This window comes from Serratia sp. M24T3 (assembly GCF_000257645.1).
Classification (GTDB): Bacteria; Pseudomonadota; Gammaproteobacteria; order Enterobacterales; family Enterobacteriaceae; genus Rouxiella.
In genome coordinates this window covers 230686-288356 of the sequence record NZ_AJHJ01000001.1, presented here as the reverse complement: position 1 = coordinate 288356, position 57671 = coordinate 230686, and the positions used below count along the sequence as shown (strand labels likewise).

Genomic DNA, 57671 nt, shown 5'->3' with positions numbered 1-57671 from the left:
AGTGCCCTGACGGTATTGTAACCAAGGTAGCTGGCGATGTATCACACAATTGCTGTTTGCAGACAGATTACCGGTGGTGCCGGAAAGCTGGAAGCCAGACAATTGGCGGATTTGAGCAAAATGATTCGCCAAATTATAAGCATCAATTCCCATCGCGTAGAGCCGCACCAGAGAGTAATCATTATTAAACTTGCTGGTTGCCTGCTGCATTAGCCCCGGATTGGCACCGGCCAGCAACGGAATATCGCTGAACTGCAAGCCTTCCATTTCCAGGCGGTAATCCGGACCTGCTCCGGCCTGATAGCTGCGCGAGCTGGCATAGAGTGACGGTTTCACGCGGGTATTGATAGACAAATCAATCATTGGCTTGATCAGAGTGAGCTGATCCTGCGCGGCGACGATATAAATAGCGTCTATAGTACCCGAGCCGTCTGTAGAGCCGGCGGTAACTTGATCATCGCTCGGCGGCGAAGGGATGGTAATTCCACCGATAGTCACGCCAGCTGGCTGGGCTGGAGCCGCGTTCGCCAGAGTAATCGGCGTTCCGCTCAGACGCAGACCGCCACCTCGGCTCACCTGTTGTTTGAGGTCGGCATAAGAACCGATAGTCTGTTTCAACACGGTTTGGCCGCCTTGCTTTTGCCACTCATCGGCAAAGGCCTGCGCGATACGATCGCCAAAGTCACCGGCTGGAACCATCAACAGTGGCATTTGCTTATGCTGGCCAAAGATATGGCGCGCGGCGTCACGTGCTTCATCTTCAGGAGATAGCGCAAAATAGCAGATATTCGGGCTATTGGTTTCGGTTGTTGGCTGGTTAAGTGCCAACACGTTCAGTGAGGTTTGAGCCGAGGTCAGGGAAGTCACCTGATCTTTGAGCAGTGGACCGACAGCCAGCGTCGCGCCGTCTTGCTTGGCCTGAGCCAGCAGGGCAGGCAGCGGTTGACTGTTGGTATCATACACTTTGACCGTTGCTGAAGGCATTGATTGAACCGGAGCCGGCGCGGCTGGGGCAGCAGCGGGAACGGCGGCGGGTGCAGTCGTCGGTGTGCCTTGTGCTGCCGTCACGTCGGGTGCTGAAGTGCTCACTGCGGCATTAGGGTCGGCTGGTGTCGCGCTTGGCGTCACGGCTGCAGCAGGGGCTGCGGCAGGTTGTGCAGGCTGAGCCGGTGCAGGGCCGTTGGCCTGGCCGTTTACCGCCGCGTTGAAACCTTGCTCAATGGCGTTACCGTAGACCTGCGCAGCACCGCTTAACGGCAGCAGCAGGGCGATGGTTTCCGTTGAACCTGGTTTGAAGTTAATGACGTTGTTAAGTGCGGTTGGCAAGGTTTTAGCCGCCGGATTGTAAGGATAGCGCTTCTGCCAGTCCTGAATGCCGGCTTTCAGCAAGTTTGGATCCTGTTTGTTGGTCTGCCACAAATTAAGCAGGTCCAGCCATCCTTGCAGCACATTTTCATTGGCATTGATGACGATGGCGTTAACGTCCTGGGTTGAAAGCTGAGTGAGCGCCAACCAGGTCGCATCGATATTATCCTGATGCTCTTTGCCCTGTAACAGCGGCTCTTGTGCAATATAGGCACGCAACAGCGGCAGGCTGGCACGGCCCTGACTCGACGTAATCAAAGCTTTGTAGTAGCGAGATTTCTGATCGGCCGAGAGGGTATCGACGTCAAGCTTGCCCAGAGTGATGCTGGCTGACTGATTATTTTTCTGCGCGATCATTAACTCGGCACTCAGAAGCTGTTGCTCTGTCTGCTGGGCATTGGTCAGGCCCTGCTGAGGCAGCTGACTGAACTGAGACGCGGCTTCAGGAACACGGTTTTCACGTAACAGGGCATGAATCGCAAGTAATTGCCAGTTAGCCTTGTTATCATCACTGCTCTGCTGCGCCTGTTTCAAATAGTAGTCGGCGCTGCCGGTGCCCGCATCCTGTACGCTTTCTTTTGGCGTCTGCGGAGCCTGGCTCGAACAACTGGCAAGTAACATCGCCACGATAATTGCAGGGATCAAACGCCCCGTGCGGGTACGAAAAGTAGTTGAGGAAGGCATGCTGTTTCCAGTGATGTTTTTTTCAAGATGCTCAATATTAAATCGGCAATCCGGATGAAACAATGAATCAACACGATCAAGCAGATATTTCTGCATCAACGCTGTATGTGGTACCGACTCCAATCGGCAATTTGGGAGACATCACGCAGCGTGCTTTAGCCGTGTTGAGCAGTGTGGATTTGATTGCTGCCGAGGATACGCGGCATACCGGATTGCTGCTGCAGCACTTCGCTATCAGTGCAAAAATGTATCCTCTACATGACCATAACGAGCAGCAAAAAGCTGACCATCTTTTGTCAAAACTTCAGGCTGGTCAAAGTATTGCGTTAGTTTCTGATGCCGGAACTCCTTTGATTAACGATCCAGGGTATCACTTGGTTCGTCGCTGTCGCGAAGCTGGCATTCGTGTGGTGCCATTGCCGGGAGCCTGTGCGGCAATAGCGGCTCTTAGCGCTGCCGGTTTGCCGTCGGACCGTTTTTGTTATGAGGGTTTTTTGCCGGCCAAAACAAAATCACGCAAAGACACTCTTCAGGCGCTGATTGAAGAGACTCGCACCATGATTTTCTATGAATCGACTCACCGCTTGCTGGAAAGCCTTCAGGATATGGTCACTGTGTGGGGGCCGCAGCGTTATGTGGTGCTGGCTCGTGAGATAACCAAGACCTGGGAGTCAATCCACGGTGCGCCAGTGGGTGAGCTGCTGGCCTGGGTGCAGGAAGACGAAGTCCGCAAGCGTGGCGAAATGGTGTTAATCGTGGAAGGGCATGCGCCTGACAGCGAGGCGCTTCCGGCTGAAGCTTTGCGAACGCTGGCGCTATTGCAAAAGGAATTGCCGCTGAAAAAGGCTGCTGCACTTGCCGCCGAGATCCACGGCGTGAAGAAAAATCAGCTTTATCGTTATGCGCTGGAAAAGCAGGGCGACGAGGCGGGTGAAGAGGATGAAGAGTAAGGATTGACCAATAGGTTGGCTTATCGTCACCTCTGCCCTATACATCGGCGCGCGAACCCCCTATAATCCGCGCCGGAGTTGACCAGACAGTCGCCGCTTCATTGCCGTCCCTTTCGGGGGAGACAGATGAAGGGGAGGAAAGTCCGGGCTCCATAGGGCAGGGTGCCAGGTAACGCCTGGGAGGCGCAAGCCTACGACTAGTGCAACAGAGAGCAAACCGCCGATGGCCCGCGCAAGTGGGATCAGGTAAGGGTGAAAGGGTGCGGTAAGAGCGCACCGCGCGGCTGGCAACAGTCCGTGGCACGGTAAACTCCACCCGGAGCAAGGCCAAATAGGGGTTCACATGGTACGGCCCGTACTGAACCCGGGTAGGCTGCTTGAGCCAGTGAGCGATTGCTGGCCTAGATGAATGACTGTCCACGACAGAACCCGGCTTAACGGTCAACTCCACTCCATTAAAAACCCCGCTTCGGCGGGTTTTGTCTTTCCTGAAGCACGGCAAGATGAATGACTGTCCACGACCCTCTCTATGAAAGGAGGGCGGCTTAACGGTCAACGCCACGCCATTAAAAACCCCGCTTCGGCGGGGTTTTGTCTTTTCTGGAGCACGGCAAGATGAATGACTGTCCACGACCCTCTCTATGAAAGGAGGGCGGCTTAACGGTCAACGCCACGCCATTAAAAACCCCGCTTCGGCGGGGTTTTGTCTTTTTATTCGTTATCAGACCGGTAAATCGATCAGCAGCGCCTGCAATGTCGTGCGGGCAGTCACGGTGAGAATATTTTCCTGATGAATAAACGCGCCGTCGCCGCATACCAGATTCTGTTCGGCATGAGTGTCACCGCCCTGAACCTCTATCTGTCCGTGAATGGACTGGAGATAGGCGCGCGGGCCGTTGATTTTAAATTCCAGCATCTCGCCTGCTTCAAGACTGATGTGATGAATCCACACTTGCTGGCGGAGCTGTAGACTATCATTTTCGCCATTCGGAGAAGCCAGGAGGAAATGACGCTGCTCACCGAGCGCAATTTTCTGAATCAGCGGATTTTCATGTTCCGGGCATGCATCAAGCCAAAGCTGCATGCGGGTCAGCGGTTTGTTCTGACTCGGATTGTGCTCGCTGTAACTGACATTTGGTTGGGTAGACAACAGGGCCGCTTCGCCTGCACTCACCAGCACGCTGTTGCCTTCACTGTCGCGATACTCGGCATCGCCCTGTAACACCAGATTCAGCACGTCAACGCGGGGATAAGTGCGTGGCTGGAAGCTGGCACCCGGTGCCAACACTTCCTGGTTCAGGACGCGCAGCGAGGCATAGCCCATCAGCGTCGGGTCAAAATAGTGTCCAAAGGAAAAAGTGTAACGTGCCTGAAGCCAACCAAAGTCTGCTTTCCCGCACTCTTGCGCTGCTCTGCTTTTAATCATAGCCGTTGGCTCAGTTAAAAAAATCGATAGATAAATGGTAAGCGTCTGGACGCGTGATTGTTAGCCAGTTAATCTGGTCGCTATATTCAAATTTCCTGACAGAGAAAAACAATGGCCAAGGACCGAGCGTTAACTCTTGAAGCACTGAGAGTTATGGATGCGATTGATCGCCGTGGAAGCTTTGCCGCCGCAGCGGATGAACTCGGGCGTGTCCCTTCTGCACTGAGTTATACCATGCAAAAGCTCGAGGAAGAGTTGGATGTGGTGCTATTTGACCGTTCAGGGCATCGTACCAAATTCACCAACGTTGGCCGGATGTTGTTAGAGCGTGGCCGCGTGCTGCTTGAAGCGGCCGATAAGTTGACGGTTGACGCAGAGGCGCTGGCCCGCGGTTGGGAAACGCACATTACTATCGTCTGCGAGGCTTTGGCTCCGGCAGCTCAGCTGTTTCCGCTAATCGAAAAGCTCGCGTTAAAAGCCAATACTCAGGTCTCGCTGATTACCGAAGTGCTGGCGGGAGCGTGGGAAAGGCTGGAAAATGGCCGTGCGGACATCGTTATCGCGCCGGACATGCATTTCCGCTCTTCTTCTGAAATCAACAGTCGCAAACTTTACAAGCTGATGAGTGTTTATGTTGCCGCACCGGACCACCCGATTCATTTGGAAGCTGAGCCGCTTTCTGAGGTAAGTCGGGTGAAATATCGCGGAATTGCGGTGGCAGATACTGCCCGCGAGCGCCCGGTATTGACCGTGCAATTACTTGATAAACAACAGCGTTTGACGGTCAGTAGCCTGCCGGAAAAACGCCTCGCGCTGTTGGCGGGTTTGGGCGTTGCAACCATGCCTTATCCGATGGTCGAACAGGATATCGCCGAGGGTCGCCTGCGGGTCGTTAGCGCGGAATACAATCGCGAGGCGGATATCATTATGGCCTGGCGTCGCGACAGTATGGGCGAAGCCAAGGCCTGGTTCTTGCGAGAGATCCCTAGACTGCTGGCAACCCGTTAGTCTTCACGAGCTCCAAATCGGATATCACGTCCGTGTTCGGCCTCGAGATCCTGTGCTGGCCCGGTCGAGATGATGCCGTAAGGGTTGATGGTGGCGTGGCTGCGATAGTAGTGATTGCGGATGTGCGCCATATCAACGGTTTCGGCAATGCCCGGCATCTGGTAGATATCGCGCAGGAAGCCGTAGAGGTTGGGATAGTCACTGATACGATAGCGGTCGCATTTGAAATGAGTGACATATACCGGGTCAAAACGAATCAGCGTGGTCCATAAGCGTAAATCGGCTTCGGTCAGCTGATTTCCGGTGAGGTAACGCTGTTTCTCAAGCATTGCCTCTGCCTTCTCGAGGGCAGCAAATACCCCTTCCACCGCCTCGTCATAGGCTTCCTGACTGGTAGCAAATCCGGCTTTGTACACACCGTTGTTAATCTGCGGGTAGATCCATTCATTCACTTCATCAATCTTTGAACGCAAAGCATCGGGATAATAATCACCGGCACGGGCGCCAACAGCATCAAAAGCATTGTTGAAGATGCGCATGATATCGGCAGATTCATTGCTGACGATGGTTTGTTGCTGCTTGTCCCACAGAATTGGCACAGTGACGCGGCCTGTATAGTCATTCTGCGCGCGCAAATATATCTCGTAGGCATAGTTCAGATGATAAAGATCGTCGCCGGTTGTCGCAGGGAAATCGGTAGCGAAGGTCCAGCCATTTTCGAGCATTAAAGGATGAACTACGGAAACCGTTATCAGCTTCTCAAGTCCTTTAAGCGTGCGCATCACCAGAGTTCGGTGCGCCCACGGGCAAGCCAGAGAAACATAGAGATGGTAGCGATCTTTCTCGGCGGTAAAACCTCCAACGCCGTGAGGACCGGGTTGACCGTCCGCAGTGATCCAGTTGCGAAACTGCGATGTTGAACGTTTGAAATGCCCGCCGGTTGACTTGGTGTCGTACCAGATGTCATGCCATTTACCTTCGACCAGCTGTCCCATGGTGGTTCTCCCGTTTATTCCTGCTTTTAAAAACGACAGGAATATTCAAACCGTTAATGTGAAATGAAAAAGGGCGAGGTGATTGCTCACATCGCCCACAAAATTATTTGCCGATGATCCACTGACCCAAGTATAGCGCGTCAACTGCGGTGCCTGAGAAGTGTTGGCGATGGCTTACCAGTTCTTTTTCAGCAAGCGGTCGATGCTGAACGCGCCTGGACCCGCTGCAAACAGTACCAGGTAGCCGCCAGCGATGGTTAAGTTTTTCATAAACATCATCTGGTTAACAGGCACCGAGAAGTCTACGTGGAACAGCAGCGCGGTCAGGAGAGTAAAGACTGCGGTGATAATCGCCGTGGTGCGAGTCAGGAAACCAAACATAATTGCCAGACCGCCGCCGAATTCCAGCAGAATGGTCAACGGCAGGAAGAAACCAGGCACGCCAGCAGAAGCCATGTAGGCCGCAGTTGCGGTATAAGCATGCATTTTGCCCCAGCCTGCAACGATGAACAGAATTGGCATCAGGATGCGAGCGATCAGTATGGCGGTGTTTTGTACTTTGTTCATTGCCTGAAACTCCGAGTAAGAAGGCCAAAAAATTTGGCTTTAAAATGACGTTTAGTTTAAAAGCCTCGCCGGTTTGTATCCGCATCGTGGCCTTGTCTGTGTTGATGGCGCTGATAATAGAGGGGAAATTCGGAGTTTGTAAGCAAGTAAAACTGTTTATTATCATCAAATAAATTGAATTAATTCCAATAAAAGAAAATTTTTTGATGATGATGTAGTTTTAACTGATTAATTTCAAAGGGGAATAATTCAGAAAGGTTATCTTTCGGCTAAAACATTCTGTGGAAAATCTGCACAATTAAAAGCATGAAGACAGTGGGGTAGGGGAAGCTGGGAAGACAGGGAAAAAGGCTGCGGGGAGCAGCCTTTACTTACTGAAAGTTTTACGGAACAGGCGAACGGTTCCCCAAATGCTGAAGGCCCTTTTGGACCAGCGAATCAAACGGCTAGGATGTCGGATGCTGTAAATTGCCGCCGCGCTGGAAGCAACAACCAAATATTTGCGTGCGTCAAAAAGTTTGACCCACACATGGTCGAGTTTTGTGGTGGAATCCAGCCAGTGATCGGCTGCGATCGCAAGATCGGCGCGTTCGCGCTCGATCTTGCGGAGTAACCTGGCTTTTTCAATTACTGGTGCCGGTTTGCTCATTCCAGATCTTCCTTCTCCAGTAACGCGCGATCGATCTTCAACTGCCTGCGCGAGGCGCTAAGCAAGGTCGAACGCCGGGCTTTACCAATTGTCCAGGCCCCTAAAATAACTGCCAGCAACAGTAAAACCGCCGTTGATACGGCCATAGCCATTAGACGATGGGCCGGGTCGATTGCGATAAATAGCACAACCAGCAGCCCCATCAAACCAAAGGCGGTGAAAATCAGGGTGATACACGCCATCAACAACAGCTGGAAAAGGTTTGCTTTCTCTTCTTCCAGCTCGACGACGACCAGGCGCAGGCGTGTTTCAATCATCCCGACCATAATAGTCACGATACGTTGAGCGCTGTCGAGAATGCCTCTTCCCGGTCCCTGTGGAGTTGTTCTTGGAGTTTCTGCCATAGGATTAACGGCGTGCTAACAGTACGCCAATCACAACACCGACTGCGGCACCAATACCTACGCCAGTCCATGGTTTGTCGTGAACGTAATCGTCAGCTTTGCCGGCAATTTCTTTGGTTTGGCTGGCAATTTTTTCACCAGTATCACCCAGGCGTGAGCGGGTGTCTTTCAGCAAGCCTTCTGCTTTGCTACGCAGTTTGTCGAGCTCTGCTTTTGGCTTATCTGTTGAGGTCTGGAGTACTTCTTCAAGGGTATCTGCCAATGATTTCAGTTCAGCACGCAGATTGTCGGACGTTGAGTTACTAGCCATAATTCGTCACTCCATAACTTTATGATAAGAATATTAAACATAGCGGATTTTAATGACAGTGCAAATGCGATTTCTCTGGTATTGGACATAAGCATTATTCTGCCAGCTTAAGCACAATTTTTTGCTAATGAGTTGAAACTTCATTCAACTCGTGCAATGCCTCATCAAGTTTCTTCTGCTGTTTCGCAATTTTTTCTTTATTGCCGCCCGCCTGGACTTTTTTAAGTTCTCGGGTGCGTTCGTTAACCTTTTCCTGTTTTTCAGCAATTTTCTGCTGCTTATCCTTTTGCAGGTCGGCTTCAGTACAGTGAGCCTGACTCTCATTCAGGGCTTTTTGCAGCCCGGCGATTTGATCTTTGTTGTTGTGCTGGTGGGCATATTCAAGCTGCTGTTTAATTTCCTGCTGTTTGGTGGCGCAGGTCTCCGCCGGTTTGGCAGCATAGGCGGTAGAAGCTAGCGCCAGAGTCGGTAACATTAACAGTGCGGCTAATGATGTTTTCATTATTCCCTTTCCTATTTTATTGATGAGGGCGTAAGAAGCGCCTCTTCCTTGCCGATCAGATCCACGCTGCGCAGCTTCGGCAGATGAACGATTAATGTCTATGAGGTAACTATAGTGAGGCGGGATAGAAAAGCTATTAAGCAAACTCTGAATAAAAGTCAGGCAGGATTAGCCCATTTTTGGCTGGTCACGAGCGATTTTACTGGCCCAGTCATGCAATGGAGCAGGGCTGAAAGGTTGAATGATATAACCGCCATGCAGAAGGGACTTGAGTGTTTCCCGAGCCAGATGCTCCTGCTGAGGTAAGTGCAGTTTGACTACCAGGCTGCCGTTGGCTGGAGTGATACTTTCGATTTCCACGCCGCGCTGGCTAAGTCCCTGATAAAGAGAGAAACCATCGGGAAGATCTTCGCCAGGCTGGGTTGGACTAATCTTGAAGGCTTCGGCATTTACAGGCATTTTTGGCAAAGCAATAACGCCCACCGTGGTCAACATTAGCAGAACCACAAAAGTCAGAGGCCAAAGAATATATTTCTTTGAAAAAGTTAGCTTGAACATACTACATACCTTGCCGGAATATTCGATTTCATGCGTTTTTTCCTTTGGCGACTCGGTCGGCCTTTTTCTTTTTCCACAACACGATCACTGAGCCAACAAGGCCGATAACCAACAGCAAGACAGGCAGTACCATCAGGCACAGCATGAGCTGGTCTTCATACTTTCTGAACAGCGGCGTTTTACCAATGAAATAGCCCAGGCTGGTCAAAATAACTATCCACAAGAACCCGCTAATCCAATTGAAAAACTGGAACCGGGCATTGCTAAGACCGGATATTCCGGCAATGGTTGGTAATAATGTCCGTACAAAAGCTAAAAAACGGCCAACCAACAGCGCCGACAAACCGTGTTTGTGAAACAGCTGGTGCGCACGCTCATGGTATTGAACTGGAAGATGCCCCAGCCAACTTTGCACTACGCGCGTATTGCCCAGCCACTTGCCCTGAACGTAACTCAGCCAGCAGCCCAGGCTGGCTGCTGTTGTAAGCAATACTATTACCAGCGGAAAACTCATCGCGTCTTTTGCTACCAGCACGCCCACCAGAATCAATAAGCTATCGCCGGGTAAAAACGCGGCAGGCAGCAGGCCATTTTCAAGAAAAATGATCACGAACAGCACGATATACAGAGTCCAAATCAGCGAAGGATTGGCCAGTGTTTCGTAATCCTGTTGCCAAAGGGCATGCATAAGTGAGCTGATAATTTCCATGTGTCCTGAGAAACTCCATAGATTTCAAATGGTGAGCGAACAATTTGCGGAGAGATTTTCTCGATGCCAACCGCTTACCGATATTGTGAGTTTCCCGTTGTGCATCATGCACACAGCCTGCGATTCGAAAATGTTGCCTAAGCAAAGAGGCCGTAAGAAAACTGGTCTAACTGTAACAAAGTATCAATCGCCGAAATAGCCCATTGATGCGTTTAGTGGCCTTTGGTTTAACTTTGAGAGGACTTTTTACACTGGCTGACATTACTGGAAGTCGTTTGACATTTTTTAAAGAAAATCGGGATGAGGCAGGCGGCCCAGAGTGGGGCCGCCATGAGTTCTAAAAGCGGGGATTATGCTTTGTTTTGGCCTGATGCAGCCGTATCGAGATCTACCACTGGATTCTCAGTATAAAGGTAGCGATCGACATTAAATTCAAAGTCATCGCTGGTGGCGCGGAACAGCATTTGTTTGGTGTTTTCAAGATGTTGCCACATTGCTAGCTTGGCGGCTTTTGGATCTCGGCGGATTAGCGCCTTGAGGATCAGGTCGTGATCTTCGCACCAGCTCTCAATCGATTTCTCATCGATATGCTCGTGCAGCTTGCGCCAATAAGGATTGTGCAAACGCTGGCTCCACATTTTTTCGACGATCACCGCCAGCGCGCTGTTTTGCGTCGATTGCGCGACCTGAATATGAAACTGTAAATCCCACTGCGAATCGCGAAAACGGTCTTCTAGCCTGGCCTGCTCCTGGATTTCCATCAGGCGCATGATGTCCTGCTTGTTTACCTGAGTCGCGGCGAACTCGGCAATATTACTTTCAACCAGTTGACGGGCCTGCAGTAATTCGAAAGGCCCTGCGGCATCAAATTCGCCATCGGATCCCGGTAACAGCAGGTTTTTTTGCTGGTTGGACATTACGTGGATGCCGGAACCTTTCCTGACCTCCACATAACCTTCGACCTCGAGCATGATAATCGCTTCTCGCACCACAGTACGACTGACGCTCATTTCCTCTGAAATCAGCCGTTCGGCGGGCAGTTTTTCTCCGACCGGATAAACTCCTTTTTCGACGCGATCTTTCAGCGTCGCGGCAAGTTGTTGGTAGAGACGTCTGGATTCAGTCGGTTCCATGATTAAAGGCTCTTTAGTTGAGGTGCTACAGGTATCAGAAGATGTTTTGATCAGTTGTTATACCAGTATAAGAGCAATGATGCAGCAGTGGGAAGGGGGCGCCCGTCTTGAATAGCGATCTTCAGGTTTCGCTCAGGAATTTAAGACGGGCAATGATAAATTTAAGCTTTGGCGGCATGCATCGGCGCAGTAACCGGGTTAACGGCGGAGCGGTTTTGCAGCACGGTCCAGATAATGATCGCTCCCAGCAGGTCGAACACAGACAGCGCGGCAAACAGTGGGCTGAAGCCGACGGTATCAGCCAGCGCACCGACAACCAGCGCAAATAGCGTACTTGCGGTCCAGGCAGCCATACCGGTCAAGCCGTTGGCAGTCGCAACCTCATTGCGGCCAAACACGTCAGAAGACAGGGTGATGAGCGAACCAGAAAGCGACTGATGCGCGAAGCCACCGATGCACAGCAGGCCAATGGCTACATACGGGCTGGTAAACAGGCCAATCAAACCGGGGCCAATCATCAGCAATGCACCCATGGTGACCACCAGTTTGCGCGAGACAATCAGGTTAACTTTGAAATACTTCTGGAACAGCGTTGGCAGGTAACCGCCGACAATGCAGCCGAGGTCGGCAAACAGCATGGGCATCCAGGCAAACATTGCAATTTCTTTTAAATTAAAGCCATAGACCTTGAACATAAATAACGGGATCCAGGCATTAAAGGTTCCCCAGGCAGGTTCTGCCAGAAAACGGGGTAGTGCAATGCCCCAGAACTGGCGGTTGCGCAGAATTTCCCTGACCGACATCTTTTTCTGATTGGTGGTTTGATGCTGAGCTTCCTGGCCGCCAAGAATGTATTCCCGTTCTTCTTCACCAAGTTTTTGCTGATCTTTCGGATGCTTATAAAATACCAGCCAGCATACGGCCCAAATCAGGCTCAGCACGCCAGTAATCACAAAGGCCATCTGCCAGCTGTGCATGACAATCGCCCAAACTACCAGCGGTGGCGCGATCATCCCGCCAATCGATGAACCAACGTTAAAATAGCCCACCGCAATCGAACGCTCCCTGGCAGGGAACCATTCGCTGCTAGCCTTGAGACCGGCAGGGATCATCGCTGCTTCGGCCATACCTACTGCGCCACGAGCGATCGCCAGCCCGCCCCAGCTGCTGGCTAACGCTGTCGCGGCACAGAACAGCGCCCAGAGAATGGCAAACATCGCGTAGCCCACTTTAGTGCCCATCACGTCGAGCACGTATCCCGCCACAGGTTGCATCAAGGTATAGCAGGCAGAATAGGCGGCAATAATATAGGAATACTGTTGTGTGGTGATGTGTAGCTGGTTTTGCAGCGTTGGGGCAGCAACGGCAATGGCATTGCGTGTCAGATAACCCAGTATGGTACCGACCGTGACGAGTCCAATCATGTACCAGCGTAACCCTTTGATCTTACGCATTCAACTTTCTCCAAATAAGAATCAGGCAGTGGATTTCACGTCTGCTGGTCCCCTGTTTCGCGGGGACAACCATGCCGTATGAACCGCAGAACGTTGTGGCAAACGATCACAACTTGATCCTCACAGGGCGAAATCAAGATAACTTGTCATACAGATTTAAAATTTGAGTGATATCACAAAATCACTTTTAAATAGTGTGGATAATGATTGGTAGTATGATTTATGTGACAAACTAAACAAATTCAGGTTATTAGCGGATTTTATGTGATCTTGGCTGGGTTTTTTAGCCTGCTGGTGGCTAAAATAAACACTGGACGATAGATTTAATTGGTGTGATAACTTTTCTTAAGATGCATAAAATCAGATCGCAATCAGATCATAATCAGACCTTACTCAGGTTTTAATCAGATCGGAATGGAAGAAGAGGAATTCAACATGTCGCAGTTTTTACCGGAAAATTTCTTGCTGGATACTGAAATTGCCCGCCGTCTTTATGATGAGTACGCCAAAGACCAACCGATATTCGATTACCACTGCCATTTACCTCCTGAGCAGATTGCTCAGAACTATCATTTTAAAAACTTGTATGACATCTGGCTGAAAGGCGATCACTACAAATGGCGGGCGATGCGAGCTAACGGCGTGCCTGAGTCAATGTGTACCGGCGACGCTAGCGATCGGCAGAAATTCAATGCCTGGGCCGCGACCGTGCCGCATACCATTGGTAATCCGCTGTATGTCTGGACCCATCTCGAGCTACGCCGACCTTTTGGTATCACCGGTAAACTACTTTCGCCAGCCACTGCTGATGAAATCTGGGATCAAACCAACGATCTCCTTGCACAGGATCGCTTTACCACGCGTGGGATCATGCAGCAGATGAATGTCAAAATGGCCGGTACCACTGATGATCCAATAGATTCTCTGGAGCATCACAAAACTATCGCCGATGATACTTCATTCAAAATCAAGGTATTGCCGAGCTGGCGGCCTGATAAAGCCTTCAATATCGAGGCTCCCGGTTTTAACGATTACATGCAGCGTCTGGCGCAGGTGGCTGATACAGAAATTTCGCGTTTCAGCTCGCTGTGCGATGCATTGAAGAAACGTATGGATCATTTTGCGGCGCACGGTTGCAAGGTTTCAGATCACGCGCTGGACGTAGTGGTTTACGCCGAAGCTGACGAAGCTACGCTCGACGCCATTCTGGCTCGTCGCCTCAGCGGCAAGCTGCCAAACAAAGAGGAAATTGCGCAATTCCGTACTGCGGTGCTGCTGTTCCTCGGTTCTGAATATCACCGCCGTGACTGGGCGCAGCAGTATCACATCGGCGCGCTGCGTAATAACAATCAGCGCATGCTAAATATTCTCGGTCCCGACGTTGGTTTCGATTCTATCAATGACCAGCCGCTGGCCGAGCCTTTGTCACGTTTGCTGGCAGCACAGGGCAACAACGGCGGTTTGCCAAAAACCATCCTTTATGGCGTAAATCCGCGTGATAACGAGGTGCTGGCGACCATGGCAGGTAATTTCCAGGGTGAAGGCGTGCGCGGCAAGATGCAGTACGGCTCAGCCTGGTGGTTTAACGATCAAAAAGATGGCATGCAACGACAAATGCTGCAGTTGGCAAATATGGGCCTGCTCAGCCGCTTTATTGGCATGCTCACTGACAGCCGCAGCTTCCTGTCGTATACCCGCCATGAATACTTCCGCCGCATCTTGTGCCAGATGATTGGCCGCTGGGTGGCTGAAGGAGAAGCGCCCGATGACATCAAGCTGTTGGGCGAAATGGTTAAAAACATCTGTTTTGACAATGCAAAAGAGTATTTTGCGATTGAATTGCACGGCGGTTGAGAGTGGTCAAAGGCAATCATTGGCTGATGAGGTATTCAGCCAATGCAAAATCAGGATTTGCAGCGCTCGTCAGATGCAGCAATAAATCAGCAGCAAACTCGTTGCGCAGCGGTTACGGCAGAGGGGTAAGAAGTTATCTATGAAAAGTACCATTCAGATTCATGCCGCGGATAACGTTGCCGTAGCGCTGCGCGATTTGGCTCAGGGTGAAGAGATTACCGTAGGCGGGCTGCAGTTTGAATTGCCACAGCCGGTGGCGCGTGGGCACAAGTTCGCCCTGCGTCTTATCGACAGTGGGCAAAATATCATTAAATACGGACTGCCAATTGGTCATGCGCTTGGCAATATTCAGCCGGGTGAATATATTCATTCGCAGAATGCCAAAACCAATCTCAACGATCTGGATCAGTATCAATACCAGCCAGAATTCAGCGTGATCCCGCCGCAGATGGCGGATCGCGAGGTTGCCCTTTATCGCCGCAACAATGGTCTGGTGGGGATCCGCAACGAACTGTGGATCGTGCCAACTGTCGGCTGCGTTAACGGGATTGCGCGCATGATCCAACAGCGATTTTTGAAAGAAACAGCACAAGCTGAAGGCATCGACGGCGTGCATCTTTTTACCCATCCTTTTGGCTGCTCCCAGTTGGGAAAAGATCATGAAAATACCCGCATCATGCTGCAAAACATGGTGCGTCATCCTAATGCCGGAGCGGTACTGGTTATTGGATTAGGCTGCGAAAACAATCAGGTAGACGTATTTCGCGAAACGCTAGGAGAGATTGATCAGCTGCGGGTCAGTTTTATGGTCTGCCAGAAGTTTGACGACGAAGTCGAAGCCGGGGTCGAGCTGCTGCACGCGCTGTATCAGGCGATGTTGGTGGACAAACGCTCTGCGGGCAAGTTAAGCGAGCTAAAATTCGGGCTGGAGTGTGGCGGCTCGGACGGATTGTCCGGCATTACCGCCAACCCGCTGCTTGGCCGTTTTTCTGATTACGTAATCTCCAATGGCGGCACCTCGGTGTTAACCGAAGTTCCGGAAATGTTTGGTGCAGAACGTATTTTGATGAGCCGCTGCCGCGACAGTGCAACTTTCGACAAAACCGTTGATATGGTTAATGATTTCAAACGCTATTTCATAGCCCATCAGCAGCCTATTTATGAAAATCCGTCGCCGGGCAACAAGGCGGGCGGCATTACCACGCTGGAAGAAAAATCGCTGGGATGCACGCAGAAGGCCGGGCAGAGCCAAGTGGTCGACGTGCTGAAATACGGTGAACGACTGAGTCGTCCCGGATTAAATTTGTTGAGCGCGCCGGGTAATGATGCGGTGGCTACCAGCGCGCTTGCGGGCGCAGGGTGCCATATGGTGCTGTTTAGCACGGGTCGCGGCACGCCATACGGCGGATTCGTGCCCACGGTTAAGCTGGCGACGAACAGCGAGCTGGCCAATAAAAAGCCGCACTGGATCGATTTTGATGCCGGGGCGCTGATCCACGATACGCCGATGGATCAGCTGCTGGTGGAATTTGTCGATTTGATCGTCGCAATTGCCAACGGTCAGCCGAGTAAAAATGAGCTGAATGATTTTCGCGAATTGGCGATTTTTAAAAGCGGTGTGACTTTGTGAGAGATATTGTCCGATTTGTTAAATAAAGGTAGCATCATGCCGCGTTTTGTTAATCAAAGCGCCACTGCTTTCTGCCTGACGTCCCCGGAATAGGTACTCAAACAGAAGGTTTTTACGGGAATTTCGGGGATGTCACCGCATGACGTATTACTGGTTTGCTCAAGGCGTTGGTTTGCTGGCATTTTGTGTTGGTATAACCATGTTTTTCAACCGCAGCGATCGCCGCTTTAAGCAACAGCTTTCAGCCTATAGCGCAATTATCGGCATTCATTTCCTGCTGATGGGGGCAAACTCGGCGGGTAGCACAGCACTGCTCAACGCCGTGCGCACTCAGCTGGCCATGCGTACCCGCAGCCAATGGGTAATGCTGGTTTTCATCGCTTTGACGCTGATTTTCGGGCTGGGCAAAGCCAAACATCTCATGGAATTGTTGCCGGTGATTGGCACAGTGGCCAGCACGTGGGCGCTTTTTCGCACCAGTGGCATGAAAACGCGCTGTATTATGTGGTGTTCAACCTGCGGTTGGGTAGCTCACAATATCTGGCTGGGATCGATTGGCGGCACGCTGATCGAAGGCAGCTTTCTCATCATGAACGGCTTCAATATTATTCGTTTTTATAGAATGCAGCAGCGCGGTATCGATCCTTTTGCCATCGAAACAATGCTGGAAAAGAAAGAAGCGCAGCTTGAGCAGAAAGAAGGGCAGGCAGAAACGGTTTAAGAAAATGGCCTCTGCAATAGAGGCCATTTCAGGCTGCAATTCTGGCCGCTATTTTATAAATAGCTTCAGGTAACTGCTAATCAAGTTTCAGCGACGGCAACTGGGCAAAAATACTCAGCAAGCCTTCGCCCCAGCCTTTGCGGATCATCTGAAAATAGGGATGATCCTCGGTGATGCGATGCTGCTGCTGTTTGCTGAAACTGTCTTTTGGATAGATCATCACATCAAGCGGCAACCCCACAGACAGGTTACTGCGCAAGGTCGAATCCATCGAGATTAACGCGCACTGCATCGCCTGATCCAACTCGGTATCATAAGTCAGCACCCGATCGATGATTGGCTTGCCGTACTTGCTTTCACCCACCTGAAAATACGGCGTGTCGTGCGTTGCCTCAATAAAATTGCCTTGCGGATAAACATGGAACAGGCGCATGCCTTCGCCCATAATCTGCCCGCCTAACAGCAGGTTGCAGCTAAAATCAGTCATGCTGCCCTGATTTGCACCGCTGTCACGAGCAATCACCTCACGCACCGTTTCGCCCAACAGGCTCGCCGCATCATACATTGACTCTGCGTTGAGCATATTTGGACGATCCGGGTCCAGGCAACGTCGGTGCAACAGGCTGAGAATGCTCTGTGTGGTCGCCAAATTGCCGGCACTCTGGATCACCAGCAGGCGTTCATCGCTCTGATGAAACACATGCAATTTGCGGAAGGTGGAAATATGGTCCACTCCAGCATTGGTTCGCGAGTCCGAAACAAACACCAGGCCAGAGGACAATCGCATGGCCACACAGTAAGTCATACCAGTTACCTATCTAATTCAACGTTAAGTTATTGAGGGATATCGAGCATTTGCACTGCTGCAATAGTATGCATATCTTCGCATCCTCCCCCCAGCCGAATGCCGCGCACCGGGCAGGCATCAAGATAATCTATACCGATAGCCAGTTTCAAATGTTGATTGGGCTGGCAAGTATTATTGGTCACATCAAAACTCTGCCAACGATCGTCGAGCCAAGCCTCGGCCCAGGCGTGAGTCGCCACATGTTCGCTGTCTTCGCTGTACAAATAACCGCTGACGTAGCGCGCAGGAATGTTCAGACTGCGGCAGCAGGCCAGGAATACGTGAGTGTGATCCTGACAAACTCCCTGCTCGGCACCAAACGCCTGCGCGGCGCTGTCTTTTACCGTCGTAGTGCCGGGACTGTAAGGCATTTTCAGCAGCAACTCGCCCATCAGTTTGCACAGGCTTTCATGCTGCGCCTGCGGGCGATAATAGCGTGAGGCGAAATCGCGGATCGCCGCATCGGCGTGAGTCAGCGGGCTGGTGCGCAGGAAAACCAGCGGCGAAAGAATGCCAAAATTATCATCTTCGACGTTATCTTCAATTTCGACCACGCCGTTGGCCTCAATGGTGATCGCCTGGTGCGGCTGATCGAGGGTCAGGACGTGCAGCACGTTACCGTAAGCGTCGATAGTGCGGGTGGCATATTCCGGCAGACTCAATTCCCAGGAAAGTATCTTCTGGTGGCTGGAGTTCTGTGGGGTCAGACGCAAATACTGGGTACTGCGTTTAACCTGTTGCGCATAGGTGTAATGCGTCTTGTGGCTGACGTTAAGCTTCATTGTGCCTCCAGATATGTTTGATGAACGCTTTCTGCAATCGCGCTGGTTTGGCTGAGGAAGTCGTTGAGCCAGACGCTGAGGCCAATTTCCTGAATTTCAGCCAGCGTTGAAAAGCGCAACTGGGCGTGCAAGGTATGGGCGCGGCGGCGCGGGAGATTGCCCGCAGATCCGCCAATTAATTCAAGCTGTTCGGTGATCACTTCGACGCAGGCCAGCAGCGATCGCGGTAGTTCGCGGCGCAGGATCAGCAGGTCGGCAATGGTTTCACGGCTAATCTGCTGCTTATACAAAGTATGGAAGGCTTCACGGGCGCTAACCGCTCGCAACAGTGTGTCCATGCGGTAATATTCACGGACCGGATCTTCATCAGCATCGAGCAGCTGATTTTTTGCTTCCAGCAGACGGGCGGTGCTGTCCGCGCGCTCAAGCATGGTGCCGAGGCGGATAAAATTCAGCGCGTCGCTGCGCAGCAAAGTGCCAAACATCGCGCCACGGAACAGATGCGAGCGCTCTTTAACCCAGTCAAAGAAACTGTCTGCTCCGGAGGAGCCGACACCCTGACGACGGATAATTTTCATCTCGATCCACGAGGCGTTGATGCTCTCCCATACTTCTGAAGACAGGCTGCCGCGCACCGCATGAGCGTTGTTCCAGGCCATCTGCATGCAGCTGTAGATACTGCTGTGGTTGGTGCTGTCGAGGGCGAAGAAATTCAGCAGATTGTTCATGGTGACTTGCTGGTAAGTCTCATTAAACACGGTTTCAGTCCCGGTCAGCAGCAAAGGCACCAGCAGGTCATGATTACTGTCGCGAATCGACATCATCGACAGCTTGTTGGTCACATCCATCAGACGGGCAATATTTTCGGCGCGCTCCAGATAACGGGCCATCCAATAGAGTTCACTGGCTGTTCTGCTTAGCATGCGTCATCCTCCAAAACCCAGGTATCTTTGGTGCCGCCACCCTGAGACGAGTTTACCACCAGTGAACCTTGCGACAGCGCCACGCGGGTCAGGCCGCCCGGCACCAGACGAATTTCAGCACCGGTAAGGGCAAAGGGGCGCAAATCGATGTGGCGCGGCGCGAGGCCTTCTTCAACAAAAGTTGGGCAAGTGGAAAGCGCCAGCGTGTCCTGCGCAATATAGTTTTGCGGACGCGCGCGCAGCAGCTCGCGGAAAGTCGCTAACTCTGCCTGAGAAGCTTTCGGGCCAATCAGCATGCCGTAGCCACCCGCGCCGTGAACCTCTTTCACCACCATTTTTTCGAGATTGGCCAGTACGTAAGAGAGATCTTTCTCCTTGCGGCACTGCCAGGTGGGCACATTGTTGAGGATCGGATCTTCCGAAAGATAGAAGCGGATCATCTCTGGCACATACGGATAGATCGACTTGTCATCGGCGACGCCGGTGCCGATCGCATTGGCCAGCACCACGTTACCGGTGCGATACACCGACAACAGGCCGGGAACGCCGAGCATAGAATCGGCGCGGAAGGCCAGCGGATCGAGAAATGCATCGTCGAGGCGGCGATAAATCACGTCAACTTTGCACGGCCCGGCGGTGGTGCGCATAAACACTGCGCCTTCTTTAACAAAAAGATCCACGCTTTCGACCAGCTCGACGCCCATTTGCTGGGCCAGAAAACTGTGTTCGAAATAGGCACTGTTAAAACGACCCGGCGTCAAAACCACCACGGTAGGATCATTGACTGGCGTGCTTTCGCGCAAGGTTTGCAACAGATGGGAAGGGTAACGGGACACTGGTGCAATGCGCTGTTCGCTAAACAGTTCTGGATAAAGCCGCATCATCATTTTGCGGTTTTCCAGCATATAAGACACGCCGGACGGGGTGCGAAGGTTGTCTTCCAGCACGTAATACTCGCCGTCACCGCCGCGAACCATGTCGGTTCCGGCAATGTGGGCATAGGTATCGCGATGTAAATCAACGCCCTGCATGCAAGGTTGGTATTGCTCGTTTGCTAAAACCTGCTCTGCCGGAACCAGCCCCGCTTTAAGGATTTTTTGATCGTGATAGATATCATGCAAGAAACAGTTCAGTGCCTGCACGCGCTGACGAATACCACGGTCGAGCATCTGCCATTCTTTGGCCGGAATGATGCGCGGCACGCTGTCAAACGGGATCAGACGTTCAGCGCCGTCATCGTCTCCATAGACGTTAAAGGTAATTCCCACCCGATGAAACAACAGCGCGGCTTCCTCTTTTTTGCGCTGTACGGCCTGTTGATCGGCCTGCTGTAACCATTGCCAGTAGGCGTCGTAATGACTGCGGTGTTGCCCTTCAGCCATTAACATCTCATCAAAAAAGGGTGAATCGGAAAGGTCAATATTTATCATCATCACCTCACTGACATAACAGGCTAGGGTTTTTTCATATCTAAAACTTATAATTGGCCTAAAAGATTGCCTTGGCATTAATCAATACGCATAAACTGTGCCAGCGTGCATAAACGCGGGAAAAACGCTGTTTTTGTGGGGAGATCGCGCTTTTACAGTGCGAGAAAAGACGCCGTGTCGGCAAAAATGATCAAAAAAAGTGCATCAGATTTAATTATGGTCGCTGATGAAGCAATCACAAGGTCGAGAAGGGGCTAGGTGGGATTTGGCGATAAAAAAGGCCAGCACGCAGGCTGACCTATTTTTATCAAAAGGGAAACTTAACGACGAACGGCGATAGCTTCGATTTCAATCTTCACGTCTTTTGGCAGACGGGCAACTTCTACGCAAGAACGAGCCGGGAATGGCGCGTTGTGCTCGGTGAAAAAGGCTTCATAAGTCGCGTTAACGGTCGCGAAGTCGTTAAGATCTTTAACGAAAACGGTAGTTTTCACGATGTCGGCAACTTTGAGGCCTGCGGCTTCAACGATAGCCTGCACGTTTTGCAGTGACTGACGCGCCTGAGAAGCGATGTCTTCAGCAACGTTGCCGGTTTTAGGATCAACAGGGATCTGGCCGGAAGTGATAATCATGCTGCCGAGATCGACACCCTGAACATAAGGACCGATAGCCGCCGGTGCGTGTTCTGTACTGATTTCGCGAGACATACTGATTCCTCGTTGAGTTTAAAAGCTTTGCTGAGATAAAAATTGTCGAGACAGTATAAGGAGCGGGGCGCAAGAAAGCATCCCCCAATCTCCCGCTGGCAGCGACTATTCGTTATTCAGCACTACCTGATGCTCAAACTCTTTCTCGCAGTATTTACACTGCAGGTGTATTTCGTTTTGACGATTTTTAACTGCAAAACTTGAGGCTACCGGCTCAAAACGGCTGATGCAGTTGCCGTTCGGGCAGCGCAGCACGCCTTCGATACGGTCCGGCAGGCTCGGATGCAGCTTCTTCACCACCACGTAATCGTCGATGCGATTCACCGTGGCGTGCGGCGCATAGACCGCCAGCTGATTGACCTGTGGCTCGGTGAGGAAGGTGTTTTCAATTTTGATAATGTCTTTGCGGCCCAGCTCGTTTGACGGCAAATTCAGGCCAATGGTAATGCGCTGGTCGGTCTCAGTCAGTTTGAACAGCGACAGCAGCTTAAAGCCCACCTGCGCCGGGATGTGGTCAATCACCGTGCCACATTTAATGGCTTCAACCTGGAGTTTGTTATCTTGCGTCATGATGCGCTCCTTATTCTGCGGTGTCTGCGTTTAAAACCAGTGCCAGCAAGGCCTGGCGGGCGAAAATCCCGTTCCCGGCCTGTTGGAAATAGTAGGCGTGAGGGGTGCTGTCAACGTCGGTAGTTATCTCATCGACGCGCGGCAGTGGATGCAACACTTTGAGATGCGGCCGGGCGTCGGCCAAATCAGCTGCGCGAAGAATGAATTGCGCTTTGACGTTGGCATATTCCGAGGGGTCGAGACGCTCTTTCTGCACGCGGGTCATGTAAAGAATATCCAGCTCCGGCACGACTTCATCAATGCTTTCATGCAGGCTGTATTCAATCCCTTTTTCTTTCAGCAAATTGAGGATGTATTCCGGCATTGCCAGCGCATCCGGGGCGATAAAGTAAAAGCGATTGCCGTTAAATTTCGCCAGCGCCTGTGCCAGGCTGTGCACTGTGCGGCCGTATTTCAGATCACCGACCATGGCGATTTTAAGATTATCAAGACGACCCTGGGTTTCCTGAATGGTGAACAGGTCGAGCAGCGTCTGAGTCGGATGCTGGTTGGCACCATCCCCGGCGTTGAGGATTGGAATACCGCCTGAAAACTCGGTCGCCAGACGCGCCGCCCCCTCTTGCGGGTGACGCATGACAATCGCATCGACATAAGTACTAATCACCGAGGTGGTATCGGCCAGCGTTTCGCCTTTTTTGCCCGCCGAAGTGTTGCTGCCGTCGGCAAAACCTACTACCGATGCGCCCAAACGATGGATAGCGGACTCGAACGACAGGCGAGTACGGGTCGAGGCTTCAAAAAAGCAACTGGCGATCACTTTATGTTTCAACAGTTCTGGCTGCGGATTGGCTTTCAGGCTGGCGGCGGTGTCCAGCACCAGCTCAAGCTCTTCACGGCTGAGATCGTTAATTGAAATAATGTGTTTTTGATACAGCGGATTGGCCATTGTCGCTCTCCTCTACGATGACAGACAAAAAAAAGCCCCTCAATGAGGGGCTTTCAGCGATCGGTGGGTTATTTTCAAGCCCATATTTGAAACCATTGGGAGAGACAACGGCTGAACGCCGCCTACTGGCACAGGGTTCGGTGAAGCATCGAATCGCGGTGTGTTGTCGTTTTTCATGTCAGTCTCCCGGCAAATTGTGGCGCATTATACGCGCACGAATTCTGCCTGCAAGAGGGTAACTTCACCTTTTTGCTTTGCGAGGTCTGCCTGTGAGCAATCGGTTGGCATCGGACCTTTTCAGCGAGATGTAAATCTTTTTCCGCCAACGACGCAGCCTGCCCAAACGTTCAGGAGCCTTGAGTTTGTGCTCGATCCATACCACTTGCCACGGCTGCAGGCGCATCTGGCCGTTAAACGGTTCACCGCTTATTAGATCCTTGCCGTCAACTGCCAGCTTGAAAGGCTGCGACTGACTACTGATGTTGAAGATACAGCTGATGCGGTTCTCTGATTTTGGATCATAGCGTTCAAGCGCAAACAGCTTATTGCCAAGCTCCAGGATCTTCTGTCCGGCCTGTGGCGAGAATGCAGGGCGGTTGCGGCGGATATCGATCAGTTTTTTAAGGCCATAGAATACTGCCGATCGCAGCGATCCCTTGGTCGCCAGATCTTTTTCGACATCTTCAAGTTTGAGCTTTTTGCGGTTTATCCGTCGGCTCAGGCCAGACTGGTGCATGCCATCCAGATCGTTCTCACTGCCCAGCAGACTGTGAATATAAATCGCCGGAACGCCCATAAATGACAGCAACAGTGACTGCGCCGCCAGAAACTTACGCGCCTTCATTTCGACACTATCATCAACTTCAGTGATGGCGCTGAGGTAATTAATATTCAGCTCATAGGGGGAGTGAGTTCCGTCACCGTTGTCTTTATAGGAAACCCGACCTTCTTTGCGCTGCGTTTCCTGCGCCAGGTATTTACGCTCGTCGTCGTCGAGAAAGGTCTCAGTCGGGCGCAAGCCAATACCATCGTGGCTGGAGAGAAAATTAAAATAGGTGGTTTTCGGATAGTGCGCCTCGGCGTTTAAACCCTGCGCCCATTTGGTCAGCGTGGTGGTGTCTTCACGCAGGAAAGCGTGCAGCGTCAGCGGCGGTAGCGCGAACTGATACACCATGTGTGCCTCGTCGCCCTCGCCAAAATAGCTGATATTTTCATGATGCGGCACGTTGGTTTCAGTGATGATGCGGGTGCCGGGGATCACCTCGTCGAGAATAGTGCGCCACAGCTTGATAATATTGTGAGCCTGAGGACGGTGAATACAGGTGGTACCCATTTCTTTCCAGATGTAGCCAATCGCATCCAGACGAATCGACTGCCCGCCGCTGGCCGCGTATTGCAGGATCACGTCAATGCTTTCCAGCAAAACCTGAGGATTCTTGAAATTAATATCAATCTGATCTTCGCTGAAGGTGGTCCAGAGATACAGCTCTTTGCCATCGGCCTTGATAAACGGCGTCAGCAGCGGCGAGGCTCGAGGGCGCACCACACGGCTGTAATCCAGCTCGGGTTTGGACTCGATAAAATAGTCGCGAAAGTAAGGCTCGTCGTTGATATAGCCTTTCATCCAGTCGCTGGATCGCGAGATGTGATTAATCACGCAGTCGAACATCATGTTGAAGTTGGCGGAAAGATGGTGAATATCGCTCCAACCGCCGAGATGTTCGTCGATGCGGCGATAGTCGATGACGCTGAATCCATCGTCGGAACTGTAAGGGTACATCGGCAGAATATGAATGTCGCTGATGGCGTCTTTGAGGTGCTTGCTGGCAAAATCGTTGAGCGTCGCGAGAGGAGGGCGCTGGCCTTCAGAGAGGGTATCTCCGTAGGTAATCAGGTAAATGTTAGTGCCATCAACCCACTGGTCAGAGCGGTGTGCACCGTAATTCCATTTCTCACCGAGATGCAGAATTTTTTTTATCAGATCGCCAATGTGTTCTTTGGGATAAACCCTGCTCAGCAGACTTTCCAGACGAAGCACGAACTCGGGATTCACAGCACCCATAACGGTTCCCTTATCTATTCACATTGTGAAAGATTAGTCGATAAAAGGCTTGGCTGAGGCATAAAGGAGGTTAGAAAGTGCAACAATGCATGAGGATAGGGCGAGGAAAAGGCAGCCCACCAAGGTCTGGCGGGCTGTATTGATCAATTAGTGCTTACAGGCTGCCGAGGGTGGCAACCATAACCGCTTTAATGGTGTGCATGCGGTTTTCAGCCTGGTCGAACACTACGCTGTGCGCCGATTCAAACACTTCGTTCGACACTTCCATGCCACCCGGCAAATTGTATTCTTTAGCCATCTGACGGCCCAATGTGGTTTGGTCATCATGGAAAGCCGGCAGGCAGTGCAGGAATTTGACCTGAGGATTGCCTGTTTTGGCAATCATTGCCATATTCACCTGATAAGCACGTAGCAGATTAATGCGCTCTTTCCATACTTCCTTCGGCTCGCCCATTGAGACCCAAACGTCGGTATAAAGGAAATCTGCGCCTTTAACGCCAACGTCGATATCATCGGTCAAGGTAATGTTGCCGCCGTTCTCCTGCGCCAGATGTTTGCAGTTTTCAACCAGCTCGGCATCCGGCCAGCAGGCAGCAGGTGCAACTAAACGCAGATCCAACCCGCACAGCGCCGCCGCTTCAAGCAGCGTGTTACCCATGTTATTGCGCGCATCGCCAAGATAGGCGAGCGACATTTGCGACAATTCTTTCCCCGGCAGCTGTTCCTGCATGGTCAGCAGATCGGCCAAAAGTTGGGTAGGATGAAACTCATTGGTCAGCCCGTTCCAGACGGGCACTCCGGCGTATTCAGCCAATGTCTCGACGTTTTCCTGACCAAAGCCGCGATACTGGATGCCGTCGTACATTCTGCCCAGCACTCGCGCAGTGTCCTTCATCGACTCTTTATGGCCAATCTGGCTACCGCTCGGGCCGAGGTAAGTGACTTGTGCTCCCTGATCGTAAGCGGCAACTTCGAAAGAGCATCGGGTGCGAGTTGAGTCTTTTTCGAAGATGAGCGCAATATTCTTGCCTTGCAGATAACGTTTTTCGCTGCCGTTTTTCTTGGCAGTTTTCAAATCAGCCGACAGCTTCAGCAGGGTTGCGATTTCTGACGGGGTAAAATCCAGCAGCCTTAGAAAATGGCGTTTGCTTAACAGACTCATGTGCCTATCTCCGAAACATTTATAATGAATTAAAATTCAATTTATATGTATGAATATGCAATTACAACCCCAAAGTAAAAACTTTATCGTTTATGTTGGAGGCAAGCCGTCTGCTGTGTGAAAATAGCGTCTAAACGTCACATTGATTGAGGACTGAGGCATGGCAAACCGTGAATTGCTAGACGAACAACGTAATGAGACCCGCTTAATCATCGAAGAGCTGTTGGAAGACGGCAGCGATCCTGACGCGCTTTACACTATTGAGCATCATTTCTCTTCCGAGAAATTCGAAGTTTTAGAGCGAGCAGCGGTAGAAGCCTTCAAACTGGGCTATGAAGTGACTGATGCCGAAGAGCTGGAAATTGAAGACGGCTCCGTGGTGATGTGCTGTGATGTGATTAGCGAAGTTGCGCTGAATGCTGAACTGATCGACACCCAGGTTGAGCAGCTGGTGGCGCTGGCTGAAGCTAACGGCGTCAACTATGACGGCTGGGGCACCTATTTTGAAGATCCAAACGGCGAAGACGGCGACGAAGAAGAATTCGACGAAGAAGATGAAGAAGAAGACGAGCACGTTGCCCCTAAAAACGTGATCGACAAAGATGACGACGGCAAACGCCACTAATAGTCATGTAAATGTAAAAAAGCCGACTTAGTCGGCTTTTTTATTGCATAAACATCGCGTTAAAGAGTTTTCAGCATTGTGACTTCACAGTCGACGTGGCCGGTGCTGCCCATCGCGCCGTTGATATGTTCGAAGCCAAGATGCTCGTAAAGCGCGATTGCTTGAGTCAGGCTGGCGGTAGTTTCAAGATAACACCGTTTGAAGCCCTGCTCTTTGGCGTGAGCCATCACCTGAACCGCCAGGCGTTTGGCCAGCCCTTTACCGCGCAGGCTCGGCATAAAATACATCTTCTGCAATTCGCATACGTCGTCATCAGCGCCGATTAGTGCGGAAACACCGCCGCCTCCGGCTATCTGCCCGTCAAGCTCGACGACCCAATAGGCGCTGCGCGGCTGGCTGTACATTTCGCATAAGGTATCCAGATTGGGATCGGCCACGGTATAGCCTTTATCGGCAGTTAAACCAAATTCTGCAGACACGGCGCGGATCACCCTTGCGATTTCGGCATTGTCATCGCAAGTGATGCGGCGCACCACGACGTTCTGTTGTGTTTTCACGGCTGTAGTCATAATTGCTCTTATACCCATTATTTTTGAAGCCACTGCTGCGTTATTCGACCCAGTCACTTATTTCAGTAAGCTTTTGGGAACTCATTCACTTGCCGCCTTGCCGTGATTCCAATGATTTAGGTTTAATATTGTTGAAGTGGTTAGCTATTTTTTATTCGTATTTAATACCGCGTGCAGGCGATTTTTGCAATTCCAAAAAAAACGGCGGAGCTTTTCGCCCCACCGTTTTTAAAGATTGCCGTATCAGCGAAGATTACAGAGCAGCGATAGTAACCTGCTGTTCTTGAATCTTAACTTTGGCTTCGGCAAATGTTTGCAGTCTTTCGCGTTCTTTAGCAACTACGGCTTCAGGAGCGCGAGCCACAAAACCTTCGTTGGAAAGCTTGGCTTCGATACGTTCAACTTCTGCGTCAAGTTTGGCGATCTCTTTGTTCAAACGTTCCAGTTCTGCTTCCTTATCGACCAGACCGGCCATCGGGATCAGCAGTTCTGCACCCTCAACCAGTTTGGTCACAGAAACTGGACCTTTATCGCCCGCAGCCAGCACGGTGATTGACTCCAGACGCGCCAGTGATTTGATAAAGCTCAGGTTCTGCTCGACGCGACGCTGTGCATCGGCGCTTGCGCCACGCAGCAACAGCTCGAGAGGTTTGCCCGGTGCGATATTCATTTCAGCACGCACGTTACGGATAGCGATGATCGCCTGCTTGATCCACTCGAGATCGACCAGCGCGGCCTCATCGGCTTTATCCGCCGAGTATTCCGGGAAAGGTTGCAGCATGATTGTGTCAGCTGTGATGCCTTTCAGCGGTTTCACGCTCTGCCAGATGGTTTCGGTAATGAATGGAATAATCGGGTGCGCCAGGCGTAGCAGGCCTTCCAACACTTCTACCAGCGTATGGCGAGTGCCGCGAAGCTGAGCTTCGGTGCCGTTATTCATAACCGGCTTGGTCAGTTCCAGATACCAGTCGCAGAACTGGTTCCAGGTGAATTCATACAGAATGCTGGCCGCCAGGTCGAAGCGGTAGCCGTCCAATGCTTCACGGTAAGCTTTTACGGTACGGTTATATTCTGCCAGGATCCAGCGGTCAGCCAGAGACAGTTGCAGCTCGCCGCCGTTCAGACCACAGTCTTGATCTTCAGTGTTCATCAGCACGAAACGGCTGGCATTCCACAGCTTGTTACAGAAGTTGCGGTAGCCTTCAAGACGCTTCATGTCCCAGTTGATGTCACGGCCCGTCGAGGCAAGCGCCGCCAGGGTAAAGCGCAGGGCGTCGGTGCCGTGCGGTTCAATACCGTTCGGGAACTGCTTTTCGGTGCGCTTGCGGATTTTTTCCGCCAGCTGCGGCTGCATCATGTTACCGGTGCGTTTCTCCAGCAAATCTTCCAGCGAGATACCGTCGATCATGTCCAGTGGATCGATAACGTTACCTTTCGACTTGGACATTTTCTGCCCTTCGTCATCGCGGATCAGGCCGGTCATATAAACAGTATTAAACGGAACCTGTGGCTTGCCGTTTTCGTCTTTCACGAAATGCATGGTCATCATGATCATGCGGGCGATCCAGAAGAAGATAATGTCAAAGCCGCTGACCACAACGCTTGAAGGATGGAAAGCTTTCAGGTCAGGCGTTTCGTTTGGCCAGCCCAGCGTCGAGAAGGTCCACAGGCCGGAAGAGAACCAGGTGTCCAGCACGTCTTCGTCCTGGCTCAGAACAACGTCTGCGCCCAGGTTGTTTTCGCTGCGCACTTCTTCTTCGTCACGACCGACGTAAACTTTGCCTTCAGCGTCGTACCAGGCCGGGATACGGTGACCCCACCACAGCTGACGAGAAATACACCAGTCCTGAATGTCGCGCATCCAGCTGAAGTACATGTTTTCATACTGTTTTGGTACAAAGTTGATCTCGCCTTGCTCGACCGCTTCAACGGCAACTTTTGCCAGCGGAGCAGTACGCACGTACCACTGGTCGGTTAGCATTGGCTCGATAACTACGCCGCCACGGTCGCCATAGGGAATGGTTAAATCATGAGGCTTGATGTCTTCCAGCAGGCCCAATTCTTCGAAGGCGGCAACGATGGCTTTACGCGCTGCGAAGCGCTCCAGGCCACGGAACTGCTCGGGAATTTCATTGCTGCACGCGTCGCTTTCTTCGCCTTTGGTGTCGAACACCTCGGCAGTCTGGCGGATATCGCCGTCGAAAGTCAGAATGTTGATCATCGGCAGGCCGTGACGTTTACCGACTTCATAGTCGTTAAAGTCGTGGGCTGGGGTGATTTTCACACAGCCGGTGCCTTTTTCCATATCGGCGTGTTCGTCGCCAAGAACAGGAATGCGGCGGCCTACCAATGGCAGGATAACTTCTTTACCGATCAGATCTTTATAGCGCGGATCTTCTGGATTAACGGCAACACCGGCATCGCCCAGCTCGGTTTCGGGACGGGTGGTCGCAACCACCAGATAGTCTTTACCGTCAGCGGTTTTCACGCCGTCAGCCAGCGGATAGCGCAGGTGCCAGATGGAACCTTTGGATTCACGGTTTTCAACTTCGAGGTCGGAAATCGCAGTACGCAGTTTCGGATCCCAGTTCACCAGGCGCTTGCCGCGGTAAATCAGGTCTTCTTTGTACAGTCGAACAAACACTTCACGAACGGCGTTTGACAGGCCTTCGTCCATGGTGAAGCGCTCGCGCTCCCAGTCCACGGAATCGCCCAGACGGCGCATCTGGCGGGTAATAGTGCCGCCCGATTCTGATTTCCATTCCCAGATTTTGTCGATAAAGGCTTCGCGACCGTAGTCTTTGCGAGTCTTGCCTTCTTCAGCAGCAATTTTGCGCTCTACTACCATCTGAGTAGCAATACCGGCATGGTCGGTTCCCGCCTGCCACAGGGTGTTTTTACCCTGCATGCGCTGATAGCGGATCATGGCGTCCATGATGGTTTGCTGGAAAGCGTGACCCATATGCAAGCTACCGGTAACGTTCGGCGGCGGGATCATGATGCAGAAGCTTTCCTTACTGGTATCACCGTTAGGCTTGAAATAGCCCTGTTCTTCCCAGTGCTCGTAAAGCGGTTGCTCGATATCTTGCGGGTTATATGTCTTATCCATTTCGCTTCGTTAGTCTGTAGTCGTTGTATTGACGTCCGGCGGTGTCGCCGTGGTCAAATTGAAGCCGACGCTGCGATAGGCTTTGTAGCGTTCGCGCGCCAGCTGCTTTAAAGAATCTTCGTAAGGAACGAAGTCTACCACTTCATGGAAAGCGGTGGCAAAATCTGCAAATTGCCCAAGCAGGCTGATCAGCAAATCTCGCGGCGCATTTCCGCGTTTTCCGGGCCAGCATAGCTCGACGGGGGCTCCGAATCTCGGGCCTTCTCCTGCCAGATTATGCGGCACAAACTGCTCGGCATCACGTTTCCACAGCGCTTCATCAAGACGTTCGGCCTGCTTTTGGTCTTCACAGGCGATCAGCACGCGCTGACCTGCGCGATAACGCCGGGCAGCAATCTGGCAAGCCAGATCTTCATGGCCGCTCAGCTCGCCGTCGACGTCGGGTGAGTTAAGTAGAAAAAATGTAGCCTGTTTCATGAGTGTCTTCCTGACGCCATCCCCCGCGACGCAATGCGCGAGGGAGGCGTTTACATCAATTGGCGATTAATCGTCGCCGTTGAGACCAGCACGGTTCAACAGGAATTGCGACAACAGCGAAACGGGACGACCCGTTGCACCTTTGTTTTTTCCTGAACGCCATGCGGTACCGGCGATGTCCAGATGCGCCCAGTTATATTTCTCGGCAAAGTGTGACAGGAATACGCCAGCAGTGATAGCACCACCCGGACGGCCACCGATGTTTGCCATATCGGCAAAATTCGATTGCAACTGCTCGTCGTACTCGTCGCCCATCGGCAGACGCCATGCGCGGTCACCGGCCTGTTCAGAAGCGGTGATCAGCTCATGCGCCAGCGGATTGTGGTTCGACAACAAACCGGTGATGTGGTGACCCAGCGCAATCACGCAGGCACCCGTCAGGGTGGCGACATCAATAACCAGTTCCGGATCGAAACGCTCGACGTAGGTCAGCGCATCGCACAATACCAGACGGCCTTCGGCATCGGTGTTGAGCACTTCAACGGTTTTGCCGGACATCGTCGTCAGAATGTCGCCCGGACGGAACGCGCGACTGCCCGGCATGTTTTCACAACCGGCCAGAACGCCGACCACGTTAAGTGGCAACTTCAACTCGGCCACGACACGCATGACGCCGTAAACCGTTGCCGCGCCACACATGTCGTACTTCATTTCGTCCATGTCGGCGGCTGGCTTGATGGAGATACCGCCGGAATCAAAGGTCAGGCCCTTGCCAACCAACACAATCGGCTTGGCGTCGGCATTTGGATTACCTTTATATTCCATCACTGACATCAGTGATTCGTTTTGCGAACCCTGACCCACTGCCAGATAGGCATTCATTCCCAGCTCTTTCATCTGCTGTTCGCCGATGACGCGAGTCGTGATGTTGCTGCTAAAAGCATCGGCAAGCTGGCGAGCCTGCGAGGCAAGATAGGCTGCGTTACAGATATTTGGCGGCATATTGCCAAGATCTTTCGCGGCCTTCACCCCGTAAGAAATCGCCAGGCCGTGAGCTATCGCGCGGTCACCGCTATTTAGCTCGCGACGCGTCGGCACGTTAAATACCATTTTACGTAACGGGCGACGTGGCTCGACCTTATTCGTTTTCAGCTGGTCGAAGGTATAAAGTGACTCTTTCGAGGTCTCTACGGCCTGACGCACTTTCCAATAAGTATTACGTCCCTTGACGTGAAGTTCGGTGAGGAAGCAAACCGCTTCCATCGAACCGGTTTCGTTCAGGGCGTTAATCGTTTTCTGGATGACTTGCTTGTATTGGCGCTCGTCGAGTTCGCGTTCTTTCCCGCAGCCTACCAAAAGGATGCGCTCGGACAGAATGTTTGGAACATGGTGCAGGAACAGGGTTTGCCCTACTTTTCCTTCCAGTTCACCGCGGCGGAGCAGGGCGCTGATATATCCATTGCTGATCTTGTCGAGCTGTTCAGCCATAGGGGATAGGCGGCGAGGTTCAAATACGCCGACTACAATACAGGCACTGCGCTGTTTTTCCGGGCTACCGCTTTTTACACTGAACTCCATGCACTCTCCTGAATCTTAAAGACAAAGGCGGGGGGTACGGATAGAATGGGGCGTCCGTTACACTCTCCCGTCATTGATGTAATGACCTGTGTTAACCTATACGGCATAGAAATTTATTTTTGGCGGCTATAAGCATCTTCCTATAGGTCACCCAAATTTACGGTGTTGTAATACTATTTTAGCTGTGAAGGTTGCCATATGATGAGAAAAAATGACGGATTAGCGATGAAACTATCGATTTTCCTGCAAAAAGACAAGTTTTCACAGGCGTATTCAGCGTGATCATCATTAGATATCTGGTTAGGGAAACCTTCAAGAGCCAATTTGCGATCCTGTTTATTCTGTTACTAATCTTCTTCTGTCAGAAGCTAGTCAGGATACTGGGCGCGGCAGTCGATGGCGATATCCCAACAAATTTAGTCATTCAGCTGCTTGGTTTAGGCATTCCTGATATGGCTCAACTCATCCTGCCGTTAAGTCTTTTCCTGGGGCTGTTGATGACCCTGGGTAAACTCTATACTGACAGCGAAATCACCGTTATGCACGCTTGTGGCCTAGGAAAAAGGTCATTAATCGTTGCTGCCATGTCTCTGGCGCTGTTTACCTCTGTTTTCGCCGGTATCAATGCTTTTTGGGTCGGTCCCTGGTCCTCCAAGCATCAGGATCAGGTCATGGCAGATGCCAAGGCAAATCCCGGTATGGCGGCTATGGTCGCGGGACAATTTACTCCTTCACAGGATGGCGGTTCAGTGCTGTTTGTCGGTAACGTGCGCGGCAAAGAATTCCATAACGTTTTCCTGGCGCAGCTCAGGCCTAACGGCAATCAGCGTCCATCCGTGGTAGTAGCCGAGAAAGGCCATATGGATCAACGCCCGGATGGTTCCCAGCAGGTTACTCTGGATACCGGTACTCGCTACGAAGGTACCGCATTGCTACGTGACTTCCGCATTACCGATTTTACCGATTATCTGGCGGTTATTGGCCATCGTGCGGTTGAGCTTGATGCCAGCGACGTTGAGCAAATGAGCATGACGTCACTGTGGAATTCCAAAGCCAAAGAGGCTAGCGCGGAATTGAACTGGCGTATTACGCTGGTAGTTTCCGTGTTCTTGATGGCGCTGATGGTAGTACCGCTTTCGGTGGTCAATCCTCGACAGGGGCGTGTACTGAGCATGCTTCCTGCGATCTTCCTTTACCTGGTTTTCTTCCTGTTACAGAGCTCGCTGAGATCGAACGGTGAGAAAGGTAAACTTGATCCGATGTTCTGGATGTGGGCAACCAATCTGGTTTATTTCGCCCTGGCGGTGATACTCAATATGTGGGATACGCTTCCCCTGCGCAGACTACGTGCACGTTTAAGAGGAGCGGCCTGATGTTTGGCGTATTAGATCGTTATATCGGTCGAACGATTTTTAATACCATCATGATGACGCTGTTCATGCTGGTTTCCCTTTCCGGGATTATCAAGTTCGTCGACCAGCTGCGTAAAGTCGGGCAGGGGAGTTATTCTGCATTGGACGCCGGAATTTTTACCATTCTCAGCGTGCCGACCGATATTGAAGTGTTTTTCCCGATGGCTGCGCTGCTTGGGGCTCTGCTGGGACTGGGCGCGCTGGCAACTCGCAGTGAGCTGGTGGTTATGCAGGCTTCCGGTTTTACCCGTATGCAGGTGGCGTCTGCGGTCATGAAAACGGCTATCCCATTGGTATTGCTGACTATGGCGATCGGCGAATGGGTATCACCAGTGGGCGACCAAATGGCGCGTAACTACCGTGCGCAGCAGCTGTTCGGCGGTTCGCTGGTATCAACGCAAAACGGTCTGTGGGCGAAAGATGGCCCCGATTTTATCTTTATCGAACACGTGGTCGGTGATAACCAAATCAGCGGCGTTAACATCTATCACTTTGATGATAATCATAAACTGCTGTCAGTGCGCTACGCGACCTCGGCGCAGTATGAGAACGGCAGCTGGCAGCTTTCTCAGGTTGATGAATCCGTGCTGGGAAGTCCAACCCGTATAACCGGTTCGCAGACGCTAAACGGCGTATGGAAGACAAACCTGACGCCCGACAAGCTAGGCGTGGTAGCGTTAGATCCGGATTCCCTGTCGATCAGCGGCCTGTATAACTACGTTAAGTACCTCAAACAAACCGGGCAGGAAGCCAAACGTTATCAGCTGAATATGTGGCGTAAAATCTTTGCGCCATTGTCCGTGGCGGTAATGATGCTTATGGCGCTGTCATTCATCTTCGGACCGCTGCGTAGCGTGCCGATGGGGGTTCGTGTGCTGACCGGTATCTGCTTTGGGTTCCTGTTCTATGTACTTGATCAGATTTTTGGTCCGCTCAGTTTGGTCTACAATATCCCGCCATTACTCGGTGCTGTATTGCCAAGCGGCCTGTTCTTTGTGATTAGTACCTATCTGCTGTTAAAACGTAATTAGTTTAGTTGATGATGGCTATTAAAAAGCAGCTCGGTTGAGCTGCTTTTTTGCTATATAACGCCTGAACAACTGAAGTTATATTTCGTTGTTGCGAACCAGAGAGGCGACCAGATCGTTCACGCCATCGCTCATGTTTTTAAACTTGGTTAACTGAGAACGGGTCACCACGACAAACACGGCCACACCACGCTGCGGCACCATGGCCATGTAAGTGATAAAGCCGCCGCCGCCGCCAGTCTTCTCAATAATACGTGGCCAAAGCGGCGACGGTGCCATAGTTATCCACGCCATGCCTAATTCATAGGCCGGACCAGGCACGTCCATGCCCTTCAACGCCGCCAGATCGGTACGGCGATAATACATCTTCTGAGCCAGCGCCGCGGTCGCACTCTGCTTGCCGTTGGCCAATGGCATAAACTGCTCCATCCAGCGGCCCATATCGGCCGGGGTCGAATAGACTCCGCCGCTGCCCGTTGCTGCCGTAGTATTCACGCAAGGGCTTGGATGCATGCCCTCCATCAGACGCGAGCACTGGGCTGGAGTGGGTGTATAGGTAGTGTCAACCATGCCATTCGGTTGGGTGATCAGCTCGCGGAACAGCTGAGTGTAAGGTTTGTGAGCCGCATCGGACAATGCATCCGACAGCAGGTCAAAGCCCAGATTCGAGTAGGAAGCTTCTGCACCCGGCGGGACTTTCAGCTTGGCGGACTGCAACCAGTTCCAGCGTTCAACGCGATTCGGCCAGGTGAACACTGGGCGATGCGGTGCACCACCCGGCTGCTCGCGCGGTAGGCCGCTGGTATGGGTGGCCAAACTCAGCAAAGTGATAGGCATGGTCGCGCTGTAATAAGGCACAAACGCGCCGGCAGGGGCGTATTTGTGCAGCGGATCGGTGATCTTCACCGTGCCCTGTTCTGCCATTTTGACCAATACTTCACTGGTCATCAGCTTGCTGAGAGAGGCAATACGGATCAGCGAGTTTTCACGGGGCCGAATACCCGATCCCGCCTTTGTTTCACCAAAGCTGCGAAAGACCTGTTGCTTGTTATCGACGACCACCAGGGCCATGCCCATAGCGCCGCTGTTAAAGAAAATATGTTCTGCGTGGTCATCGACCACCTGAGAAGCCAGACGTTGGGTCTGAGCCTGACTCAGCATTGGCATGCTGGCAAAGGCCATAGCTAACAGCGAAAGGGTGAATTTTTTCAACGAACGCGTATCCATTCTTAAATGGTGAAAGGGAAGAATGAATTTATCTTAATGTGATAAGCGCAGAACCGCATGAGGAATTCGCCGCATGTAGGAAAAATTTACAGTATTAATGGGGTGTTAGGATTTCGGGATGATCTTAAAACCCATTCATCCTGCTTTGACCGCATCTTTCATTAGGCTTGATAGGTTAAGCCGTTGCGGAATTTGCTTCGCGCACACCGATGCTGCAAACGCTGTGATTCCTTGGGGCGAGTCAGGGGGCAAAAGTCAGTAGAATGAAGATGATATTTGTCGAAATATCAAACGGTCGGTGGATTAATGCCGGTTTTTTCAGCACTTAGCATCAGAATGCATGGATTACTATTGCGTAGGTGTGTTGGAAAGGTATAATGCACCCGTTTTCCGCATACTACTTGCAGTGCCGAAGTGGCGAAATCGGTAGACGCAGTTGATTCAAAATCAACCGCCGCAAGGCGTGCCGGTTCGATTCCGGCCTTCGGCACCATTAGTAAGTATGAGAATCAAGTCACCTACGGGTGGCTTTTTTTTTGGAGAAAATTTGGGTTCAATGAGATGATTGCCTGACAAAATCTTCTAAAAACCTATCACTTCTTCACGAGAAGGGCTCATCGTTAGTACCTCGCGTTCAACAACTCACTGAAATATAGTAAAGATATAGACACGATTCAGAGAAAGTCAGCAACCATCAATCCATAGCGGTTCAGCAACTGCCTGAACTGGTTATCCAACTGCGCTAACCTTTGCGGGGTTATCTCCCTGTTTGCCTGCTTGTCCTCGTCAAGTTTACGTAACGACTCTTCGACCGGGATTGCACGGTTCAATGCCTGCTGGATGGCAAATACAGACGTTTTGAGCTGCGAAACGGTCATGTAATGCCCGCGTTTCTCGTCTAGCCCGTTAAGTTTATCCGCCAACTTTTGCAGTTGTAGATTGGCAGAATGCCAGCCTGGAAGACTTTCAGTGGGCATGGCATTGGCCTTCAGTTGTTGAGTCCAATCCTTGATTAGCGATAGAGCCTCAGGATCTTCCGGCCATAGGACTTTCACCTGATGCACCAGTTTATTCGCTCTGTCTTGCGGCCACAGGGGTGACAGGTCGGCAAGATAATTGATGTGTTTCCTGGTAACGGCGATCAATTCAGGGCCTTGCTTTTTGAGCATCCCGACATTATTGATCCTCATACTTTCAAGGGATTGCGGGTTTAATAGGTCTGGCAATGCCTGTAGAGTGGCCAATATCTGCTCTTCTGCCGATGAATGAAAAAATACCTTGGCCCCCGCAGTAATCGCACCGAAAAACGTCACTGTAAATATTATGCCCGCAACAAATCCCCACCACTGAAGTAGAGGTTTAGCCGTAGGTTCAGGAGAGATAATAATGACAGGTGCTTCGGTAGCGGTCTGAGGCATATATATCCACGGTTGGCCGCGGTCTTCTACCTCTCCTTTCTTCGCAACGGCTTGCAGCACTGCCGGGACTGCGGGGTTAGCGTGATTATTCTCCAGCCGCATTGCCGCGTTGTGAAGATAGGCACTCACTTCACCGAGCTGACTGACGTTTTTCAGTTCAAGGCGTTGCAGAATGTCGCACAGCGAATTAAGCAGTTTTTCTGCCTGATAAACCTGCGGCAAATCGTGATATTCCAGTCGAATACTTCGAAATCGCTGCTGTAGGCGCTGGCTAAGACTACTCAGAATTTCCACGCGTGCATGCACGGCCAATGGCCACAGTCCAGCCCACTGTCGCGAGAGCAACGCTTCTATAATCCCAAGTCCCTCACACAGCCCTGATAAACCTGTCAGATGCATTCGAGCCTGGGTAAACCAGGAAGCGGTTTGCAGTTCGATCCCGTTTTGCTGGAAAAGGTTGAGACTTAGTCGTTCGATTTTTTTCCAGTTAACGTCGGGGCGCGCCGGGTGTGTCAACTTGCTCAACTCTTGGTGCAAGGCGGCGTAATCAGCAAGCGCGCGCGGGTCTCCCCCGCTGCGTAACTGGCGGTTATTAGACATGTAGAATCCCTGGATTTAGGCGTAATGCTGTTTTTTGAGATGCCGGAGAAGTACGCGGCCTTCCGGCATAAAAGTGGTGCCGAACCTGACCAGGCCAAAATCCTTGAGTTCGGCATCAATGCCGTATTCTAAAAAACCCTGCGCGGACTGCGGCAGCAGTACAACATTCAGGCTGTTCAGGCGCGGTTCATATTTCAGCAGTGTGCTGGACAATACTGCCAGCAGTGAATGTGCGGAGCCGGGCATCCCCTGTAGAATTTTGCTCATGTCGGGCAGGCCATAATCAGGTAGATGACTCAACGTTCCAGCGCGACAGTTAAGCACGCGCTGCATGTTGTCCAGCACAGACAGGATGACCTGATTCTCGTCGCTGACCTGATGAAGCTCGAGTCCGCCAGTAAAATTACCGAACAGTATTTCATAGAGAGAGGGCCGCAGCATTTACCTATCCTTTAATGGAAGCAGTGCCAGGCTATGATTATTTAGTTCAATTTGGCGAGGCTCGTCAGGGTCTAGATCGTTGCGATTTATCACTATTCGCCAAGTGTTGTTGTTGATGTCCGGTGCCAGAAACAGTGCAGCAACTGCAACATACTGAGCTTCTTTTTCCAGCGGCACGTCAATGCTCACGGCTGTTCCAGGACGAATGCGAAAATCCTTTTCCGCCAGTAAATCGCTTTTTATCGCCTGACTATCTTCGCTAAATAACAATGGGTAATCGGCTCCATCAAACTTTTTACGATCTCTTAATTGATAGACACGCACGATGGTTGCCAACGGTGCTCCGGTTTCATTGTTGTTTGACGCTTCGCGCGCTTTGATATCCAAATGTAGATTATTCACTTGTTTGTAAAAAATAGATCGGGTCATAGCGACCGTTCCCTCGCTCACTGTTTGCGTCAGGCCGCATCCGCAAAGAGTCAGTGCTGCAATCAGCATTATTAATGAATTACGACTTTCACCAGCGATAATCGCCATGTTCTGTAACCTCCCTTGAGTGTGGATTTTCTTGAACTCGCTGGTAGCGGCCCAGATTAATGATCAGCAGTTCATTGCTGGCCTGTGTAGATGGATCGGCTCGCAGTGCTCGCATCACCGCAGTTCTGCCTAGAAGGACGCCGGTTGCTCGTGGCTGGCAGGAAACTTGTGCATCGGGCAGCAGTTTTCGCGAAACCATCAGTTCTAAGCGCACATGTAGCCTTGATCCAAGGTATACGGACAGCAGCGCCATCAAATCTGCATGTATTTGCCCGCCGGGCAGCCATTTCCTGACGTCATCGGGGTCAGTAGTTTTTAATTGCAGTAAAACCTGACTGTTTATATCGATGGCATGGCTTCCCATCACTGGATGTAAACTCAGGCTGATTGGATGATTCACGCTTATTGCCAGCGGATTACGCAGCGGTATGCGCCAGCGATCGTGGGTCACCAGACGTGCTTCGGTATTGGGAGCCAGTAGCTGCACCAGCGAAATAATCCCTTCGCGGGTTCGTGTAGGCAGTCGCATCAGGCTGGTCAATGCCAGAAAGCGAGAGACTGGCGTCGCAATATTTTGAGCACAGCCGTCAATTCCCAGCCCACAAAGGCTTAGCAGGTATTTAGACGTTTTATCGGTGCCACCAGGCTCAAAGGTGGCCGGATAAGAGTATTTGCGCCAGATGCGGTAATACTGGGTCGTGAGGCGGTGGTTAAAGATATCCAGAAAATCACTGACCGCCTCATGCCCTTCTCGGCGCTGGGTAATGTCATCGATATAGCGAGTGGGTAATGGCGATTCCACGCCGTATAAACCAATAAAAGTGGTACGAATAGTAGAGGGAATGGGTGTTTGTTCTGATATCTCAAGCGGCTTGAATTCGCTGGCCGGAAATCCCATGCCGGGATGAGGTCTAAAGCGAATCGGATCGTGTCTTATCTGCCAGTGGCTACCCAATGCAGGTGCATCTGGCTGACTTTGTTCAAGTAATTGGCAAAAGCGATAAAACTGGGTGTAAGGAAGCTTATCTCTTAACTGCTCGATCAGCCTGGCAGGCGCTGATTGTGGTTCTCTTTCCATCGGATGCATTTCCCATCGGGCTGAACGATTAGCGAGAGTTGATTAAATAAGTGGATGTCTGCGTAGAGAGCAAAAAAGCGATTTAGCATTTCGCCAAACAGGTGAATGTCACCTTCACCAGTAAAACCGTTACTGTCCAACGTCACTTCGATATCAATCCCACGCAGCAGAAAGCCTTTCTCAAAACGTTGGATTTGGTGATGCTGTACTCGTTGAATGGCATCAAGCCGCCGATTATTGAGCTCGTCTCCCTGCCAGTTATAAAGTTCCAGCGTGCCGCGAAGCACTTCGGCGCTGCTCATCAGATTTAGGTAGCTTGAACCAAGATGGCTCAACACTCGCCACTGAAAGTGATCTTCTTTCGGAGGGTAGGCGGGCAAAGAGGGTTTACAGAGATTGCGCACCCGTAACGTTGTTTGCAGCCCCGATTCGCAGCTGTCGAGCAAGGTACTTTGGAGTGCCTTATGCGGCAGCTGGCCGTTAGTCCCGGTGATTCTCAGCGATAAGGCTTCGCGGTCAAACAGCCGATCGGCCTCCCACTGTTGCCCACCGAGGATCAGCCAGGTTTCGTGCATTCCGGTGACTCCCCGTTTGATGCGGGTATGAAAATAACGTTCAGGCGCGTGCCGTCTCTGCATGCCGCCTCGGTGACGAAAGCTGGTAAACGGCACATAGCTGGCGTCGGAGGTGCGTTGGGAGCCTACTACCGAATCGACGGAGTAAATTTCGGTATTGCCGTCCTGCAAACGGCGAGGACGCAGCAGGTACTCACTCTCCAGCCCATTGACAATGAGAGGATCTGCCTCCAGTGAAAACAGGTTGATTACTGGTATGCAATGCAGTTTTAGTGCCTCATCTGTAAGCGGAAGGTCATTTGGCCATTGGCTGCTGAGCACCACTTCAATATCAAAATAGTTTATACCGGCTGGCAGCTTCTCCATTTCTAGCCCGTTGAGGTGCACAAACATAAACTTTTCACGAAAGGTGAAATATTCCAGCAACAGCTGATAACCGCTAAAGACGCCTTCTCCTTTGGGCCATAGCAAGTCTTCATCGGTAAAACCTCCTGGAGAAAACCAGCCCTCTAGTCTTCGCCGATCGCCCTGATCCGGCAGTCGCAAATAAAGCTCTGCCTGACGGCGGGTCAAGGCCAGATGAAGCGCGCTGCTAACTGCCGGCTCACCCGGCAGGTAAAAACAAAGACGATGCAAATCCACCTGCGCCCAATCGGTCTGTGGGCTACAGGCCAGCCGCAAACGTAGCAATGAACGCCCATCGGGTTCAGTGATGATAGCGACCTTTGAGACTGCTAGTGGATTGAGGACCATATTGCGCGTCGTGCGATATTGACAGATGGTATTTTTCGGACCCACAGGACGGGAATAAACCTCCATTCCCAAAGGAACAATTTCAGCAACTTTCATTGCCAGCAAATCCGGTGTCAGCTCAACAATCGACAGCGATGGAATGGTGCGCAGATAGTGCGGCCATAACATGCTGACCAGCCCCTCTGTAAGTTCTGGCAAATCATCATCAATTTTTTCACGCAGCCGGCCCATGGAGAAGGCGAAGCCTTCGAACAGGCGCTCAACGTAAGGATCGGCGGTTCCGGGTTTATCGAGGTCCAGCATGGCTGCTTTATCAGGGTGACTTTGAGCAAACTCTTTTGCCGCATCGCGCAGGTAGCGCAGTTCGGCCTGGTAATAACGCAGGGTTAAGTCTTTCATGGCTTCTTAAGATCGGATAGTGGATTTAATGACACAACACCGCAGCGCGTGAAGGGTCGAGGGCGATGAGTCCAGCGAGCAGAGTTTCCATTTCGCTTTGCAAACGGGATTTATCAGACTCTGAGCGGGTGGTTTTCATGCGCATCAGCTTCAGGCGACGGGCTTTTACTTCAAACATTAGCTCGGGTTCCCACTGGGTGAGGGTGATTTGAGACCCGCTGCCGTCAAGCTCGTTCAAAAGATGTAGCGCCATGTGGTTTTTACCATATTGCTCGGCAACCCTCGCCATCAGTAACCGCAACAGCCATTGTTGACGCGGCGACTGCATGCCCGGCCGTTTCTGCAGCCATTCCAGTGCGGCTTCAATGCCGTTGCTGTCGGCCTGTGCCAGAGCTTCGGGCTCAAGTTGTAGAATATCCTCATCTGCGACAATTGCCGCTACGGCGGGCGGGCTTCCCCTGTTTTCTGGCGAATCGATAACGTGGTGATTGATCCAGTTCATCGTCACCTCATCGGCGAATGGAGTACCATCGTTGAATGCCAAACTTTCTAGACCGGGCAGTCGAGTTAATAAGATGTTCAGATCCTGCTTGATGATCTCGGCCCAGTGCTCATAGGGTTCACCGCTTTTAATCAGCGCCTGATGGATATACCACTGCACGTCTAACCACAGATGATTCACTGCTTGCCCAAACAGGCTATCGGTCTGATCCAGAAGCTCGAGCCAGCTTTGCTGTAGGTAAAGTCGTTTGAGCAGTGCACGATTTTCCGGTTTTGGCGGCAATAGCCGAGTGCGTCCGTCAACACCCAGTGGCGGCAGCTTGTGCAGAGTATCCAGACGTACACTTTTCATCAGACGATGACCGGAAAGCCAACCGCCTGGTTGATTACGCAGATAGGCTGCCAGTAGCTTGGCCTGATCGAGCAAATCTCGTCCTGAAGTGACAGGGTTGAGTGTCAGTGAGTTGCCCGAATTGGAGGCAGATATGTTGGCAGTACCGATGCTGTTTTGAGGGATTACCGCGTCCGGGCCGCCAGACTGAGCCAGGCGACTTTCCAGCGTGGCATAAAGGCTGCCCAAATCTGGCCTGGTAGCATCTTCCCAGCCAGCAGTACTGTCTTCTATTAACGCCATAGCCCCGACAATGCGTTCGAAATCATCTTTGTTCACTTGCGGATAAAGCGAAAGGCTGTCCAATACCCGGCTGCCAGCCAGCCAATCTATTGCCAGCTTGCGGCTGTTGCTACGTTGTGGATGCAGCTGATTGCCAAAGTTCTGCAGCAGCCCGGCCAGCAGAGCCAGCCCCTCGGCCAGACCGATTTCGCCCTGTTGGTGCAACCGTGCCCAGATGTAATAGGTCGCTACTCGAACATCTTTGCAAGTCGAGGTCAGTAGTTTCTCGGCTAACTCACAGATTAAATCTGTGTCCGCGCCTGAGAGTTTATTTACCTCCTCGCGCATTTGCTGAAAGTCATCTTGATAGCTGGGATCACTCCCTGTCGGCGAGTGTTCTAAAATTGGAGCAAGCCACTTTTGCCAAAGCAAGATCTGCTGTTGCACCTGCTGCGAAAGTAAGGATCGATCGCCGTTGCAGGCCATCAGTATCGTAGTCAAGTTCGCCATCAGCTTCCTTCCTCTGTTGCCCCAATGCTGAATATTTTTGACGGTAAAACAAAATTACGCAGCTGAAGTAAAGCTAACGGACCTTCTCCGGCCTCGGTTCGCAAGGTGTAATTGAGGGGCCAGCCATCATGAGTTTTCCAGCGAAGATGAAAGCTGCTGTTGACTCCCTGATAGGGCGTTACCTCGGCTTTATCGAGCAGGCGAATCAATCCCCAGGCTCCCTGAAGGTCGGCATATTGCCGAGTGCCTGCCTGAGTGCTTATCCAGCTTAGGCTCGCGCCGGGAGCCTGCGTATCACCGGGCCAGGAAAAGCGTTTCCAGTTTGGTAGCTGGTTGTAATAGCTAAGCTTTTGGTTATCGACGATCAAATCTGTCTGCATTATGTCTTTGGCCGTGGCAGGCCGCAGTTCAAAATGGATCTTTGCCTCACCGTTGATAAAAACGATCTCGGACAGGTCACTTAACGTGTCTATTGCCTTGAGAAATGCAAGATTGAAAGTAAGCCCTTGAGCATTGATTCTGTCCTGTACCCAGTGACTGCCTTCTTTATGCAGTACGCCGTTTAATCGGGTTTGCAGAAAACGCGTGATACGTCCGCTCTCTCCGTTGAGATAACGCGCCAGCAGTGGAAGCGAGACCTCACTCGCAGTATTTTTAAACGGATAACGTCCACCGAATTTGCTGTACCAGTCATCAACGATAACTGCCTGCCACTGGGCATTGAGGCTCTCTGCCGCAGGAGTTAAAACCTGTTGCCAAGCCTGCTCCATCGGCTGAACAAACATAGTTTGTCCGAATCCGTTCCATTCCCGGCCGAGGCTAGCAGCCAACAGGCTCCCATAATCGCGGGTTTCGGTAAGATCAATTGCTTTACCTTGAAACACGGTTTGGGCAAGTGTCTGAGTCATTGCCTGAGGATCGGCAGCATTGACCACTTGCTGGAGTTTAAGGCGTACCTGGGTGACGCGGGTCAAAAAGGTCTGCAGATTCAGTGGGATATTGCCCTGAATGCCAGTCTTGCCATCCATCAGTGAGATAAGCGGACCAAAAGTGGCATCCAGTGGTCCGCGCTCGCCAGACTGCTGGTCGATGGCCGGTTGTTCATCGCGGTTTAACAGGTTTTTTGCCGATTTGACCAGCGAATCTGAGATAGCGGCGCTGGATTGCCCCGTTTTACCCTGCATACGTAGCGTATTCATTAATGCAACCAGCGGTGACTGACGGACGTCGGCTATTAGCGTGAGCTGATCGATAGCATCAGAAAAGGTTTTTGCCTGCTGCCAATGTAGGCCGTTGAGGAATTTTAACCAGCTTGCAGAAAAATCGGCGAAATAGCGGTCTCTGAGCCGCGATTGCAACGCCTCTGGCGAGTCCTGTTCGAGAAAGATGTTTTTATTCTCGCCGAGCACCCAATCCATCTCCTCGCGGCGTTCGCTGCTCATTTTTTCAATCGCCGGTTTTACCGCCTCGTTCCACGCTTTACGGGTGAACTCCCCCGGAACGGCAGTCATTGAAGAGGCGGTAGTGAAAATACGCGCGGCGTCTGTATCGCCGGTCATATCAGCGAGGCTCATATCAACATACTGCTGCGCTACCTTTGCCAGCATCTTTTGATACAGCGAATTTTCACTGTTAAGCAATCCCATTTGACGGACCAGCAAAGTTTGTACCTGATTGACCCATTCTTCATCGGTAGCCAAACGCCATTGTGGATGATAGGGGAGGTTGCGGGCATAGAAATCTAACAAGGGAGGAGCAATGTCTTGCCAAATGCCATCAGTTAAGTCTTTGCGCTGCGGCCAGTTAATCAGCAGGGTTTTAGCAAACCAGGAAGCATCCATTTTCTCTGGTTGAGCCAGCATCAAATAGAGTTTTAATTGCTGGTAAGCAGCCTGCAATGGTTGATCACGTGGTGAGGCGGCAACGGGGAGTCGAGCCAAAAAATTGAGATTTTCTTCTAAATGAAGCGCAACTGCGTCACGAATAAGAGGAAGGCCGCTGGCTTCATAATGCGGCCAAAGTGCCGTCAGTAAAGTATCATTCTGGCTTAGTCCAAAGCGGCTATACCATGGCGAACCCTTTAGTTGGCGATACTGCAGGCTGTCGAGTATTTTCTGCACATCAAGCTGCGCATGTAGACGTTCCGAAACGGAGTGAATCGTATTGGCTGCTAGCTTGACCTGCGCTGAGCTGTTGATTACGGCGTGACGGTTAACCGTGAATGAGAGCACCATCCCTACGGCCCAAAGCAGCATTGCTGCTGCAATGATGATTCTCAGCATTTTACCCCATACAAATCCCCGCTTTTTTGCAGCCAGCCCAGTGGGTAATGAGCAAAGAGAATCAATCAACACATCCCAGCGCTTATCTTTTTGCCAATGATGTTTTACGCTACGTTTTGTGTTGAATGATGCAGGACTAAAAATAACGCCAGCGAGTGGAGAAGGGCGATAAGGGTTAATTAATGCCGACAGCGGTTCTGCAATGAAGCCTGAATGATGCGCTAACAGGTCTGCCAACTTTAACAGGAATAAATGTTGAGTACGGTCGCTGACCTGCTGGATCCCTCGCTCAATTAAAGTGGGTACAAGTTCGGCTAGCCGAACGCCCAGCTCCTGTGGATTGCATCCGGCTGGCAGCAAACAGCCGACAGATTGAGTAACGCGATCGGCGTCATTATCTTTAATTGATTGCAAGGACCAGACATACAGCGGCAGTCGCCAGCCGAGCCGTTGGTAAAGATTAGAAAACCCTTGCGCTATGGCATCCATGGTATCAGGTAGAATGGGTTGGTATGGCTCTCCACCATCGGTTTTTGCAGAATGTGTTAAAGCTGATGTCACCCAAACTATGCCGTCCAACGGTCGACGACGTAAAGCACGTAAAGCATTGAACCAGTGAGAGTCTAATGACGTTGAAGGTTCGCCACCCCAAAGCAATATTGTGCGATTCCCCTCCTGCCATAATTGCGAGGTCAGACCCGGCACGAGAAGTTCCACGTCGGCAGTGCTGCCAGTAAGCAGCAGAATTTGTACCTTACGGGGCCAAAACCGCCCGTAGTTATCGCGTTGAGCCAGAAACAATCTCGTCAGGGTTTCGTGATGTTGCGCCGTTTGAGCAAGACGCGATTCTTCCTGAGGCAAGTTGTGGTCCTGTCTGGCTTTGCGGCGGTAATATATCTCTTTTACATTCAATGATATAGAAATAAAATAACGTGTAATGGCAAGCAACAGACATGCGCAAGTCATTGTTAGTATTTTTTCTGTTGCGGTAGTAATGCCTATGCTTGGGCCGTAATGATTGATCAGCGCCCAAATAACGGCAATTCCTGCCAGTATTAATGCTAAACGCCCCGTGCTACCGAGCCAATTACCCGATGTGCTCATTTTCACTTCCTAATGTGACGGTACTGACAAAATGCTCCTGCCCCGAAGAGCAAAACATCAATAGTGACTCATCGCGGAGATTGGCCAGTTCTGCCGCGAGCGCAGTTAATAACCAGGGCGAGGAAGGTCCGGCTATGCCGCACCATTTTTCCAGCAATTCGTTTTCAGTAACTTGCCAGAGAGTTCCATGGATAGAACTGAGAGCAGAAAGATCTGCTGAAAAATCCTCCCATTTCCGGGCATCCCCGAGTATGCGAGATGTATGGCGGGCGGCGGTCTGGGTTTTAATAAACAGGGAGATTTCTTGTTGAAACAACAACATATTTAGAGGCATCGGGCGTAGCAGGCGTACCTGGGCAGGCAACCGGTATTTGTTCACTACGTCATCACTGGTCAGCAGCAGTGCAGCCAACCCATCGGAATAAGACGCTTCACCATTTAACTGTATTATCAGGATTAAATGGACATTCTTAACAGGCTGTTTCAGGCGTTCTTCAACCCAATTCATTGATAAGGCGCTGGTGGCGATAATTTCATCGGGGACTTTATGCTGGTGGAAAAGCGTTGGCCAAAGCATGACCAAAGCCTGAGTCATCTCACTGGAGTCCAAATCAGTTACGAGGGTAACTGCGAGAGGCAGATGGACCGGTAAATTATTTAACTCATTTTTAATACCCGAAATGCACAAATTGATGGTTGCCGCATCACTGAGTGGCAAATCAGCAAGCCGCCGACAGCAGCCCATCTGCCAGGGGATATCGTTCGCCGAGCCATTGCAGATAGTTTCGGCAGTAATGCTGTCAGGTAATGAAATACTACTGCCAAGAATAACAAGGTGGCGTTCCGACCAAGCCTGCCACTGCTGATGTCCAAACTTTGCTTCCTGCTGGAAAAATTTATATTCATCGACTTTCTTGCCCCACAGCCAATAACGAAAACTAAATAGCATTAGCCAGGCCGCAGGTGGGGTCATTGATAGCCACCAGATATCAACTCTGGTCAGTAGTTCAATTAACTCTGATGCATGTAGAATAAATAGCAGTACTCCACTAAATACTGCCATGACTCCCGCCAGTAGCCATAAAAGGAATAAGGGCGCGGTCGGTAGTTTCGGTGTTATGGTCTCAGCCTTTTGCCAGCCCATAGTTATCCTTTAAGTCTTCTGTTATTAATTAATTACGGCAAAGTATGTGAAGTGAAGTTCTTTTAAGCTAATAAGGGTAATTAACCAAGGGGGGTATTTTTATTAAGGTATTGTTTGTTGATTTTTAATAGTTAATTAGCGATAGCTATTTGGATTTGATATATTTTCATTGAGCCTCATCTTCATATCCTGAAGGGAATGTTATCGGCAATGTCTCCATAGTCGACGGACCTGTTTTTATCACGTTGGTCGCCTTAAGAAAAATATTACCTGAGCAGCCAAGTTCAATATTTCCTCCGCTAAGTTTTATATAGGAGCCGCCACAAAGCAGCACTAATTCCTGATTGGCATTTATCGTGATTTTCCCCTCGGAACTACTGATAGTCACATCTTTCTTGGCAGAAGTATTAAGAGCATCGCTCTGAGCCTGAATATCAACTTTGCCATTTCCGGCGAAGAGCTGCATACCTGTATTTCGAGCAAACAGGCTGACAGCATCGCCAGCAGCAACCGTAAAGGATTTAACAGCGCTAATATCAGTATTTTTTCCAGACATCACGGCAACGCTTTCACCTCCGGAGGCAAGGCGAACAGCAGAAAGGCTAACAATACCCACGCCCGCAGGCGCATGAGCCAGAAGGCCGGGCATCTTCATATATTTTAAAGCTTCATTGAGTGACTTTTGGCTATCTATATCGGCCAGTGATGCCTTTGCTGTCTTAACCGCGACCTGCAAATTCCTGGCCAGCGTCAAGGCCTGTTCAAGCTGTTCAATGGCACTGTCCATTTCCAGCATTTTTTTTCCGGCATTGGGCTGTACATCTGCCGTCAATAACAGCCCTTTACCTCCTCGGATGCTGACCCAGTCATCCGAGCGGAGCTCCGCACCTTCGCCGCGTAACTTTCTCTGTTTATCAACAATATGGCCAAGATTTAGCTGAGTTTTGCCGCCATATACTGTGCTTAGTTTTATATGTTCTTCGCCGCGTTTATCTTCCATCCTCAGCTTGTTAAAAGCAGGGGTACGGATGATATTACGAGTGTTGTTTGTTTCAGTGACGTGGTCGGTGTGGCGTGAGTCATGCAGAACATGGGCAATATAAGGGCGATCGGGATCGCCGTCGTGGAAAGCTATTGCCACTTCTGTTCCTTGGATCAATGGGAAATGAAGCCCATATAAATCGCCGCCGTAAGGTTTAGCGAGACGTAGCGGCATGCTTTCTTGCCCCTGAGGCTTATTATCACAGTCTGCATCAAATTTTACCCGATACATGCCCAATGCATCTTGCCAGGCGTAAATATCATTATTCTTTGCACTCGTTACACGCGCAGCCAGGGTTCCGCTAACGATGGGCCGAGGTTTAAGTTGTGGCCGCCAGCATAGGGTTTCACTGTAAGGCACGGCGGCAATAGTCACTTTCAAAGCATCTTTTCGACTTGCGCTAAACCCGGTGCGTATGAGCACCATTGGCAAGGAAAGCAAGTCTGGCAGGGATGAAGCTATTAACCTATCAGTCACGGTTAATACCTGGGCAGGCTGTAGATTTGAATCAGTACTGATTGCAGTAATTAAAGTCTGAGCGCATAAAAATCGTTCGTGATCCAGCAGGGCAAAGAAATTAGCGGTTTCGGCTGCTGGCTGAGTTTTTTCACCCACTTCCAGATGCCTGGGCTTATAATGATAAGCCTCGCCATAAGTTATTCCAGCCCTCTCGCCGCCAGTGATATCGGCATTGGTAGACTGCAATAATTTATGGGCTTTACGATGGTTGTAGTCTTTGGCGATTACGCTGGCTTGCACGACACTGTGCCGCACATTTAAACCCCAAATAGAATCAACGCCGCTGTCATTCATCCCGGAAGGGCTGCTCAATGGCAGAGATTTACCAAACTGATATGCACTTTGTTTATCTGCAAAATGCACAACTTCGGTCTGAGTATCCGGCTGTAGGGTAAAGAAATAAAATATTCCCACCTCGGAAAGCAACCGTTCAATAAAGGCAAAGTCGCTTTCCTGATATTGATTTATCTGCTCGCGCTTAGGGTAGTTTTGCTTGAGTGTAAACGCATACTCCCAGCTTTTAAGGCCGTGCTCTTTAAGAACCAGCTCTATAATGTCTGGTACAGATTTATTGACAAAGAATCGATGAGTACGGAATTGTTTATTTAATAGCGCGAGGAACGGCTCAATGATGATTTCATATTTAACCTGATCACGAGTACCCATTATGCGCTGAAAACTAGTGATAACACCATGAACTATCTTTCCTGTTAATGGATTGAGCAGCCCTCCAACACCCATAGTCAACGTTGCTGGTTTATTTAATAATGATTCGGGATTTAAATCTGTATGGAAAGTTGTAAAACGAATAGTGTAGTGATAAAGGGCGCTAAGTTGCTCCAAGCCATTAAAGTCCTCAACGTCCAGTTCGTGAGGGCAAGAGGGAATATTCAAAGTATAACGATTAAGTGTGATTCCTGTGAGTTCAGACAATGAGTTCACTATTGATTTCCCCGTATGGCCTTGATGTTTTTTTATTAAGGAGTGGCGTGTTATAGACTCGGCTGTTACATATTTTCAGACTGATTTTCAAACTCTAACGTTATTCCTTGCTTCTCACACCAGCCTAGAGTTAGCAAAGAGGATTTCCACTGAGTTGGCTTACGGCTTAATAGTTGTTGACTCAGCACTGGCAGAATTTGTTGATTAAGCAGGCTATTGATGTTTCGCGCCCCAGCATCAGGCAGAAGGCAGGCGGCAACCAAAGTATCGTAGAGACGATCTTGAATGATGCATTGCAGGCCATAATGTTTGTTCAGACGTTTTGTAACCTGCCTCAATTTTATTTCAGCAATGTTGCGAAGCGCGTCGGCGTTAAGCGGCCGATAGATTAGGGTCTGAAAACGAGCAAGAAGAGCCGGCTGAAAATGGTTGCGCAGTATCGGATGAATAAGTTCGTGCAAATTACTGTGGGTTGACTCCGGCTGGTCATCGAGCCGTTGCATCAATCGGTCGCTGCCTAAATTAGCTGTCATTAGAATCACGGTATTACGAAAATCAATTTCGCGCCCTTCGCCGTCACGCATTATTCCTCTGTCGAAGACCTGAAAAAAAAGATTAATAACGTCACTGTGCGCTTTCTCGACTTCATCAAGCAGCACCACGCTGTAAGGACGTTTGCGAACGGCTTCGGTGAGGATGCCCCCTTGCCCATAACCGACATAACCCGGGGGCGAGCCTTTAAGTTGAGAAACGGTATGAGCCTCCTGATACTCCGACATATTGATAGTTATCAATGATTTTTGGCCACCAAAGAGAGTCTCGGCCAACGCTGCCGCAGTCTTGGTTTTACCTACGCCGCTGGGACCCACTAACAAAAATACCCCTAATGGACCCTTCTCTGAGGTCAATCCGGTTTTAGCTGCACGCAGGCGTTGGGCCATTGCCGTTAGCGCCGCATCCTGGCCTATTACAATTTCCGCAAGATGGCTTTCCAATAGTAGCAAATCACTTTGCTCATCTTTTAGCAGGCTGCCGAGCGGAATACCGGTCCAGTCCGCAATCACTGTGGCGACGGTGCGAGCATCAACGTCGAGCGATAACAGGGGATTATTCCCTTGAGTATCGCTTAACTGCTGTTGCAGTTTTTTTAAAATTCCGGTGTCCGCAGGTTGCTTACGGGCTTCAATAATCAAAGAAATTAAGCGTTTTTCTTCTTTATATTGTTGCTCGGCGGTCTGCTGCTCGATAGTCAATTCCATATGGCGCTGATCAATCTCTTTCAGGCGGGAACATCCTCGATCAGGCATTAGCCGTTTATCCTGTTCGATGGCTTGTCGTTCCATCTCCAGCGCCGCAAGCCCGGAGTTAATCTGCGTCAGTGCTTCCGGCTGGGCATCTATACTCATGCGCACCCTCGCGCCCGCGGTATCTAGTAGATCGATAGCTTTGTCAGGCAGCTGTCGGCCAGTGAGAAACCGGCGTGAAAGGTTAATTGCAGCGATTATCGCGTTATCAAGAATATTTACACAATGGTGTTGAGCGTAGCGACTTTTCAAACCACGCAGCATCATGCTGGCTTTTGCGTCGTCAGGCTCATCCACTTTGACTATCTGGAATCGGCGCTCCAGAGCGGCATCGCGTTCAAAATACTGTTTGTACTCAGACCAGGTCGTGGCAGCAATAGTACGTAATTCTCCCCGTGCCAAAGCGGGTTTCAGCAGGTTTGCCGCGTCAGCACCACCGGCCAGATTGCCTGCACCAATAATTGTATGGGCTTCATCGATAAACAGCAGAATTGGCGCTGGTGATTGCTGCACCGCTTCGATTACATTCTTCAGACGCTGTTCGAACTCACCTTTGACGCCTGCACCCGCCTGCAATAGACCAAGATCTAAAGTGCGCAGGCTAATTGATTTTAAACTTTCCGGCACATTCCCCTCAATAATGCGTAGTGCAAGGCCTTCGACCAACGCTGTCTTGCCCACTCCCGGCTCCCCCACCAAAATGGGATTGTTTTTACGACGCCGTGAGAGGATGTCGATCATCTGGCGGATCTCGGTATCGCGGCCAAAGATCGGATCAATCTGCCCGGCTTTGGCTTTTGCCGTGATGTCTACGGTGAACTTGTTTAATACTGCCTGATGAGACTCGTTTAAGTTCAGCCTATTTATACTGGTGTGCGGTGAGAGTTCATGTTGCGAGGCAAAGGGAACAATTAAATCTGCTGGCTGCTGTAATTCTGGACGCTCATCCGATTGTTGGTTTAGTAAAGGTAAAAGGCGCGTTATTTGGGCAGAGCTTAGACTGAATAGCGGCCATGTCCCTTCACTGCGCAGCAACTGCGGTTGTGAAACTAATGCTTTCAGTAGATGTATGCTACGGATATGTTTGGCATTGTCCTGTAATGAAGCCGTCAGCCATGCAGACTGCATCAGCGCATTCAATGACTCGGATAAAATCGGCGGAGAGTTTATCGAATGCGCGAGTTGGTCGAGATGGGTTAGTAGATTTTGCCAAAGGTTGTCCATATTCCATTCATAGCGGCGGGCCAAAACGGTGATATCACCCTCGCCTAATTCCAACAGTTTCAGAAGCCAATGCTCAATGGTTATCTCAGCGTGGGCGCGGTTATGGCAGAGAGTAGCGGCCGCTTCAAGTGCTTTTGCACAGTAGGGGTTAAGGCGACGGAGTAGATCGGCTGACTGATTTTCCACACTGTATTCCTTTTTGAATACGCTACCGCCCGTAGCCTTTCCTTTGCAGGAACCCAGGCCCATAGGGTCGATGTCCGAATTATTCCGCTGTTGGCAAAAAGACCTGATTGAGCCGTTTTGCCAACAATAAAAGCAGCAGACGACGAATCGTCTGCTGTGAGGTTTTACGCAGTTGCGCGTTCGTTCCAGGAGTCAGAATGAATAATGTTGCCGTCTTTATAGGTCCAGGTGATTTTTTCGTAACGTAATTCAATGAGTTCAAGATGGTTATGTTTTTCAAAGGCAGGATCTTTGGTGTCGTGCATTTTTGGCGAGACTTTCACCAGTTTCACGTTCTCGAGCTTGGTTGTGTAATACACCACTTCCTCACCTGAAGAATCGATGCGGTACCATTTAAACTCGGCCGATTTCAATGTTTGGCCAGTAGTGACTGCTTTGTATAAATAAGGGCTCGAGCAGTCGATTTCTTTAGTAAACAGGAATGGGGTGTGAATACGGGTGCCGGTCAGCTTGCCGGTGTTGTTATCTGTGGGGATATAAAGGCTATGATCTTGTGCAACCACTTCGATACTGCCTTCGCGGTCTTTGACTTCCACAGCCCCTTTGATGTTGGTGCCACCGTCGTCTTTTAGCCAAAGATAGATTGGAATTGCCATGATTTACTTCTCCTTGCTGGTTGTTATTCCGGTATCAGAATCTGATGCCAGTTGATGTTTTCTCGTTGGGCAGCCGTTGGCCTGCGTTTGCAGAGTAATTTCGACACGTCGGTTAGCCGCTCGGCCTTCTGTGGTGTCGTTCGATGCCAAAGGGCGTCTGGCACCATATCCCTTGATAACAAAACAGGACGGTGAGATTTCGCTGGTTGCAAGCATCCAGCTTCTAAGTGCTTCGGCGCGTTTTTGGGACAAAACCTGGTTTTTCCGGGCATCGCCTGTGCTGTCGGTATGGCCTGCTATTACAATTAACTTGCCGGGTTGGGATTGAATGTTGATGAGTGCCTTGATCAATACTTTGTTTGAATCTGGCTTGAGGGCAGATTTGCCGACGTCAAAAAGTGACAGACTGTCGATACTTAGCGTCTTCGGCTGCTTGTCGTTTGTCTTGATAACAGGTGGCGGCGTTGAAATTGGTAGAGGCGGCGACCCGCTGTTGATAGCCGCGGTGAGCGGTGCAATCAGCCGCATCCCTTGATAAAGACCAAGAGACATATTCATTGGAGAACCATCAAGCAACCAGCCATCCAACAATTGTGCATCCGCGCGAAGCTGCTGCCGGGCCTGAGTTTTAGCGGCTGGAAGAGTACCTGTCAGTCCGTTGTATAATGACAAGTGAACGCCTACGCTTTGGATTAGACGCTGGTTATTGAAAAACGAGCCCAATAGCGCAAACAGTAGAAAAATCCCGCCGAGAAGCCCAAAGAGTTGCCAGGTTTGCATCAGTCGTGAGATGGCACGGCGCCGAGGTAAGTAGGGCAGCAGAACTTCAGGCAAGGTTAAAGATGATGGGATACTAGAAGCCAGGATTGGCAAGGATGTCATCGTGGCAATATGTCTCTGCCAAAGATTGCCAGCAGCGCATTGCACCGGCATAAAACAGACGCCACATGCGCAGGGGATAATGGGTAAGGCATCTCCCTGTGGTTGCGACAAGATGCTTTGAATATTAGCTTGGTACCAAGACTGTAAGCTTTCCAACCATAGCGTAATGCTGAATCTTTCCTGAAGGTTGCAAGCAGCCTGATGATGGCTCCATTCCTCCAGTGGGATAGAGACTGAACCCGCCTCGTGAACCTGAATCCCTTTTTGAAAAGGAGTGATCGTGTACCAGCGATCTGCCTGCTCGGAAGGGTTTCCAAGAGATGAAATCCAGAGGCTAAACCACACTGGCGGGACGCCGTTTAGCCAACATTTGCACTGTGCGATGGCCCGCTGCCAGCTTCGCAGGGACTGCGCAACCTCATCAATCTCTTGGTGTTGCTCCGGTACGATGGCCATTAATATAGATATTTGGGCTATTAGGGCCGGGCGTTCAGTAGAAAGAATTTGCGCAATAATGGGCAGTTGTTCCGGGGTTTTTACCGGTAAATAAAAGCTCAGACGAGATTCTCGAAAGAGCTTCAATGTTGAAAAAAGAGTTTTATAGTCGGCACAAACTAAAATGACCGCCCCCTGAAAATCCTCTGGCGGCAGAACTGAATTTTCGAAATGCTGGTGAGCAACTTTGTGAAGACAATACCTGCGCCACTGAAAGTAACCGGTCGTAATGCTGATTGTGGCCGTCAGCAGGCTTAAAACTATTTGGTTACTGGCAGGCAAAATCCAAATGCCGAGAATTAGCCATAGCGCAAGGCTGGTCCCAACAAGCAGCATTATTAATCGGATTGGTCCACTCATCTGCTATTGGCTCCCGATCAGTTGCGTCACCATGTGTGCCAAGGTGGTGGAGAGTGTTAACCAGAGTGCAAATAGAGCTGTTGAACCTGCCGCCCATAAGAGCCAGTAATTCCTTGGACTAGAGTACAAATGCGATGGGCATGATATAACCGGCATTTCCTGTGAAGTCGTAAAGGCGGGGACTAGCTTGCTTAACTTGCGAACGATATCTTCTCGGCGCTGATCTCCTGTATGTCGATAACAGCCGGTAAATCCCAGGGAGAGGGCACGATAAAAACAGGTCAGTACTGCCGTATCAGGCGTTGGATCCATTAAAACAGTGCGAATACGTTCCCAGAGTTCTTCACCGGCGTTGAGGGTATTGAAGTAGCGCGCCTGAAGCGGGTCTTGCAGCCATTTATTGTAACCGCTGTCCTTTTGTTGCCTATTTAGGACACTTTCATCCAACAACGCGCACTGGGTATAAAGCATATGGTCGCAGCAGATATTGCTAAAACCAGCTTGCAATAAAGTCTCGCGAGCGATGTCGATCCACTCGCAGGCGCGTTTATATAAAGCTTCGCCATCTTCAATCTCATGGCCATTACGTAACTGGCTGACCATTAACCAACATGGATAAAACACCTTATCAACCATGGAGATATTTATTTTGCTCATGAGCGCAGCACCGCGAAGAGTTCGAGTTTGATATCCCCCAGGGAGCCGGGTGTATAAAAAGCGCAATTGCCGGCATCCAACATGGCTTTGGCTTCAGGGCTGCTAAGGTTTAGAGCAAAGTATTGATTTTCAAGGCGTAGCGGGATAGCTGCCGGAACGTGAGACAGTGCCTTCATCACTACACCGCTCAGCGCAATGTTGACCACGTCAGTCACATCTTCAAAGCTGCCTGCCTTACATAGCAGTGGGAACTGTGTCTGCAATAGGTGTCTTGGGATTGAAGAGCGAACTGAAAGATAGAAATCGGCCTCTTCCCGCAGGCGGGCATCAAGCAGAGAACTGGTCCAAAATTGGCCTTTGTGTACCAGTTCGATTACCACCATGCGCGAAGGTAGACTCGTTTCGAGCAGGGCATCGAGCAGGGCAAAAAGAGGTGGGAATACCTTTTCTGGCGTTGTGTGGAGGTAAGGTGGGATGTCCTCTGATTTATGCTCAAGAGAAAAGGTCAGCAGGCTCCCGGCAAGGCGAACCAGTTCACGGTAAAATAATTCAGGGTGCCGGAAAGGAGTTTGATAAAGTTCCCTTAATACCGGCTCGGCGCTATTTAACGCATTGAGCAACCAAAACAGTGAGACATCTGCTACGGCAAAGTCAGCCATACGCTCATTGCTCTCGCGGCGCATGGTCATCAGGCGGCCACGGCGCGCCTGCAAACGATGAAGTAAATCTCCTAATCCGTTCAATACGACCTGACTTGCTGCTAGAGACAGCATAGGCGGGATGAAATTTTCATCCTGAACCCACACGCTCTGGACATTGCGTTTTAATCTCACGATAGGACAGACTAAATAGGCGCTGTTTTCCTGGTGTGCAAAACGCAGTGTGATAGCGTGGCGCATCACAGCCAGCTCACTTCGTTCATGCTCGGCAAGCTCCTGTACTGTTATCCACTCTTGTTGCCAGCGACGGGGGCGTTCGCTATCTTGCCCATTGTCCAGATTGCCGCCATTGGCTGAAAGCAAAGGTAAGGCCAGTACCACGTCAACGTTATCAAGATTTGAAATTTTAGAAAGATC

48 protein-coding genes, 1 tRNA gene and 1 other RNA gene (2 of these 50 only partly in view) are annotated in these 57671 nt (G+C 50.8%); 10 read left to right on the top strand and 40 right to left on the bottom strand.

What is annotated here, in order from left to right; genetic code table 11:
• Positions 1–2049, bottom strand: the 5' portion of a protein-coding gene (locus SPM24T3_RS01145; RefSeq protein WP_009634843.1) for a penicillin-binding protein activator. Its footprint begins 21 nt before the window's first position; the window shows 2049 of its 2070 coding nt (coding positions 1–2049); the start codon lies at positions 2047–2049; its stop codon lies off the left edge, out of view.
• Between the two features lie 62 nt (positions 2050–2111).
• Between SPM24T3_RS01145 and rsmI the strand changes: the two genes are divergently transcribed.
• Positions 2112–2999, top strand: a complete 888-nt coding sequence (gene rsmI / locus SPM24T3_RS01140) for a 16S rRNA (cytidine(1402)-2'-O)-methyltransferase (RefSeq protein WP_009634842.1) — start codon at positions 2112–2114, stop codon at positions 2997–2999.
• Positions 3000–3073: 74 nt separating this feature from the next.
• Positions 3074–3452, top strand: an RNA gene (rnpB, locus tag SPM24T3_RS24215) — RNase P RNA component class A.
• A 268-nt stretch (positions 3453–3720) separates the two neighbouring features.
• Here the strand turns inward: rnpB and SPM24T3_RS01135 are convergent.
• Complete coding sequence (locus SPM24T3_RS01135; protein WP_009634841.1) at positions 3721–4425, bottom strand: pirin family protein; 705 nt, start codon at positions 4423–4425, stop codon at positions 3721–3723.
• A 111-nt stretch (positions 4426–4536) separates the two neighbouring features.
• Between SPM24T3_RS01135 and SPM24T3_RS01130 the strand changes: the two genes are divergently transcribed.
• Complete coding sequence (locus SPM24T3_RS01130; RefSeq protein ID WP_009634840.1) at positions 4537–5433, top strand: LysR family transcriptional regulator; 897 nt, start codon at positions 4537–4539, stop codon at positions 5431–5433.
• Here the strand turns inward: SPM24T3_RS01130 and SPM24T3_RS01125 are convergent.
• The 10 genes from SPM24T3_RS01125 to SPM24T3_RS01080 all read right to left on the bottom strand — a co-directional run bounded on the left by SPM24T3_RS01125 (position 5430) and on the right by SPM24T3_RS01080 (position 12714).
• The gene (locus SPM24T3_RS01125; RefSeq protein ID WP_009634839.1) at positions 5430–6428 is read right to left on the bottom strand and encodes a glutathione S-transferase family protein; all 999 of its coding nucleotides are present in this window, start codon (positions 6426–6428) and stop codon (positions 5430–5432) included. The genes SPM24T3_RS01130 and SPM24T3_RS01125 overlap by 4 nt on opposite strands.
• 174 nt (positions 6429–6602) lie before the next feature.
• Positions 6603–6995 (bottom strand): DoxX family protein, encoded by a 393-nt coding sequence (locus SPM24T3_RS01120; protein ID WP_009634838.1) that lies wholly within the window; start codon positions 6993–6995, stop codon positions 6603–6605.
• A gap of 367 nt (positions 6996–7362) precedes the next feature.
• Positions 7363–7644 (bottom strand): YqjK-like family protein, encoded by a 282-nt coding sequence (locus tag SPM24T3_RS01115; RefSeq protein ID WP_009634837.1) that lies wholly within the window; start codon positions 7642–7644, stop codon positions 7363–7365.
• Positions 7641–8048 (bottom strand): phage holin family protein, encoded by a 408-nt coding sequence (locus SPM24T3_RS01110; protein ID WP_037377292.1) that lies wholly within the window; start codon positions 8046–8048, stop codon positions 7641–7643. Before SPM24T3_RS01110 ends, SPM24T3_RS01115 begins: the two co-directional genes overlap by 4 nt.
• A 4-nt stretch (positions 8049–8052) precedes the next feature.
• On the bottom strand, positions 8053–8358 hold the full coding sequence (locus SPM24T3_RS01105; RefSeq protein ID WP_009634835.1) for a YqjD family protein: 306 nt from the start codon (positions 8356–8358) through the stop codon (positions 8053–8055).
• Between the two features lie 124 nt (positions 8359–8482).
• Positions 8483–8860, bottom strand: coding sequence for a DUF1090 domain-containing protein (locus SPM24T3_RS01100; RefSeq protein ID WP_009634834.1), 378 nt, complete (start codon positions 8858–8860; stop codon positions 8483–8485).
• Between the two features lie 168 nt (positions 8861–9028).
• Positions 9029–9418, bottom strand: a complete 390-nt coding sequence (gene mzrA, locus SPM24T3_RS01095) for an EnvZ/OmpR regulon moderator MzrA (RefSeq protein WP_009634833.1) — start codon at positions 9416–9418, stop codon at positions 9029–9031.
• 28 nt (positions 9419–9446) lie between these two features.
• The gene (locus tag SPM24T3_RS01090; RefSeq protein WP_009634832.1) at positions 9447–10127 is read right to left on the bottom strand and encodes a DedA family protein; all 681 of its coding nucleotides are present in this window, start codon (positions 10125–10127) and stop codon (positions 9447–9449) included.
• Positions 10128–10477: 350 nt separating this feature from the next.
• Positions 10478–11260: a transcriptional regulator ExuR gene (gene exuR, locus SPM24T3_RS01085; RefSeq protein ID WP_009634831.1), complete on the bottom strand. Its 783-nt coding sequence runs from the start codon at positions 11258–11260 to the stop codon at positions 10478–10480.
• Between the two features lie 161 nt (positions 11261–11421).
• On the bottom strand, positions 11422–12714 hold the full coding sequence (locus SPM24T3_RS01080; protein ID WP_009634830.1) for an MFS transporter: 1293 nt from the start codon (positions 12712–12714) through the stop codon (positions 11422–11424).
• 435 nt (positions 12715–13149) lie between these two features.
• Here SPM24T3_RS01080 and uxaC point away from each other — a divergent pair, with 435 nt between their 5' ends.
• The 3 genes from uxaC to SPM24T3_RS01065 all read left to right on the top strand — a co-directional run bounded on the left by uxaC (position 13150) and on the right by SPM24T3_RS01065 (position 16919).
• The gene (uxaC, locus tag SPM24T3_RS01075) at positions 13150–14568 is read left to right on the top strand and encodes a glucuronate isomerase (protein ID WP_009634829.1); all 1419 of its coding nucleotides are present in this window, start codon (positions 13150–13152) and stop codon (positions 14566–14568) included.
• 139 nt (positions 14569–14707) lie between these two features.
• On the top strand, positions 14708–16198 hold the full coding sequence (locus SPM24T3_RS01070) for a UxaA family hydrolase (protein WP_009634828.1): 1491 nt from the start codon (positions 14708–14710) through the stop codon (positions 16196–16198).
• 139 nt (positions 16199–16337) lie between these two features.
• Positions 16338–16919 carry a YgjV family protein gene (locus tag SPM24T3_RS01065; protein WP_009634827.1) on the top strand — a complete coding sequence of 194 codons (582 nt, stop codon included), beginning with the start codon at positions 16338–16340 and terminating at the stop codon, positions 16917–16919.
• Between the two features lie 76 nt (positions 16920–16995).
• Here the strand turns inward: SPM24T3_RS01065 and SPM24T3_RS01060 are convergent, their stop codons facing one another.
• The 9 genes from SPM24T3_RS01060 to argF all read right to left on the bottom strand — a co-directional run bounded on the left by SPM24T3_RS01060 (position 16996) and on the right by argF (position 26348).
• On the bottom strand, positions 16996–17724 hold the full coding sequence (locus SPM24T3_RS01060; RefSeq protein ID WP_009634826.1) for a proteasome-type protease: 729 nt from the start codon (positions 17722–17724) through the stop codon (positions 16996–16998).
• Between the two features lie 29 nt (positions 17725–17753).
• Positions 17754–18548, bottom strand: coding sequence for a transglutaminase family protein (locus tag SPM24T3_RS01055; protein WP_009634825.1), 795 nt, complete (start codon positions 18546–18548; stop codon positions 17754–17756).
• Positions 18545–19471, bottom strand: a complete 927-nt coding sequence (locus SPM24T3_RS01050) for an alpha-E domain-containing protein (protein ID WP_009634824.1) — start codon at positions 19469–19471, stop codon at positions 18545–18547. Before SPM24T3_RS01050 ends, SPM24T3_RS01055 begins: the two co-directional genes overlap by 4 nt.
• Positions 19465–20901 carry a circularly permuted type 2 ATP-grasp protein gene (locus SPM24T3_RS01045; RefSeq protein ID WP_009634823.1) on the bottom strand — a complete coding sequence of 479 codons (1437 nt, stop codon included), beginning with the start codon at positions 20899–20901 and terminating at the stop codon, positions 19465–19467. The genes SPM24T3_RS01050 and SPM24T3_RS01045 overlap by 7 nt, the downstream gene beginning before the upstream one ends.
• 320 nt (positions 20902–21221) lie before the next feature.
• A complete protein-coding gene (ridA, locus tag SPM24T3_RS01040) occupies positions 21222–21608 on the bottom strand; it encodes a 2-iminobutanoate/2-iminopropanoate deaminase (RefSeq protein WP_009634822.1) in 387 nt (128 codons plus the stop codon).
• Positions 21609–21713: 105 nt separating this feature from the next.
• Complete coding sequence (gene pyrI, locus SPM24T3_RS01035) at positions 21714–22178, bottom strand: aspartate carbamoyltransferase regulatory subunit (RefSeq protein ID WP_009634821.1); 465 nt, start codon at positions 22176–22178, stop codon at positions 21714–21716.
• 10 nt (positions 22179–22188) lie between these two features.
• Positions 22189–23124, bottom strand: coding sequence for an aspartate carbamoyltransferase (gene pyrB, locus SPM24T3_RS01030; protein ID WP_009634820.1), 936 nt, complete (start codon positions 23122–23124; stop codon positions 22189–22191).
• A gap of 241 nt (positions 23125–23365) precedes the next feature.
• The gene (locus tag SPM24T3_RS01025; protein ID WP_009634819.1) at positions 23366–25186 is read right to left on the bottom strand and encodes a sugar phosphorylase; all 1821 of its coding nucleotides are present in this window, start codon (positions 25184–25186) and stop codon (positions 23366–23368) included.
• A 154-nt stretch (positions 25187–25340) separates the two neighbouring features.
• On the bottom strand, positions 25341–26348 hold the full coding sequence (gene argF, locus SPM24T3_RS01020) for an ornithine carbamoyltransferase (protein WP_009634818.1): 1008 nt from the start codon (positions 26346–26348) through the stop codon (positions 25341–25343).
• Positions 26349–26508: 160 nt separating this feature from the next.
• On the opposite strand from argF, the gene rraB reads away from it, so the two are divergent.
• Positions 26509–26973 carry a ribonuclease E inhibitor RraB gene (rraB, locus tag SPM24T3_RS01015; protein WP_009634817.1) on the top strand — a complete coding sequence of 155 codons (465 nt, stop codon included), beginning with the start codon at positions 26509–26511 and terminating at the stop codon, positions 26971–26973.
• Between the two features lie 59 nt (positions 26974–27032).
• Here the strand turns inward: rraB and SPM24T3_RS01010 are convergent, their stop codons facing one another.
• The 4 genes from SPM24T3_RS01010 to pepA all read right to left on the bottom strand — a co-directional run bounded on the left by SPM24T3_RS01010 (position 27033) and on the right by pepA (position 32706).
• Positions 27033–27542 carry a GNAT family N-acetyltransferase gene (locus SPM24T3_RS01010; RefSeq protein WP_009634816.1) on the bottom strand — a complete coding sequence of 170 codons (510 nt, stop codon included), beginning with the start codon at positions 27540–27542 and terminating at the stop codon, positions 27033–27035.
• A gap of 253 nt (positions 27543–27795) precedes the next feature.
• On the bottom strand, positions 27796–30651 hold the full coding sequence (locus SPM24T3_RS01005) for a valine--tRNA ligase (RefSeq protein WP_009634815.1): 2856 nt from the start codon (positions 30649–30651) through the stop codon (positions 27796–27798).
• Between the two features lie 9 nt (positions 30652–30660).
• Positions 30661–31128, bottom strand: a complete 468-nt coding sequence (locus tag SPM24T3_RS01000) for a DNA polymerase III subunit chi (RefSeq protein WP_009634814.1) — start codon at positions 31126–31128, stop codon at positions 30661–30663.
• Positions 31129–31194: 66 nt separating this feature from the next.
• The gene (pepA, locus tag SPM24T3_RS00995) at positions 31195–32706 is read right to left on the bottom strand and encodes a leucyl aminopeptidase (protein WP_009634813.1); all 1512 of its coding nucleotides are present in this window, start codon (positions 32704–32706) and stop codon (positions 31195–31197) included.
• Between the two features lie 278 nt (positions 32707–32984).
• Between pepA and lptF the strand changes: the two genes are divergently transcribed.
• Together lptF and lptG are read left to right on the top strand one after the other, a co-directional pair.
• Positions 32985–34079 carry an LPS export ABC transporter permease LptF gene (gene lptF / locus SPM24T3_RS00990; RefSeq protein WP_009634812.1) on the top strand — a complete coding sequence of 365 codons (1095 nt, stop codon included), beginning with the start codon at positions 32985–32987 and terminating at the stop codon, positions 34077–34079.
• Positions 34079–35149 (top strand): LPS export ABC transporter permease LptG, encoded by a 1071-nt coding sequence (lptG, locus tag SPM24T3_RS00985; protein ID WP_009634811.1) that lies wholly within the window; start codon positions 34079–34081, stop codon positions 35147–35149. The genes lptF and lptG overlap by 1 nt, the downstream gene beginning before the upstream one ends.
• 75 nt (positions 35150–35224) lie before the next feature.
• Here the strand turns inward: lptG and ampH are convergent, their stop codons facing one another.
• On the bottom strand, positions 35225–36373 hold the full coding sequence (gene ampH, locus SPM24T3_RS00980) for a D-alanyl-D-alanine-carboxypeptidase/endopeptidase AmpH (RefSeq protein ID WP_037377291.1): 1149 nt from the start codon (positions 36371–36373) through the stop codon (positions 35225–35227).
• 408 nt (positions 36374–36781) lie between these two features.
• On the opposite strand from ampH, the gene SPM24T3_RS00975 reads away from it, so the two are divergent.
• Positions 36782–36866: transfer RNA gene (locus SPM24T3_RS00975), tRNA-Leu, on the top strand.
• Between the two features lie 181 nt (positions 36867–37047).
• Here SPM24T3_RS00975 and SPM24T3_RS00970 read toward each other — a convergent pair.
• The 14 genes from SPM24T3_RS00970 to tssK form a co-directional block, all read right to left on the bottom strand.
• Positions 37048–38391, bottom strand: a complete 1344-nt coding sequence (locus SPM24T3_RS00970; protein ID WP_009634809.1) for a VasL domain-containing protein — start codon at positions 38389–38391, stop codon at positions 37048–37050.
• A 15-nt stretch (positions 38392–38406) separates the two neighbouring features.
• A complete protein-coding gene (tssE, locus tag SPM24T3_RS00965; RefSeq protein ID WP_009634808.1) occupies positions 38407–38832 on the bottom strand; it encodes a type VI secretion system baseplate subunit TssE in 426 nt (141 codons plus the stop codon).
• The gene (tssJ, locus tag SPM24T3_RS00960) at positions 38833–39369 is read right to left on the bottom strand and encodes a type VI secretion system lipoprotein TssJ (RefSeq protein ID WP_009634807.1); all 537 of its coding nucleotides are present in this window, start codon (positions 39367–39369) and stop codon (positions 38833–38835) included.
• Positions 39350–40447: a type VI secretion system baseplate subunit TssG gene (gene tssG / locus SPM24T3_RS00955; RefSeq protein ID WP_009634806.1), complete on the bottom strand. Its 1098-nt coding sequence runs from the start codon at positions 40445–40447 to the stop codon at positions 39350–39352. Before tssG ends, tssJ begins: the two co-directional genes overlap by 20 nt.
• Complete coding sequence (gene tssF, locus SPM24T3_RS00950) at positions 40411–42174, bottom strand: type VI secretion system baseplate subunit TssF (RefSeq protein WP_009634805.1); 1764 nt, start codon at positions 42172–42174, stop codon at positions 40411–40413. Before tssF ends, tssG begins: the two co-directional genes overlap by 37 nt.
• A gap of 25 nt (positions 42175–42199) precedes the next feature.
• On the bottom strand, positions 42200–43798 hold the full coding sequence (tssA, locus tag SPM24T3_RS00945) for a type VI secretion system protein TssA (RefSeq protein WP_009634804.1): 1599 nt from the start codon (positions 43796–43798) through the stop codon (positions 42200–42202).
• Positions 43798–47184 carry an ImcF-related family protein gene (locus SPM24T3_RS00940; RefSeq protein ID WP_009634803.1) on the bottom strand — a complete coding sequence of 1129 codons (3387 nt, stop codon included), beginning with the start codon at positions 47182–47184 and terminating at the stop codon, positions 43798–43800. The genes tssA and SPM24T3_RS00940 overlap by 1 nt, the downstream gene beginning before the upstream one ends.
• Positions 47168–48328: a hypothetical protein gene (locus tag SPM24T3_RS00935; protein ID WP_009634802.1), complete on the bottom strand. Its 1161-nt coding sequence runs from the start codon at positions 48326–48328 to the stop codon at positions 47168–47170. Before SPM24T3_RS00935 ends, SPM24T3_RS00940 begins: the two co-directional genes overlap by 17 nt.
• Positions 48329–48494: 166 nt before the next feature.
• Entirely contained in the window at positions 48495–50831 is a 2337-nt protein-coding gene (locus SPM24T3_RS00930; RefSeq protein ID WP_083836161.1) for a type VI secretion system Vgr family protein, read from the bottom strand.
• A 65-nt stretch (positions 50832–50896) separates the two neighbouring features.
• On the bottom strand, positions 50897–53545 hold the full coding sequence (gene tssH, locus SPM24T3_RS00925; protein WP_009634800.1) for a type VI secretion system ATPase TssH: 2649 nt from the start codon (positions 53543–53545) through the stop codon (positions 50897–50899).
• Positions 53546–53709: 164 nt separating this feature from the next.
• The gene (locus SPM24T3_RS00920; RefSeq protein ID WP_009634799.1) at positions 53710–54201 is read right to left on the bottom strand and encodes an Hcp family type VI secretion system effector; all 492 of its coding nucleotides are present in this window, start codon (positions 54199–54201) and stop codon (positions 53710–53712) included.
• Positions 54202–54204: 3 nt separating this feature from the next.
• Positions 54205–55938 (bottom strand): OmpA family protein, encoded by a 1734-nt coding sequence (locus tag SPM24T3_RS00915; protein WP_009634798.1) that lies wholly within the window; start codon positions 55936–55938, stop codon positions 54205–54207.
• 3 nt (positions 55939–55941) lie between these two features.
• Positions 55942–56595: a type VI secretion system protein TssL, short form gene (gene tssL, locus SPM24T3_RS00910; RefSeq protein ID WP_009634797.1), complete on the bottom strand. Its 654-nt coding sequence runs from the start codon at positions 56593–56595 to the stop codon at positions 55942–55944.
• Positions 56592–57671 carry the 3' portion of a type VI secretion system baseplate subunit TssK gene (tssK, locus tag SPM24T3_RS00905; protein WP_009634795.1) on the bottom strand. 258 nt of this gene lie beyond the right edge of the window, so the window shows 1080 of its 1338 coding nt (coding positions 259–1338); its start codon lies off the right edge, out of view — the gene reads right to left on this strand; the stop codon is at positions 56592–56594. The genes tssL and tssK overlap by 4 nt, the downstream gene beginning before the upstream one ends.

Excerpts from the sequence above, each read along its gene's own strand:
- SPM24T3_RS01025 (WP_009634819.1), bottom strand. The coding sequence starts at position 25,186 with ATGGGTGCTGTGAATCCCGAGTTCGTGCTTCGTCTGGAAAGTCTGCTG.
- tssJ (WP_009634807.1), bottom strand. The coding sequence starts at position 39,369 with ATGGCGATTATCGCTGGTGAAAGTCGTAATTCATTAATAATGCTGATT.
- SPM24T3_RS01115 (WP_009634837.1), bottom strand. The coding sequence starts at position 7,644 with ATGAGCAAACCGGCACCAGTAATTGAAAAAGCCAGGTTACTCCGCAAG.
- SPM24T3_RS00920 (WP_009634799.1), bottom strand. The coding sequence starts at position 54,201 with ATGGCAATTCCAATCTATCTTTGGCTAAAAGACGACGGTGGCACCAAC.
- SPM24T3_RS00970 (WP_009634809.1), bottom strand. The coding sequence starts at position 38,391 with ATGTCTAATAACCGCCAGTTACGCAGCGGGGGAGACCCGCGCGCGCTT.
- SPM24T3_RS01050 (WP_009634824.1), bottom strand. The coding sequence starts at position 19,471 with ATGCTAAGCAGAACAGCCAGTGAACTCTATTGGATGGCCCGTTATCTG.
- SPM24T3_RS00915 (WP_009634798.1), bottom strand. The coding sequence starts at position 55,938 with ATGAGTGGACCAATCCGATTAATAATGCTGCTTGTTGGGACCAGCCTT.
- pyrI (WP_009634821.1), bottom strand. The coding sequence starts at position 22,178 with ATGACGCAAGATAACAAACTCCAGGTTGAAGCCATTAAATGTGGCACG.
- exuR (WP_009634831.1), bottom strand. The coding sequence starts at position 11,260 with ATGGAACCGACTGAATCCAGACGTCTCTACCAACAACTTGCCGCGACG.
- SPM24T3_RS01090 (WP_009634832.1), bottom strand. The coding sequence starts at position 10,127 with ATGGAAATTATCAGCTCACTTATGCATGCCCTTTGGCAACAGGATTAC.
- SPM24T3_RS01120 (WP_009634838.1), bottom strand. The coding sequence starts at position 6,995 with ATGAACAAAGTACAAAACACCGCCATACTGATCGCTCGCATCCTGATG.
- ampH (WP_037377291.1), bottom strand. The coding sequence starts at position 36,373 with ATGGATACGCGTTCGTTGAAAAAATTCACCCTTTCGCTGTTAGCTATG.
- SPM24T3_RS01045 (WP_009634823.1), bottom strand. The coding sequence starts at position 20,901 with ATGATAAATATTGACCTTTCCGATTCACCCTTTTTTGATGAGATGTTA.
- mzrA (WP_009634833.1), bottom strand. The coding sequence starts at position 9,418 with ATGTTCAAGCTAACTTTTTCAAAGAAATATATTCTTTGGCCTCTGACT.
- lptG (WP_009634811.1), top strand. The coding sequence starts at position 34,079 with ATGTTTGGCGTATTAGATCGTTATATCGGTCGAACGATTTTTAATACC.
- SPM24T3_RS01070 (WP_009634828.1), top strand. The coding sequence starts at position 14,708 with ATGAAAAGTACCATTCAGATTCATGCCGCGGATAACGTTGCCGTAGCG.
- SPM24T3_RS00935 (WP_009634802.1), bottom strand. The coding sequence starts at position 48,328 with ATGGGCTGGCAAAAGGCTGAGACCATAACACCGAAACTACCGACCGCG.
- tssF (WP_009634805.1), bottom strand. The coding sequence starts at position 42,174 with ATGAAAGACTTAACCCTGCGTTATTACCAGGCCGAACTGCGCTACCTG.
- uxaC (WP_009634829.1), top strand. The coding sequence starts at position 13,150 with ATGTCGCAGTTTTTACCGGAAAATTTCTTGCTGGATACTGAAATTGCC.
- SPM24T3_RS01060 (WP_009634826.1), bottom strand. The coding sequence starts at position 17,724 with ATGACTTACTGTGTGGCCATGCGATTGTCCTCTGGCCTGGTGTTTGTT.
- rraB (WP_009634817.1), top strand. The coding sequence starts at position 26,509 with ATGGCAAACCGTGAATTGCTAGACGAACAACGTAATGAGACCCGCTTA.
- SPM24T3_RS01125 (WP_009634839.1), bottom strand. The coding sequence starts at position 6,428 with ATGGGACAGCTGGTCGAAGGTAAATGGCATGACATCTGGTACGACACC.
- pyrB (WP_009634820.1), bottom strand. The coding sequence starts at position 23,124 with ATGGCCAATCCGCTGTATCAAAAACACATTATTTCAATTAACGATCTC.
- argF (WP_009634818.1), bottom strand. The coding sequence starts at position 26,348 with ATGAGTCTGTTAAGCAAACGCCATTTTCTAAGGCTGCTGGATTTTACC.
- SPM24T3_RS01005 (WP_009634815.1), bottom strand. The coding sequence starts at position 30,651 with ATGGATAAGACATATAACCCGCAAGATATCGAGCAACCGCTTTACGAG.
- SPM24T3_RS01055 (WP_009634825.1), bottom strand. The coding sequence starts at position 18,548 with ATGAAGCTTAACGTCAGCCACAAGACGCATTACACCTATGCGCAACAG.
- SPM24T3_RS01135 (WP_009634841.1), bottom strand. The coding sequence starts at position 4,425 with ATGATTAAAAGCAGAGCAGCGCAAGAGTGCGGGAAAGCAGACTTTGGT.
- rsmI (WP_009634842.1), top strand. The coding sequence starts at position 2,112 with ATGAATCAACACGATCAAGCAGATATTTCTGCATCAACGCTGTATGTG.
- SPM24T3_RS01110 (WP_037377292.1), bottom strand. The coding sequence starts at position 8,048 with ATGGCAGAAACTCCAAGAACAACTCCACAGGGACCGGGAAGAGGCATT.
- SPM24T3_RS01080 (WP_009634830.1), bottom strand. The coding sequence starts at position 12,714 with ATGCGTAAGATCAAAGGGTTACGCTGGTACATGATTGGACTCGTCACG.
- SPM24T3_RS01065 (WP_009634827.1), top strand. The coding sequence starts at position 16,338 with ATGACGTATTACTGGTTTGCTCAAGGCGTTGGTTTGCTGGCATTTTGT.
- pepA (WP_009634813.1), bottom strand. The coding sequence starts at position 32,706 with ATGGAGTTCAGTGTAAAAAGCGGTAGCCCGGAAAAACAGCGCAGTGCC.
- SPM24T3_RS01000 (WP_009634814.1), bottom strand. The coding sequence starts at position 31,128 with ATGAAACAGGCTACATTTTTTCTACTTAACTCACCCGACGTCGACGGC.
- SPM24T3_RS01105 (WP_009634835.1), bottom strand. The coding sequence starts at position 8,358 with ATGGCTAGTAACTCAACGTCCGACAATCTGCGTGCTGAACTGAAATCA.
- tssA (WP_009634804.1), bottom strand. The coding sequence starts at position 43,798 with ATGGCGAACTTGACTACGATACTGATGGCCTGCAACGGCGATCGATCC.
- ridA (WP_009634822.1), bottom strand. The coding sequence starts at position 21,608 with ATGTCTCGCGAAATCAGTACAGAACACGCACCGGCGGCTATCGGTCCT.
- SPM24T3_RS01130 (WP_009634840.1), top strand. The coding sequence starts at position 4,537 with ATGGCCAAGGACCGAGCGTTAACTCTTGAAGCACTGAGAGTTATGGAT.
- SPM24T3_RS01010 (WP_009634816.1), bottom strand. The coding sequence starts at position 27,542 with ATGACTACAGCCGTGAAAACACAACAGAACGTCGTGGTGCGCCGCATC.
- SPM24T3_RS00940 (WP_009634803.1), bottom strand. The coding sequence starts at position 47,184 with ATGAGCACATCGGGTAATTGGCTCGGTAGCACGGGGCGTTTAGCATTA.
- tssE (WP_009634808.1), bottom strand. The coding sequence starts at position 38,832 with ATGCTGCGGCCCTCTCTCTATGAAATACTGTTCGGTAATTTTACTGGC.
- tssG (WP_009634806.1), bottom strand. The coding sequence starts at position 40,447 with ATGGAAAGAGAACCACAATCAGCGCCTGCCAGGCTGATCGAGCAGTTA.
- tssL (WP_009634797.1), bottom strand. The coding sequence starts at position 56,595 with ATGAGCAAAATAAATATCTCCATGGTTGATAAGGTGTTTTATCCATGT.
- SPM24T3_RS01100 (WP_009634834.1), bottom strand. The coding sequence starts at position 8,860 with ATGAAAACATCATTAGCCGCACTGTTAATGTTACCGACTCTGGCGCTA.